Below are 57,671 nucleotides of genomic sequence, written 5' to 3' on the forward strand. Positions count from 1 at the left end.
CGCAATCCCCGCCTATCGTCCGTTTCCTCGCTATGGGCAATGGGAAAACAGACAATCGCACAAACACAGGGTGCGAAGGGAAAAGCGAGCCAGTCCCTGTATTTTTGTAGCCGGGTCACGGTAAGCTTGTCGCTTGATTCTGTTCGTTGGGGTGTTTTTTGGATAACGAGTCCATCGTTTACGGTTGCATCAAGCATTTGCCGTTTGGCTCTTTACAGGAGCGCAAGGCCAGCTGCTTTCACAACCGTCGTGCCATACGCCAGTTACCCCAGGCGGACGAGTGGCCCTTCCTCTGCCGTGAGATGTTTTCTGTGCCGGGTGATGATCTGATGGGGGGGACGTTTCAGACCCAGGTGATTCACTTTGGCATGTCGTACCGTGCAGTGGAATATGAATGGGAGCACTGGGTCGCCAAATTCGAATCTCTGCTCAAAAACATGTATTGGGTCAATGCCGTCGTGCATCTGGAGACCGAACTTTCCGGCTTCCACACCTTCGTCTGGGACAGCGCCGACGTTTACCATGAGCCCTCAGACATGCCCTTGAGGGTGAGGTGTGAGTGGGCGCGTGAGGGGGCGATTTCTTGAGTTAACAGTGAATAGTTAACAGCGTCGCGAAAGCGACCTGGGGTTGATCACCGTATGAGGCCGCGCTCAGATTCTGGGCGCGGCCTCATACGTTCAAAAACTAAAAAAGTTGCTCGCGCAACTGTTCACTATTCACTGTTAATCGTTAACTGACTCATCCGCCTGCTCCTTCCCCATCACTCCCACACTCTCTGTAGCCTCATCAAACACCACAAACGCTTCGCCCCGCTTGAGTTGCTGGCGGACCTGTTCGACTTTGGTGGCGGTGAGGATTTCGGTGTCACCGTAGTCGGTGCCGTCACGGGTGACGAATTCCTCGATCAGGTTGTCGAGGGTGGCGGCGGGAATGTCTTTCCAGGGGACAATAATGGGCATAAAAATCAATGAACAGTTAATAGTGAATAGCTAACACCAAAACCGAGGGGGGTTGGTATGCACCTTGAAGATTACCCCCTCGAACGTGCAACTAGATCACCAGCAATTGAATTCCGGTGCCGATAATGACAATCCAGCTGGTCACAATGCCGAGTTGGCGAGGGGGGTTGGCACTGCTTCTGGGTACCAGCATGCCGTAGGCATACAGCAGGCGGCCACCAAGTAACAGCGCGCCATAGATATGCAGTGCAGTATCGCCGCCGCCGTTGATTTCCAGAAGGGCCATCAGCAGCAAGGCGAGTGGCACATATTCCATGGTGTTGCCGTGGGCGCGAATGGCTCGATTCACATCCTTGTGCCCGCCATCACCCAGCGATACTTTTTTGCCCAGGCGAAAACGCACCACGTTGGCGGCCAGGGCGATGACAAGAAAGCCGCACAATGCGGCGTAGATGGCGGTGATTGGCAAGCTGACAAGGTTCATGGTGTCCATCCTGATTGTTTTTTACGTTTGCGCACAATAAACCGTTCTGGTGCGAGGGCGTCAACCAGTTGTTGATCAACGGGCAAAGGATGTTTGCAGATCAGATCGGCAATCAGGTCGGCGCACAAGGGGGTGCCGGTAATCCCGCGGCTGCCATGGGCCAGATTCAAGTAGAGGCCAGTGGCGGGGCGGTGGGGGTTCTCGGTGGCAACGGGCAGAGGGCCGCAAAGAGGCAGGAAATCCAGGCTTTGGCACCGAAATGCCACGCGCCGGTCCACGATGTTGATTTGTTGGCCACCCAGCTCCAGCCAAAGCCGTGGGAGATAGCGTTCAAGCTGTGCCAGATTGGCCTGATCATCCTTCTCACTGGTTACAGGCGAATCATTGTGAAGATCAAAGGTGGCGCCAACACAGTGCAGGTCATCCAGCGCGGGCGTCAGGTAGCCGCCATGGCATTGCGCCTGCTGCCAGAGGCGCGAAGCCTCGGTGGCCTGGCAGTAACTCACCTGTCCCCGAATCAGTTTAAGTGGTAGCCACTGCAGGCCGGGCAGGGTCGTGGTATTTGCCGCAGTGCACAGCACAATGGCATCGGCGTGTCGGGATTGTCCGTTGCCCAGTGTCACTGTGGCGGGTTGGCCTTCGTGTACAGCGGTGACGCTAATTTTTTCGATTCGAATGTTGTCATGATCCAGCAGGTGCTGACACCATCGTGCGGGGCGAAGATAGCCGCCTCCGACCAGTTCGGCTGCGTGTTCTCCCTGCGCAATGAGCAAGGAGGAAGGCCAGGCGCCTGTCTCTAACGCCTGGGTCAGTTTTTCCTGTTGTTTGTCATCCACGTAGTGCTGCACGACACCGTTAAGTTGTCCGTCACTCTTGTCGCGGGGAAAGGCCTGGCGCGCTAACCAGCGTAAGGCGTGGCTGTAACTTTGCTGATAGAAGCGGTTTTGCGGCGTCAGGTGGGCACTTGGGGTGCTGTAGACCACCCCCGCCAGATTCCCGGAAGCATGCTGTGCAATGCCGTCAGGATCCATGACCGTGACCTTGCAGCCCCGTTCTGCCAGGGCGCGGGCGGTGGTGGCACCGGCGAGCCCTGCACCGACGACGATGACACTGGGTGAGTCCGCTGGACAGGAGGCAGGAGACCCGTGAGGAATTTCCCCGGTTAACATATGCCGCTTGTGCCCAAAGCCCTTGTTTTTATTCATCACGAAGCCACTTTCTTGCAAGCCTCGGCGGACAAAACCTGCTGCAGTAAAAGTGGCCAGCGTTGTCCCAGGGCGGCTGAGTCTGGCCATTTCGGCGAACAGGGCCGGTTGCCACATATCGGGGTTGCAAGCGGGGGCGAACCCGTCCAGAAACCAGGCATCAACGGGATGCTGAAAGAGTGACCAACACTGTTCTGCTTCTCCATAAAGCAGTGTCAGGCTGATCCTTGGGTGAAGCTTGAGTCGATGTTGACCTGGCGTCGCGGGAGGATATTCCGTTAGCAAGGCGTTGGCGAGGGAGGCCAATTCCGGCCAGTGCGCCAGCGCCGTGCGCATATCCTTCAGGGTCAACGGGTGTTTTTCTACGGATACCAGGTGCAGGTGTGCCTGCGGGGGGGCGGTCTGCAGGAAGCATTGCGCTGCCAGCAGGCAGTTAAGGCCTGTACCAAAACCGGTTTCCCCCACCACGAACAGCTGACCGGACGACAGCGTCGAGAAGCGTTCCGGCAAACGGTTGCCGTTGAGAAATACATAGCGGCTCTCGGCGATTCCATCCTGCCGGGAAAAATAGGGATCATCATAGTCCCTGGCGACAGGGATATCGCCTTGCCAGTCGAGATCGGCAGGGAGAATCGGGGCAAAAATGGTTGTTGTCATGTAAGCCAGAAGCCCAAAAGCAGGAGACGTCGATACCCCGCTAGTGTAGCGCAGTCGTAAATGGCTTGCCTGCGTGACGACGCAGCGAGGGTGTTGTTCTTACCCCTCGTCAGGCTTGGGGTTGGGCTGTGCTGCCCGGAATTCAGCCAGTGCCCGTTTGGTTTGTTGCAGCAACCAACGGGTATTTTGCTTATAGCTGGCGTTGTTAATCCGGATAAAGACATTCTCTTCGCGGGTAATCAGGAGAGCCTGGCTTTGGACGGGTTTGCCTGGCTCCACCCAACGCATCTGGACTTGTGCGGACGGTGCCCCTTCAAGATCAACAAGGTTTTCGCTGACAATCGTCAGTGCATTGGCTGGGTTGCTCAGCGCCCGCTGAACCCTGCGTTGACGGATCTCGCTGTAGAAGCTGGCAACAGAGCGATTCAGGTCCATTTCCTGCCAGCCCGCAGGCAGGGTACTGAGAATCACGTAGAGCGATTCTTGGGTTTCCGGGTGCTGATATCGCAATGTTCTGGCCTGGGCGGAACTGATCTCGCCGCTGAAGGTCATTTCTGCAATGCTGTCAGGGTAGTGAAAGTGCGCCAGATCCGCAGGTTCAGAGGCCAGGCTCTGCGGAAGATTGGGTTTGCTGTCTGCTCCGGTGTTCAGCTTGTTGAGCCTTTGTGCGTGCAGAGAATTGCTGTCAGAGCCTGCCGATTGCGTCGCGCAGCCTTGGCCCAGCAGCATTGATAACAGCAGAGAGGCGGCAACAGCGACAAAGCCTGGGCGGTGTATTGTTGTTTTCATTGGCACGGTCATCTTTTACACAGTGATCAATGTCGAGAGGTTAGCATAATACCGTCGGGGACAACGGAACGCGGTAGCAACGTTTTATACCGGCGAGGGTGGGGATCGACTACGCCCCTCTCTCAAGGTCGGGCGTGCGGGAAAATTCATGCACCCCCTGTATCTTTCAGGACGAATTGATGGAAAGACCATCACAAGGTGGATTGCAGAGCGGGCAGGCGGTTGCCATGTTGGTGGCGCTTATTTCTGTGCCGTTTGTGATCGCTGTATTCATGCTGGTACAGCAACGATTGTTGGTGCTGAAGACCCACAGTATGGCTTCCGATGACCTGTCCCTTTTTCAGGAAGGACTGGTGGCACTCGACCCTCTCAGCGATATGCGCGATCTTGCTGCCGTGACGATACATACCCAGCACCAGGAAGTGCTCTCTCGTTACAATCTCAGTCAGGCTCGTGCGGAAAGTCGATTGCAGGCGTTCCTGCGTCATGCGAGGTCTCGGGATGTGTCGGGATTGAATGAGCAGGCAGAATTACTCGGTGATGCTTGGCAGACCCTTACCGTTAAAACGGGTATCCCTCTGGAAGACGTTGTTGGGCCGTACGATAATGTGAATCAGGTGAACGAGAGGTTGAGCAATGCGTTGTCGACTTTGCTTTTCGTCTCGGAACTGTCCAATAGTCAGGGACTTGGCCCAAATGAAATCCTGTCCCTTCCTCTCGGGTCCTTTCGGGTGGCCAGGGAAAATATTGGCCTGATTCGTGCGTTGGCATTGTATGTCAGCTTCCGGGGCGGGTATCTGGGCGATAATGATGCCCGGCGTCTGGAGAATGCCTGGCAGCAATTACGCGATCAGATCACGATTATTGACAGTGAAGTCAAGGCGTTGGTTGCTCGCACAGGTGCTGTTCGGTTGCAACAACAGTGGCATCTGATTCAGTCGCAAGTTGAGAACTATCTTGGCTGGGTTGAGGAGGCAATGATTCTCGCTCCCAGGGTGGAGCTTGAGTGGGAAGATGCTTACGACCGGGGGCATCGGACCATGCAATCGCTGTCCGGCTTGTCGGAAATGCTGCTTCAACTTGCGGACCGACTCAACCAGGCCAATCTTGATCAGCAGCTGCGTCGAAATACCCTGCAAATTGCAGCAGCCCTGCTTCTTTATGCGATGCTTCTCGGGCTTGCTCTTATGCTGTATCGCTACAATTCCAGAGCGATTCGCGCCCGAGCAGAAAATCGGGCGAAGGACCAGTTCCTCGCTCGCATGAGTCATGAAATTCGTACTCCGCTTAATGGCGTGATCGGACTGGCTGAGCTGCTCAGAGAGACAGACCCTTCCCCCCGGCAAAAGGAATATATCGGGCTGATCGACACCGCAGGCCGAACCCTGAATACGCTGCTGAACGATGTGCTGGATTACTCCAAGATTGAGGCTGGCAAGCTCGAGCTGGTTGCGGAATCCTTCGATTTGCCCTCCCTGCTGGTCGAGTGTGCCCAGATGTTCAATCTACAAGCGAGTGACAATGACACGCTTGTCTTGCTGGATGTGGATGACCGGTGTCCCTCCGTGGTGCAGGGAGATGCAATCCGGTTGCGGCAGGTGCTGATCAATTTGCTGGGTAATGCCGTAAAATTTACTCGGCGAGGCAGGGTGGTTTTGACTCTTGCCTGCCGTCAAAGTGCAACAGAGGCGCCACTGCTTACCTTTGCCGTGACTGATACGGGCATTGGCCTCAGTCAGGAAGAGCAGTCCCGGTTGTTTCAGCGTTTTTCCCAGGCCTCTCCCGATACCGCACGGCACTACGGCGGAACGGGGCTGGGGTTGTCGATCAGTCGTGAATTGGTGTCCCTGATGGGGGGGGAAATCAACGTCAAGAGTGCGCCAGGGCAGGGCTCGAGATTCAGCTTTTCAATCCAGTTACCTGTTGAGCAGGAGGCTGTGCCCCTGGCTCACTCGGCGGCACCCTCGGCGTGGTTATGGGACGTTCAGGGAAATCTGAACAGTTGGTTGGATAACGACCCTCGATTCGCAGCGGTCCAGTCTCTGGAGGGGCTGTTCAGGTCGACATCGACGATGCCTGCAGCCGTTCTGTTGATCAATGGCCTGCCTCCGGAGGCGACGCTCACTGAACAACTGACCAGAGCATCTGAGCAGTGCCCCGGGATCCAGGTGGTGTTGCTTGTGGGGATGCGTCATGAAAAACCGCGGGGCTTGCCCGCGAGTGTCACTCTGTTGCGCCGTTCGGTATTGACGACCCATGAGCTCCTGATGCTGTTCAGTGGGGTCTCGATGTCAATTCCGCCTGTTCTGACGCGTAGGCAGGTTCCTGATCACACTGCAGAATTGCGAGTGTTGGTGGCTGAAGACAATCCGGTCAATCAGATGGTGACACAGGGTTATCTTGAACGCTTGGGGGTTCGCCATATTCAGGTCTCGGCGGATGGCGCTCTGGCATTGGACGCTTACCGGGCTGCGCTAGGCGAGTTTGATCTGGTCTTAATGGATCTGGACATGCCTGTTATGGACGGGTTTCAGTGTGCCCGTCAAATTCGTGATCTGGAGCGGCAGGAAGATTGGTCCCCTTGTCTGATTCTTGCGCTCAGTGCCCATGCGGTGGCGGAGCAAGCCGGGGCGATTCGCGATGCGGGTATGTCCGGACAACTGATTAAACCGCTGTCTCTGTCGGCATTACAGCGTGCCCTGTCGGAGTTTCTGGGTATGGCCCCATAAGTTGTGATCCGCGTCCAGGAACTGACCATTACGAATCAGGGGAGGAGGACAACCAGCAAGTCCTGGATCGATTCCGGTAATGCGGGAGACAAGGCTGCTGCGCTAAACAGCAGGACCAGCATGGCGGTCAGCGGCATAGGCGGGAGCTGCCGTGTGAGCAGATGTTTGAGACTACAGCTCGTAGCCAGTAGCAGACCGCTGTAGAACAGAGCCATACCCAGTAACTGCAGACGAATGTCTGTCACCAGCAAGATGCCGCTGCCACTCAGAATCAGGGCAATGAGAGGATAAACAGGGGTAAAGATGGTGCGCTGAGTCGGGGCAGGGACGGTTTGGCTGGTCATACGGCTGGCTTCCTGACATTGACGGACTTGAGACCTTTTCTCTTCACTTGCCAGCCCTAGCAAGGGGTGTGCCGGGTTGTCTCCAAGGCTGGCCGGCACAGGGTAGTGGCCCAAAATGACAGAATTGTGACTGGGTAATACGAATAAAGAACTGCTTTGTCATACAATTTAAACCTTTTTATAGGTTAATGGTTACCACTGGTAACTATTTGTTCGTATAATTCGTTCATTCTTTCATCGTGGTTCGAGGGATCCCACATGCGTACGTTGATGGTGTTGTTGCTGGCTACTGTTGCATCCGTGTCTCAAGCCCAGCTGGCGTCAGACAGTGCCAGCCGTCTTTGTCAGGCCGCCAGTCAAGAGAGCGCCTACGGCGCACTGGTTGACGAAATGATTGAAAGTGGTGAAGTGGCGCTGACCGCGGGGGCCGAGCTGCTGTCCGTCTCCTGCGCTGAAGGTGGCACTGTACTTGGACAGATGGTCAACGGTATGCACGCCGAGAACCTTGAGTATGCGGTCATTGATATGGGCTTGAGCCTGTCTGGAACCACGGTAAGTCTGGATGGTCAAGAGTTGCCCCTTGGTGAAGCGATGGCTCGTCTTGGTCAGCGGGGAAGTGGAGAAACCCGCGAGTTTGTTAACGCGTATCTGGACGATCTGGCTGACGAAGACTTCAACCCGAATCTGCGTTTGAGCCTGAAATAATTTTCCTCGTGTTTTCTGCATTCACTTAGCCCGGCATTGCCGGGCTTTTTTATGGCCGTTGCCGGGAGCTGGCTGTTGTCGAGCTTGCCTGGCTGCGCAGGCCCGCCGAGATCACCCTGGTTTAACACCGATCTTGAACAGGCAGGGGTTGCTGGGCCGGGGTTTCTGGAGTCATGCCCCCTCAACAGTTCGAGGTCTGGCAGCTATAATTGCGTCCTTGACCTTTATTCAGGATCGCTATGTCAGATCTGCAGGATCGTATTTACGCCACGGAACATGACCAGGTAGCCCGGTTTTCGTTCGATGAAACCGTCGTAAAGGTGTTTCCCGATATGATCCGGCGGTCGGTGCCCGGCTATCCGACCATGATTGACATGATCGGGGTGCTGGCGGCGCGCTACGCTCAGGCGGGAACCTGTCTGTACGACCTTGGCAGTTCACTGGGGGCTGCGACGGCGGCCATGGCGGCATTGACCCGGGATGCCGGGGTGCCCATTGTCGCGGTGGATAATTCCCCGGCCATGATTGAGCAGGCGAGTGTGTTGTTGCGAGAGGCGGGCCTGGCCGACCGCGTCACGTTGACCGAGGCCGATGTCACATCCCTGATGTTTGAACCCTGCTCCATGGCGGTGCTCAACTTTACCCTGCAGTTTATTCCGTTGGCACAACGAGATGATTTGATTCGACGCCTGGCTGAGGCAACGGTTCCAGGCGGAATCCTGGTATTGTCCGAGAAAATCCGATTCGACGATCCGCGAGAGGACGCCCTGCAGATCGAACTGCACCATGCTTTTAAACGGAATAATGGCTATTCGGATCTGGAAATCAGCCAGAAGCGTAATGCGCTGGAAAACGTGTTAATACCGGAAACGCTTGCGGATCACCAAGCGAGACTCAAGCAGGCCGGTTATCGCGAGACCCATGTCTGGTTCCGTTGCTTTAACTTCATGTCCCTGTTGGCGGTGCGTTGATGCTTGAACAGTATCTCGATGACTGTGAAACGGCTCTGAATGGAACCTTCCCACCGTCGACATTACAGGCCTTGCTGGAGCTCACGCGTAACCGGTTGATTGACAAGCCGCATGGCGATCTGGCGCGCTGGATGGCCGCATTGCAGGCCTTGCCAGCCGGGCCCGCCCTGCACCAGCTGGGTAGTGATACCGTGCAGCTCGGGACGTCGGGTGGCCACCCTCAGGAAGCGGTTAAAGCCGCGCTGGAAGGGCTGATGCCGTGGCGCAAGGGGCCGTTCAACTTTTTCGGAGTGCAGGTGGACACCGAGTGGCGCTCTGACTGGAAATGGCAACGGGTTGCGCCCCATCTCTCGCCCCTGGCTGGACGCCGTGTACTGGATGTTGGATGTGGAAGTGGCTATCACTGCTGGCGTATGGCTGCAGAGGGAGCGTGCCAGGTGGTTGGTATCGATCCGACGATCCTGTTTCTGGTCCAGTATCTGGCAGTGAAGCGATATGCGCCTGAAATGCCGGTCTGGTTTCTTCCTCTGCGAATGGAAGAGTTGCCCGCCGAACAGAAAAATTTCGACACGGTGTTCTCCATGGGGGTGTTGTATCACCGCCGCTCACCGCTGGATCACATTCTGGAGCTCAAAGGCGCGCTTGTTGCAGGGGGCGAACTGGTGCTGGAAACGCTTGTGGTAGAGGGGGATGAGCGAACGGTGCTGATGCCCGAAGATCGTTATGCTGTGATGCGTAATGTTTTTTTTCTGCCCTCCGTAGCGATGCTGAAGCTCTGGCTGGAGCGATGCGGTTTTACTGATGTACGTTGTGTTGATGAAGCGGTGACCACAGTAGATGAGCAACATTCTACTCAGTGGATGCGTTTTCAGTCCTTACCGGATTTCCTCGACCCGCATGATTCCTCTCGCACCCTTGAAGGGTACCCTGCGCCCCGGCGAGCGGTATTACTGGCACGCAAGCCGTGATGGATTGCGGGTAGAAAGCTCCAGTAGCCGATCTACAAGAATCATTCGGTCTTGCTCTTCCATGGCCGATAGTGCAGGCATGAGGGTATCAATAAATGCCGCTGTACTGCTGCCCTGCTGCTGTTGGAGTAGCTCTTCCACGATATTGTGCTCGCCGGGATGGCCTGCCTCCCTGGCGAGGAGTGTCTGGGTTTGTGGTGACAGAAGAATGTGGTTGTGCATGCCTGGCTGGCGCAGCAGTTTGACTGCGTCGTTGATCAGGCGATTGGCAGTGATGTGTTTGTTGTCCACGGAAGTGTGAACGCCAACCCGCAGAGGCACCTCGATCTGGAATTCATCCACCTGGAGAGGCTTCTCGAACTGAGACATTAACCGTTCGGCCAGAGCGTTTGCCCCAGTGGCAGGCGTGGCAGGGAGAACGGCAAGCATGATGCTGCCAGTACTGTAACGCACCAGAATGTCTTCGCAGCGTTTATGCGTATTGAGCACGCGTCCGATATGCTGCGTAACTGTCTGGGTTCGCTCGTGGCCAATTTCGGCGGCCAGTGCTGCGACTTCCGACATTTCGATGGCGAGCAGGCTTATCGGCTGTTGATGCCGGCGGCAAAGAGAGAGGGCTTGTCGTATGGCCTGTTGACTATGACTTTGCTGGCTTTTTGTTTTTGTCGCGACAGTCATTGGCACCTTTACACCTCAGGGTAAGATGCGCTCCTTCGCTTTGTGTCGGAATGCGCCGGCGTCCTGCCGACGGGGTTTTACTCTAGTCCCTTCACTGTGGGTTGGCATGAGGTGCATACTTTATTTAACAACAATGCCGGCCTTTGTTACGCACTATGGCGTGGCAACGGCTAGGGTGTTCAAAATTCAACCGAGGTCAGGACCATGTCCATTTTCTGGATGTTCGCCACTGCCATTAGCAGTTCATTGATCACATTGATTGTGGTTGCGTTTTGGGGGCACTTCTATTTTCAGCCGCGACTGCGGAACAACCTTCAACAGGAACTCGATGAGCAAGTGGAAAACGCTGCGCAGGTGATTTCCGAGAGGGTAGAAGAGGGGGTTCGACGGGGATTGGTAGAAGGTGTACGGAATTTGCCTTCCCGTGAGGTGCTGGAGGGTGCGAGTCGGAGCCTGGCCCGTACCGGTGCGGAACTGGTCAGTGAGCGTTTGGGGCAAATTTTTGGCAGTCCCCGCAAGGACCGCAGTTAGGAAAAGTAAGGCTAAGCTGCGCGCTGTTAGCGTTTACCTGGTACGAGCCGTGCGATCAGGCAGGCGATGCCGAGGCTAAGCATGGCTAGCGACAGCGTATCCTGCTGCAATGCATGCCAACTGGTTTCCCACAGTCCTGCGGTTTTCAATACGGAGAAAAGGATCAGCAACATGCCGGTGAGGCTGAAGAACTGGTCCAGCCGGCGCGCGCGTTTAAGATCGCCGCGCAGTTGTTGTAACTCCTCGAGAATATCTTCCTGTAATAGTTGCTGGCGGGCGACCTGCTCTGCCAGCTGACCCACTTCGGCTGGAAGGCTGGCGAGCTTCTCAAGCCAAACCGGATCTTCGCGGCGTAGCAGGCCAAGCAGCTCCTTGAGACGGACATGATCGTCCAGCCAGTTACGAATTAGTGGCCAGAGGCTAAAGGTTTCGATCAGATCATTCAGGCGAGCAAGATGCTCGTCACTGGCATTGATTCTTATTGCAGATTGTTCGCTCAGGGGGTCGCGGGCAAACACCCAGTGAACCAGTGCGCCCAAGGGGGCCCGTACGCGAACGTCCACCGCCCCTTCATAATCGGTCAGCAGCTCCACACCGTCTTCATAGATCAGGACATAGAGTACCCACAGTGGCCGCTCGGCACGTACCCGCACAACCGTGCCGTGCAGGGCGGCAAGTTTGTCGCGACCGGCCTGGGTGCCAGTGAGTGCCTGATTGAGTGCACTTTCCAGTCCGCCAAGCACAACAAGCTGGGGAAAACTACCACTTTGAGGCATAAACGACGGCGCTTCCTGTCCTTTGATGGTGCATGAATGGCTTATTCGCGCCCACCTGGTTTCTAAAAATTACGTTATCTTGCTTATATTTGGTGAGTCAGCTCCCTATACTATGCACTTTAATAAATAAACAACATTGACTTTATTGACCGGGATGACCGAAAGCGGGATCTGTTTGCCTTGGCGTGCTGTGTGTACAGTACAGTGGCCCTTGGAGGGGAGTAGTTTTTAAATGCTGGAATCGTTGCTTTCGTACCCGGATTTCTGGAAGTACGTCAGTATCCCGTTTATTGCCGGTGCGGTAGGTTGGACCACCAACTGGATGGCCGTACAGATGACGTTTTATCCCCTGGAGTTTCTGGGGATACGCCCCTTTTTCGGTTGGCAGGGAATCATCCCGTCGAAAGTGGAGAAAATGGCGGGCATCGTCGTTGACAAGGCGCTGTCGAAGCTCGGCAGTCTGGATGAATTCTTCCGGGAAATGGAACCAGAGAAGATCTCTGCCCACCTCACCCGCACAATCCAGTCGCGCATCGAAGAATACACCGATGAGGTAATGACCGAGCGCAATGCCGTTTTGTGGGAAAATCTCCCATTGCTGGTGCGCAAGCGAGTCTACAGCCGAGCCCGCCGCGCGATCCCTGCGGTCATGGATAATGTCGTGGATGACATCAGCCGCAATCTGGATAGTCTGGTGGATATGAAGCACATGGTTGTCACTCAGATGAGCGAGGACAAGCAGCTTATGGTGCAGATGTTCCGCGAGGTGGGTGACCCGGAATTCCGTTTTGTGACCAATTCCGGTCTGTATTTCGGTTTCCTGTTTGGTTTGATTCAGGTCCCCGTGTTTATCCTCATGCCCAGTAACTGGGTGTTGCCGGTTTTTGGTTTCATTGTTGGTATTGCAACTAACTGGCTGGCCCTAAACCTGATTTTCCGTCCTCTCAACCCTGTCAAGGTCGGCCCTTTTCGTGTGCAGGGGCTGTTCCTGAAACGCCAGAAAGATGTAGCCGAGTCCTTTGCCCGACTGTCTACCGAAGAAGTCATTACTCTGCGCAATATCATGTATCAGGTGGTTAATGGTCCGCGAGGGGATCGCACCAAAGCCTTGATCAAGCGTCATTTGAAGCCCCTCCTCAATGGTGGCGTTGTCCGTACGGCAGCACAGCTGACCGTCGGACCGGAAGGGTATGCTGATCTGAAAAAAGCGGTTGAAGAAAAGGCAGTGGATCTCGCCGTTGAGCCGTTTGAAGACCAGGGCTTTAACCGCGAGCGCGGTGCGATCGTAGAAAAGATTATGTCTGAACGGATGCAGGCTCTGAGCTCCGGGGAATTTCAGGACTTGCTTCGCCCGGCCTTCCAGGAAGATGAGTGGATCCTGATTGTGGTCGGCGGTTTCCTCGGTGCGATGGCTGGGGTTTTCCAGCTGGTGTTTATGTTCGGGGTTTCCTAGTGTCTACGCTGCAGATTGACGTCACCACTCTGGGATGGCTTTTGTTTGCAGCCGCGGCTACATCTTCCTTGCTGACCTTGTCGATTCTGTGGTTGGTCGGGCACTTTATTCTCGGCCCGAGAATTGAGCGTAAAATTGATCGGCGCCTTGAAGAGGGCGCTGATCGTCTTGAAGAGCGTTTACGAAAACGTTTTGTTGACCTGCTTACCGGTCGTTCCCGGGAAGTGATCCGTGACCGTGCCATGGATTTGGCGCGGGGTGTGGGGCTTATTGGTGGTCGCCGGGCGGGACGGGACGACGATGATGAAGCACAAAAGTAACACAAACGGCTAAAATGTAGGCTCTTGTTTCTGTCGTGAATGATTGTCCGACAGGAATTTGCCACTCCTCAGTGTCATCCTCATATACTTCTTCCGCGTTGACGATGTTGTGTGTTGTTTTCCCGCTGCATTCGCTCGTGGAATTGCCTTCGGGAGTTAGGACCATGTCCGATAATCAGAACGATAAAGATGGGCGGAAAAGCCCGTTGAAGGCCCTTACCGGGGCATCTAGAGATATTCGCAAGTATACCCACCAGATCTGGCTGGCCGGTCTGGGTGCTTTTGCTCGTGCAGAAGAAGAGGGGAGTGGTTTTTTCGACGCTTTGGTAGAAGCAGGGCGTGAAGTGGAAAAGCAGACCAAGGACAAGACTGAGTCCCGGGTTGAAGAGATCAAGGAACGGGTTCGTCATCACACCGGCGAAACCATGGAAAAAATGGAAAAGGCCTTCGATGATCGTTTGAACAAGGCGTTGTCCCGTTTGGGCTTGCCTAACAAGCATGAAGTGGAAGAGCTGGAAAAACGGGTGCAAGAGCTCACCAGGGCACTGGATGACGCTGAGGAGAAGGCACCGGTTAAGCGTCAGTCGCGTAAAAAACAGACCGACTGAGCCCAAACAGTGTTGTAGCGCACACCGCTAACCCCTTAGTGGTGTCTTTTCACGGGTACCCCCCTCGGGTACCCGTTTTTTTTGCGGGTTTCATCGCGGATTTGAGGGAGAAGCCCGGTAGCTTGCGGTAGCAGCGCCGCGAGCGACGCTCCTGCGGGATGGTTTTTGCTGCAGCGTTAACCGAGCGCCTTCCCCCCCCTGGTGCGCCAGCGAGTGGCTCCCTTGGCTTCTCCTGTCTCTCTGGGCGCCCTGTCTTTTGCCTTGAAAACCTCGCCTATTCGTTGCCGGGGATGTTCGCCTCGCCTTGTGTGGAGGATCCACGACTATGACATGGCCCGCTTTATGCATAGGCAATGATAGGTGTCACGCATGGTAACGTTGTGCCGCCCCAATTTTGTTCACAGGATGTTGTCAATGCAAAAATTCTGCATTTGAATGTGACGATGCTGTGAAATACGCTTTAGAAATTGCACAAGTTGATGATAAATAAGGGTTTATTTGGTCTGGTTAAAAAATAGCCATGTCGTTAAAGCTAAGGAAGTTTGCCGCTTTCTTTCTGTTATGACAGGGATATCAACAGTGTTATCCACAGAACCTGTGGAAAACGGCGCGGTCGGGATTCGGCATTAGGGAGCGGCTGTGAATATCCTGTCTTTATCTGTGGAATTGTGATCGGTTTTACACAAGCTGATCGCGGTGAGTCCGTTGCGGCCGTCACTCGTTTGTCATCTATAGTCGGTTAGAAAATGCACGCTAAGTTATTGAAACTGAATTGCCTTTTGAAAGGGGTAAATTTTCGGCAATTTGGCGAAATGGCCGTTATGACTGGCCTGCGAGAGGTTTTCTGCAGCTTTTCCACATTCTTATCCACAGCTTTTGTGCATTTCTTCCAGGCCATTTCTGTCTGGACCGGAAAAATAGGATAAGTCAATGCTATTTTTCGTGGCCAAAAACTGCTCAAGATGCTGAAGCCCTTTAAATACGGGCGATGTAGAAGGTTATCCGTTTATCCTTAACAGTGTTATCCACAGCAGTCGTGGATAGTTTGCTGCCTGTGGGTAGCTCGTAGAGGATAGGGGCGGGTTAGCGTTTCGTCTGGAGACGCCTCCAAACAGAAAAAGGCGCCGCAAGGGCGCCTTTTCTGTCGCTGTGCTTCGCTGTTTTGCCTCAGAAGCGGTATTCGCCGCTGTCGATACCTTTCTGGGTTTCAGCATCAAGCTGCTGGTAGCAGTCTTCCTTGGGCAGCAGCGCGTAGACCGCGTTGTCCTGCTGACTCAGGTCGTATTTCTGCTCTTTCAGCTTGTTCTTCTGGTGCTTGAAGGTGCCTGTGGTTTCCATGGCCTGCTCGTTGATGCGCAGGAACACCGGGATGGCATAGGCGGGCAGTTCACGTTTCAGGTAGGCGCACAGGCCTTTGAAATCGAACTCGCCATGCGGACAGTTCAAGCGTACCTGTGCCATACCCGCGCGGCCATTGGTGTTGGGAATTTCCACTCCGTACACCACGGACTCCTGGATGCCGTCGAAACCATCAAGAATCTGTTCCACTTCGGTGGTAGAAACGTTCTCACCTTTCCAGCGGAAGGTGTCACCCAGGCGGTCAACGAACTGGGCGTGTCGGAAACCGATGTCACGCATCATATCGCCAGTGTTGAACCAGGCATCCCCTTTCTTGAAAACGTCGCGGAAGATGGATTTCTCGGTCTTTTCCGGGTCTGTATAGCCGTCGAAGGGAGTCTTGTCGGTAATCTCGCCGAGCATCAGGCCGGATTCACCCTTGCCGACCTTGATCATGTTGCCGTTCTTGTCACGAACCGGCTCATCGCGTTCCTTGTCGTATTTGACGATGGCGTAGCTCACCGGAGAGAAGCCCACGGTGTTATCGAAATTGAATACGTTGGTGAACGCCACGTTGCCTTCGGAAGAGGCATACAGTTCGATAACGCGCTCGATACCAAAGCGTTGTTTGAAATCCTTCCAGATACTCGGGCGCAACCCATTGCCGACAATGGTGTGAATCTGGTTGTCCCGGTCGTTGGGTTTTTCCGGCTGTTCATGCAGGTAGCGGCACAGCTCGCCCACGTAACCAAAGGCGGTGCAGTTATGACGACGGATATCGTCCCAGAAACCGCTTGCAGAGAACTTGCGGGCAATGACAAGGCTGCCTGCATGGGCAATAGCCGAGGCCCAACAAATCACCATGCCGGTGGCATGATAGAACGGCAGTGTGGTGTAAATACGGTCATCTTTGGTGAGACGCACGGCAGAGAAACCGAAGCCGCCGTAGGCCTTTTCCCAGCGGCCGTGGTTGAACACTACTGCCTTGGGCAGACCGGTTGTGCCGGAAGTGTAGATGTAGAACAGGGGGTCACGCAGGAAGGTCTGACGGCTGGATGCAGGATTCTCGCTGGAGCAATCCTTGATCTCGGTGGCCAGGTTCTTGTATCCGGCGGGTGCTTCGCCGGGGTTTTCCAGGGTGTCCTGATCCGCAAAGAAGAAGAAGTTGTCTTTCAGGTCCAGCTCACCGCGTACCTCTTCCACGGTCTCCACCAGCTCGGCGCCCACGATGGCAGCCTTGGGTTTCACCAGATTGAAAGAATGGATCAGTACCTTGCCGCGCTGGGAGGTATTGATCAGTGCGGCGCAGACGCCCAATTTGGCACAGGCCACCACGGACGCGAGCAGCTCGGGGCGGTTTTCCACGTTTACCGCGACCGTGTCGCCTTTTTTCAGGCCAATGGAGGCCAGGTAGTCGGCGATCCGGTTGGCCCAGGCGTTGAACTGTTTATAGGTCAGCTCGGTGTCCTGGTAGATAACCGCGGCGCCATTAGGGTTCTTGCTGGTGGCTTCCTCGATGGCGACACCCAGGCCCAAGGGCTTTTTGGTGTCGGTGATCTTGGCCATCTTTGAGCCTTTGATCATGGCGGGAAGATTGGAGACCAGCTCGGGAACCTTGGAGAGAATCTGGGGCAACGTAATAATGTCTGCGCTGCTCATGGGAGCTCCATTGTCTGTGTTCTAGGGAGGTCCGAAAGGCGTTTCGGGATGCATCTATACGGGCCAGAAAGCTGGCGTATGGCGCGCATCTTCTTATCCGGTAACGTCTCGGCCGGGACCTGGAATTGGCAAGCGGGCGCTTACCTTAACCGTAGCACCAGGGCAGGGCAAGCGCCGTGCCTGCCAGCTGTGCCCGGGCCTGCAGGCCCGGGACCTTTTGGCCCAAAATGCCGGATCGAGATTCAAGCATACCCGCTAGCGGGTTTCATTGGTTTTCTTGTGAACTTTCCGGGTTGCTGATGGTGACAAGAAGCTGCTGCCGCTTCACCTGATCACCGGGCTTCAGGGTAATGGGGCCTACTACACCGTCACAGTCGGCCTTCAGGCTGTGTTCCATCTTCATGGCTTCCAGTGCCACCAGTACCTGACCACGGGAGATGTTATCGCCTTCCTTAACCAGCACATCGACGATCGCGCCATCCATGGGCGCGCGAATGTGCCCGCTGCCCGCCTTGTCTACGCCCGCCACGGCGCTGTGGGTGATGTCCTGGAAACAGACGCAGTGTCCCTGGAACTGGAGCCAGAGCTGGTTGCCTTCGTGGACAAACCGGTAGGGCGCGCTGACGCCGTTTATCGTGACGCGCTGGCCTGATTCCAGTGCGAGCTGCAGGTGGGTATCCCCGAGCTGGACCGTGCTGGTCCCCTGTTGGGTTTGGACATACAGGGTATGTTCGGTATCGCCACAGCGCAGTTTCAGTGGCTGGGCCCCTACAGAGCTGGAGTGCCATGCCTGCAGGTCAGGAGAGTGGGGCTTTGCGGGGCGGGCGAGTAGCGCGGCCAATGCCCACAGGCTGGGCTGAGGTGCGTTACCGGAGAGACTGGCGTCGTTAGCAAAATCACCACCAATGAACGCGGTGGTTGCCGTGCCGTTGGCAAAAGAGGAATGGCGCAGGATGGCCGCCAGAAAAGCGCGGTTGTCACCGACGCCCATCAGTTGGGTGTCTTCAACGGCACGAATCAGCCGCCGACGTGCGTCGTCGCGGCTTTCGCCCCAGGCGATGATCTTGGCAAGCATTGGATCGTAGTGGCTGCCCACCAGGTAGCCCTCGCACAGACCGTGATCAATGCGAACACCGTCACCGCTGGCCGGGCGCCAGTGCAGGATCTTACCGGTCTGTGGCATGTAATTCTGTGCCGGGGTCTCGGCGTAAAGGCGTACCTCAATGGCATGGCCTGAAAGGGTAACCTGATCCTGCTGCAGAGGGAGCGGTTCACCCCGAGCGACACGGATTTGCCAGGCGACAAGATCCTGACCGGTGACCAGTTCGGTGACCGGGTGTTCTACCTGCAGGCGGGTGTTCATTTCCAGGAAATAGAATTCGCCATTGGGGGCGAGCAGGAATTCGACCGTGCCGGCGCCCACATAATTGCAGGCCTTGGCGGCGTTCACGGCGGCTTCGCCCATCTGGGCGCGTAGGGTCGCGTCAACGGCGGGCGAGGGGGCTTCCTCGACCACCTTCTGGTGGCGACGCTGAACGGAGCAATCACGTTCGCCCAGATGGATCACGTTACCGTGGCGGTCGCCGAAGACCTGGATTTCCACATGGCGAGGCTCCATCACGGCCCGCTCCAGAATCAGTTCGTCACTTCCGAAGGCACTCGCCGCTTCCTGACGGGCGCTTTTCAGCTGGGCGGGGATCTCGCTGGCATCGGTCACCACGCGCATGCCACGGCCGCCGCCGCCGGCACTGGCCTTGATCATCAGGGGCAGGCCAATACGCTCGGCTTCCCCGAGCAGGGTGGCATCACTCTGGTCTTCGCCTTCATAACCGGGAATACAGGGTACGCCGGCTTCGATCATGGCGATCTTGGAGAGTCGCTTGGAGCCCATCAGGTGGATAGCGGCCTCATCCGGGCCAATAAAGGTGATCCCCGCGTTCTGGCAAGCCTTCGCGAAGGCGGCGTTCTCGGAGAGGAAGCCATAGCCAGGGTGCACGGCGTCGGCGCCGGTTTGTTGGCAGGCCGCCAGCAGGGCATCCACATTCAGGTAGGACGCGCTGGCGAGGGCGGGACCAATGCAGACGGCTTCATCGGCCATCTGTACGTGTCGTGCCTGGGCATCCGGTTCGGAATACACGGCCACGGTGCGATAGCCCAACGATTGGGCCGTGGCAATCACCCGGCAGGCAATTTCGCCGCGGTTGGCAATCAGGATTTTTTCAAAGCTCATGCGTGATCCTTACCGGTCAGCCGGTTTGTGCTCGCGCCGCGTAGGTCGGAAATGGCCTGCGCGGCGTTTTGTTTGTAATGGCAGAGATGGGCTGACGCCCATTTCCGCCGTGCGGTTATTGGTTCCAGCTCGCCGGGCGCTTTTGCACGAATGCCAGGGTGCCTTCCTGGCCTTCTTCTCCGTTCACGGCGTTAGCGAAATCAACCGCCGCTTGATCGAGCAGGTTATCCATGGATTCCTGGCCGACGTTCAGAACCAGTGCCTTGGTCACCCGGTTGGCGTTGGGCGCGCAGCGACGCACTGCCTTGAGGGTGCTTTGCAGTGCGGCCTCGATGCCGTTTTCATCGTTGGCCACCTCATGGACAATACCTAGCCGCAAGGCCTCGTTGCCCTGGAAACGAATGCCTGTGAGGGCGAGGCGACGGGCCTGGGTGAGGCCAATGCGTTCCACCACAAAGGGGGCGATTTGCGCAGGGATGACCCCCAGGCCGGTTTCTGGCAGGCCAAAAGTGGCATCACAATGGGCGATGGCCACATCGGAAATGCAGGCAAGACCAAAGCCGCCGCCCAATACCGCACCTTCGAGTACGGTAATCACCACCTGGGGTTGCTGGTTGGCCGCGGTGATCATTTCGCCAAAGCGCCGGTTCAGGGACACATAAGCATCGCTGTCACCGGTGGCGGCTTTCTGTCTGGCCCCTGCCATGTCCTTGATGTCACCGCCGGCACAGAAATGCCCGCCGGCGCCACGCAGCACGATCGCGCGAACCGCCGTGTCGTTTTGGACAGCGGCAAACACCGCCATCAGCTCGTTGACCATGGTCAGGCTCATGGCGTTGCGGCTTTCCGGCCGGTTGAGGGTGATATGTAACACCGGGCCGTCCTGGTTCAGGTTCAGCGTTTCGGTTGTGGGTAAAGTCATAAATTCTCTCTACAGAGCCGCTGCAGGAACGCCACTTGGGGCGCGAAAGTTGAGGAGCAAGCCTCAAGCTACAAGCTTCAACACGCACGAAGCTTTGGTTGTGTTGACCCACCTTGCCCGCGCTTCATGCTTTGAGCGCGGGCGGAGTGTTCAAATTCATAGAGGTCTAACCCGCGCCTTGCAGCTTGAAGCTTTGTAGCTTGGTGCCTTTATTTCTTCTTGCCCGGCAAGATATCCATGGTCTTGCAGATAATCCCGAGCATGACTTCGTCGGCGCCGCCACCAATAGAGGCCAGGCGGCCATCGCGATACAGCTGGCTGGCCGGGTTATCCATCATGAAGCCGTTGCCGCCCCAGTACTGCAGGCAGCTGTCGGCCACCTCACGGGTCAGACGACCGACTTTCAGTTTGGCCATGGAGGCCAGTTGCAGGACATCCTTGCCATTGATGTACATCTCGCAGGCGCTGTAGGTGAGCGCGCGCAGGGCTTCCACCTCGGTTTGCAATTCTGCGAGGCGGAAATGCACGCTCTGGTTGTCGATCAGCGGCATACCAAAAATGTCCCGTTCCCGCGCGTATTGGATGGTCTCATCGATGACATGCTGTAACCCTTGCAGGCCATTGGCGGCAGCAAACAGGCGTTCTTCCTGGAACTGCATCATTTGCATCATGAAGCCCATGCCTTCCTGGCCGATGAGATTGCGTTGCGGAACGCGCACATTGTCGAAGAAGACCTGGGCGGTTTCGGAGGAGCGCATGCCGAGCTTGTCCAGAGGCTTGTCCACGGTAATGCCGGCGGCATCCTTGGGCACCACGATCAGGGATTTGTTTGCGTGAGGCTTGCCGTCGGAGGTGCAGGCCAACAGGCAGAAGAAATCAGCGCTGGGTGAATTGGTGATCCACATCTTGGTGCCGTTGATCACATAATCGTCCCCGTCTTTTTTGGCGGTGGTGCGGGTGTTGGCCACATCTGAGCCGGCATGGGGTTCAGAGACGGCAATGGCGGCGACCATGTCACCGGCAATGGCCGGGGCGAGGTAATCACGGCGTAATTCATCGCTGCCAAAACGGGCCAGGGCCGGGGTAGCCATATCGGTCTGTACACCAACGGCCAGGGGGACGCCACCGCAATGCACGCGACCCATTTCTTCGCTCATCACCAGGCCGTAGGAATAATCCAGACCCATGCCGCCAAACTCGGTGGGCTTGGTGACACCCAGCAGCCCCAGGTCGCCCATTTTCTTGAATACTTCGTGGATCGGAAAACGGCCCGCCGCTTCCCATTCTTTCACGTGGGGATTGAGTTCCTTGTCCACAAAGTTACGGACGGTACGGCGAAGTTCTTCGTGTTCTTGAGTGAAAATCATTGGAAGCGTCCTGTTGTTTGGCTCGGTTTGCCGAGCGCTTCTTGATCTGTCGTTGTTTATGAATTTAGTGGTTGAGTGAACAGTTAAGAGTTAACAGTGAACAGCGAAGTCAAAACCTGTAAGAGCCTGTGAGCCAGGGTTTTCGCTGTTAACTGTTCACTATTCACTGTTAACTGCCTCTAAAGTCTTGCCACCCCAAAGGCGTTCGGGTGTAGCTGTCTTTGTTCTGCGTCTTCGCAGATGTCCAGTGCATAGGCCACCACCTTGCGGGTGTCGCGGGGGTCGATAATGCCGTCGTCCCACAGGTGGGCGGTGCCGTAAAGGGCAGTGGACTGGCTATCGAGTTTTTGCGCGGTGGTCTGCTGCAGCATATCGAGCACTTTTTCATCCGGTTCCAGACCCGCCGCCCGTTGTTTGGCTTCGGCGACGATGCGCAACACGGTACCGGCCTGCTGGCCACCCATGACGGCGACTTTGGAATTGGGCCAGGCAAAGATGAAGCGCGGATCCAGCCCCCGGCCACACATGGCATAGTTGCCGGCGCCATAGGAGCCACCAATCACCACGGAGATTTTCGGTACCCGGGCATTGGCCACCGCCTGGAGCATCTTGGAACCGTGCTTGATCACGCCATTCTGCTCGGCATCGGTGCCGACCATGAAACCGGTGGTGTTGTGAAGAAACAGTAGTGGCCGGCGAGTCTGGTCGCACAGCTGAATAAACTGTGCTGCCTTGGCGGCACCTCGGGGAGTAATGGGGCCGTTGTTGCCAATAATCCCGACGGGTTTACCCTCGATGGTGGCCCAGCCGCACACTGTGGCACTGTCCCATTCGTTCTTGAAATCCAGGAACTCAGAGGCGTCGACCACGCGGGCAATCACTTCGCGCACGTCGTAGGGTTTCTTGCTGTCGTCAGGGATCACGCCGAGCAGTTCTTCCGGATCGTAAGCCGGTGGCTGGTGGTCCGGTGCTTTCTGCGCGGCGCGTTGCCAGCCCAGCAGGCGAATCAGATCGCGGGCCTGGCGAATGCCGTCGGCATCATTCTCTGCCAGGTATTCGGCGGTGCCGGCGGTTCCGCTGTGCATTTCGGCTCCACCGAGTTCTTCATCCGTGGCGATTTCCCCGGTGGCGGCTTTCAGTAGCGGCGGCCCGGCCAGAAACATCTTGGCACGGTTGCGTACCACGACCACATAATCGGACAGGCCCGGCTGATAGGCGCCGCCAGCGGTGGCGTTGCCGTGCACGACGGTAATTTGCGGGACGCCAGCGGCAGACAGCCGCGCCTGATTGGCGAAGGTGCGGGCGCCTTCTACAAACACATCCGCGGCGTAATTCAGGTTGGCACCACCGGATTCCACCAGACTGACGACGGGCAGTTTGTTTTCCAGTGCGATGCGTTGCAGGCGAAGGGTCTTGTGCAGCCCGGAGGGTGTGACCGTGCCGCCCTTGATGGCCGAATTCGAGGCGGTGACCAGACAGCGTACCCCGGACACGTAGCCGATACCGGCGATAACCCCGCCACCGGCTTCGGTGCCGTCCTTGTCATCATGCATCTTGTAGCCGGCCAGGTTCATCAGGCTCAGGAACGGTGAGCCGGCATCCAGCAGGCGGGAGACCCGTTCGATAGGCAGCAGCTGGCCGCGCTTGTCGAACTTCGGGCGCTTGCTTTCCGCGGTGTCCACCACCTTTTGTTCGATGGCACGGAATTCCTCGATGGCGGCCAGCAGAGCGTCGCGGTTCTGCTGGTATTCCTCGCTTTGGGTGTCCAGTGTGGAGTCGATGACAGCCATTAGAGATCCTTGAATACGTCGGGCGTGGTGGCGCGGTGGAAGCCGTCGAACGGCGCACTGTTGTCGTGATCGGGCAACGGGAAGACCGCCACATTGCCCTGGCTGGCGGCACCGTCGATGCGCAGGGTGTCGCCGCTGATAAAGGCTGCGGCATCACTGAGCAGGAAGCAGATTGCCCCGGAAATTTCGGCCTCGTTGCCCATGCGCTTGAGTGGCACCGCGGCCTTGAGGGTTTTTAGTGTCTGCTTGAAGCCCTCGGGGTAAGTGTCCATGCCACTGGACATGATCCAGCCGGGAGCAACCGCGTTGACGCGCACCCCGCAGCTTCCCCATTCGTAGGCAGCTGTCTGGGTGAAGTTCACCATGCCGGCACGGGCTGCGCCGGAATGTCCCATCCCCGGCATGCCTGCCCACATGTCCGCGACAATGTTGACGATGGCCCCGCCGCTGCGGTTCATGCCCTGGGTGAAAACTTCCCGGGCCATCAGGAAGCCCCCGGTCAGGTTGGTGCGCACTACGGTTTCCCAGCCTTTCTGGCTGATCAGGGCCAGCGGGGAGGGGAACTGGCCGCCGGCATTGTTGACCAGACCATGAACGGTCTCTACGGCGTTGTAGACTGCCGCTACGGTGGCTTTGACGGCCTCCTCGTCGCGGATGTCACAGGTAAAGCCCAGTGCCTGGCCACCGTCTTCGTTGATTTCGGCGATCACGCTGTCCAGTTTTTCCTGTTTGCGGCCGATCAGCACCACACGTGCTCCCAATGAGGCCAGCTCATGGGCGGTGCAACGGCCAATGCCGGAGCCGCCGCCGGTCACGATGATGTTTTTGCCGGCAAACAGATCAGGTTTGAAGACGGAACGGTATGACATGGAATTCCCTTATCTATTGGTTGAAAGCGTCGGACGTCTGATGTCAGGCGCTAAAATCAAAATCATGCCCCCACTTCGTCAGCGATGTCCTGGCTGACAAGGATCGGCATATCCAGCAGTTGCTGGGCAAACGCTTTCCCCTGGGGATCGATGCGCAGGGATGCCATGCCGCCGCCGCCCAGAGCGTTACGCAGCAGGAAATTGAAGGCGTTCATGCCGGGCATGGCCCAGCGTTCCACGCTGCCGGTCTCTGCGTCGAGGACATGCTGCATATAATGCGCAACGGCTTGTTCAGTGAGGGCGGCATCAATAAAGGGCAGGTAGTCAGGGTGCCGGGCGATGACGCCGATATTGGCATGGTTGCCCTTGTCGCCGCTGCGTGCCCAGGCCAGCTTGATCAGCGGAACGGTGGTCAAGTCTGCGGACGTTTGCGTTGCGCCGGCCGGGTCGGCGGGTAGCCGGGCAGGGTCCAGCGGCACACCTGCAGGAATGTCTACGGGGTGCGTTTCGCCGCCAAGATCCACGCTTACCGGCACCTGCTGTTTGTTGACCAGGGTGGAAAACAGCCGGATGCGCGGCACCGGTTTCGGACGACCCCCCACCAGGCCGGAGAGCCCCGGGGCCATCCCGGTGGCGGCCTGGGCGATTTCCCGGGCGAACAGCCCCAGGGCCTTCTTGTCGTCGTGCAGGGCGGCGATCTTGACCACTACCTCTCGGGTGTCGCCGCGCTGTCCCTGGGCGCCGTAGGTGGCCTCGCTGCCGAGAATCTCCACACTGGTTTCCCGGAAGGGAGGCATACCCAATTGCTGATAAAGACCGGAAACCTTGCGCAGGATCGCATCCGCAACCACCTGGCCTTTTTCCGGGGCACCCATGCCGCCCATCAGGAAAGAGGCGGTAATCCGGTGCCCGTCCGGGTAGGTGGCGGACACCTTGTAACTGTCGGTTGGCGGCAAGCCGCGCGCGCCGCTGACGCGTACCCGGTTGTCGCCCTCCTGACTCAGTGTCACTTGGGTAAAATCACACACCACATCCGGGAGGATGTAGGCTCGCGGATCACCGATTTCATAGACGATCTGTTCGCCCACGGTGGCCGGGGTGATCAGTCCGCCGGTGTTGTCGGGTTTGCTGATGATAAAGTCACCGTCGGCAAAGCATTCAGCGATCGGGAATCCCATGTTGTGAAAATCGGGGACCTCCTGCCAATCGGTGAAGTTACCGCCGGTACACTGGGCGCCGCATTCAATCACGTGGCCGGCCAGTGAGCCCTGGGCAAGTTTGTCGTAGTCGTCGTTGGCCCAGTGGAACTCATGCATTAGTGGGCCCAGCACCAGGGCAGAGTCTGCGATGCGCCCGGTCAGTACGATGTCGACACCGGCATCCAGCGCGGCCTTGATGGGCAGGGCGCCGAGATAGGCATTCATGGTCAGGGTCATGGGGGGCAGGGGCGTGCCGTTGTCCAGCTCGCGGGCTTCGGCAAAATCGGCGCGGCGAGGGTTGAGGTCGTCGCCCTCCACCAAGGCAATTTTCAGGTCCACCCCCGCTGCCGCGAAGGCTTTTTCCAGCGCGGCCCGGCAGGCGCGGGGATTGACGCCGCCGGCGTTGCTGATGACCTTGATCCCTTTGCGGCGAATGTCTTTCGCCAGTGGTGCCATGACCTGGGTAACAAAGTCATGGGCGTAACCGGCTTCCGGGTCTTTCAGACGTGCACCAGCCATGATCGACAGGGTCACCTCGGCAAGATAGTCGAATACCAGGTAATCGATCTCGGCCTGCTTCACCAGCTGGAAAGCGGCGCTGTTGGTGTCGCCCCAGAAAGCGGCGGCGCAGCCGATGCGAATCGAATCGGTCATGTTGGCTCCATTTGCCTGTTTGAGCATGGTTCCGTAAGCTACCAAGCAAGCGCTTGGTCTGTAAAGGTGTGGGGCTGAAATTTGTGAGTCCGGTCCCCGGCTTCGCCTTGCTGCCAGCTGCCTGTAACCGGGATAATGCCGCCAGACAAAAAGAGGACAACAATGGCTGAGTCACTGGCAATTAATGGAATCGATGATTCCCCGCGCGGCCGGCTGCTGAGCGCGGCGGCCCATCTGTTTCGCGACAAGGGGTTCGATCGCACCACGGTACGTGACATTGCGGCATCCGTGGGGATTCAGAGCGGTTCCATTTTTCATCACTTCAAGACCAAGGAAGACATCCTCTATGCGGTGATGGAAGAGGTGATCCACTTCAATACGGCTCGCCTGCGTGATGCGGTGGCCGCAGAATCATCGGCGCAAGGCCAGCTGCGCGCACTGATTCGCGCCGAACTGCAGTCCATTGTGGGCGACACGGCCGAGGCCATGACGGTGATGGTGACGGAATGGCGCTGCCTGAGTGAAGAGAAGCAGCACAAGGCGCTGGAGCTGCGAAGCATTTATGAACAGCTGTGGCTGGATGCGTTGCAGGCGCTTCATGAGCAGGGGGCGTTCAAGACCGATCCTTTCATTATGCGCCGTTTGCTCACGGGTATGACGGGGTGGGCTCCCAACTGGTTTGACCGCGACGGCTCTCTGACCCTGGATAATCTGGCCGATATCATGCTTGCCCGCGTCGTTGGGGAAAATCCATGATCGGCAACGCCATTGCCTGGGGGCAAACGGGCTACAGCATCATCGAGGAAGGGGAGCTCAATCGTCAGACCTGGGCGCTGGATGTGCATCATTACCTTGTTGCGCGGCCCAATGGGCAGAACCTGCCAGGGCGCTTCACCCTGGAAGAGGCAAAGCGCAAGATTGAGGCGCTGGAGGCGGCAGGCGACTGATTTTGCGGTGGTTTTCTGGCCGTTTTGCCCAAGAATTGCCCGTTTAGCGCATTTTGTAGGCAAACGAACATTTTTCTGCAAAAAGCCGTTGACACCCCCGGCCCAATCCCTAAAATGGCGCCCACTTCGCAGCGACGCGAACATGGGTGATTAGCTCAGCTGGGAGAGCATCTGCCTTACAAGCAGAGGGTCGGCGGTTCGATCCCGTCATCACCCACCAAAATTTGAAAGAATTCCGAAAGGAATGTGGAGCGGTAGTTCAGTTGGTTAGAATACCGGCCTGTCACGCCGGGGGTCGCGGGTTCGAGTCCCGTCCGCTCCGCCACTATTCGCAGAAAAGGCCCTCAGAAATGAGGGCCTTTTCTGTTTCAGGCTTTACTGCCCACGTCATCCCCGCGCCTCCTGTTGCCATTCTCGCCTTTAATGAACTTGTCACCTTTCCTGTGTCTAATCATTTGGACGACATGTGAAATGACAAAAAAGGAAATGACAATGGAAGAACTCTTTGAAGAGCGTCTGGAAGAAAAGCAGTTGATGGAAAGCCTGGAAGAATGGCTGGAAGATGATGATTGGGCCGATGACGGTGAGGAGCTTTAACGTCTCCTCCCGCACGGTTGCCCATCAGCGATTTTCCTCTCTGCGCCTGCCTTGTTATTCGACTTCCCCTCTGTTCTAACGAATTGACCTGTATGGGTCATGCCTCCTGATGTCTGCTTTTTTTTATCTGCCATTCAGGTCACACTCTTTCTGATGTGGCTGACTATAATTGGCCGAACCGTGCTGTGTTTGTCACTTTGGGTGTGACGGGGTAAGGCAGCGGCGGCAACTACAATAATTCAGGGAAAGGAAGGGCACTTCATGTCTTCATCTGCGGTGACATCCGAAGCCATTCTGTTTTTTGATCATCGAGGGATCAGCAAGAGTATGCTGTATTCCGACTTCGAAGCCATTCTGGACGGGATGGTCGGTGTGCCGGAGTTCGCCGACAAAGAGGTGCGTGGCGCCTATTGTGTTGTGAATGGCCAATTGAAGGTGCGAGGTCTGGTGTTGTTTACCATTGACTTCGATGAAGACGGAATGGCTGATACGACCTGGAATGTGCCGCTTCGCCATCTGGTCGAGCATGCGGCCCAGGGGCCGGATATGGGGGCTGGACCGGTTCGTCTTGCTTGCCGCAGCCAGTGCCCGGTGGCCTGGCACCAGGACCAACTGTGGGATCCGGGCATGAAGCCCGGCGCCAACGACTTTATTGCTATCCGCGATACCATTTATGACCGAGGCTCCAAGATGGGGTTGGAGCTTGATGATGATATGGAGCCGCCATCCATTGCGCCGCCTGTACTTGGCGCTCAGGAGGTACCGGCCGCTCCCGCTGTCAAGGCCGACGAAGAGGTTCGCAAAAAAGATGACGAAGAGCGGGTGCGGCTTGCCCGGATTATCAAGGAGTTGCGTCTGAGGGTGCAGACCCTGGAAAACTCCCAGTCCGAAGAGGCGGCAAAGCTGCGTTATTCTGCGCAGCAGAAGGAAGAAATCCTCAATGCCCAGATTGAAAAAGTGATGGGGCAGTTCAAGGCGCTGAAATCCCAGAATGGCGCCCTGAGAGAGCAGAATGAGTCGCTCAAGGCCCAGGTGCTGTCGTTGAACCAGAGCCTGGAAGAGCAAAGTCGACGTAGCGAAAATCAGGGCAGTGAGCTGGAGGTGCTGACCGAACAGTACAAACTGGCTCTGGAGCAGCGCCTGGAAGAAGAGCGCGCTCGCCTGGCCGAGCAGATCCATGCCAAGGAAATGGACGTGCTCAACCGTGATGATTTGATCGGTGAGCTCCGTGAGGAAGTGACTGCGCTGAAGCGAAATCAGGCCAAGGAAGCCAATAGTGGCGCCCAGAAAGTTTTGGAGAAGCTCGAGGAGCTGGGTCTCAGCTTTATCGCTTTTCACCCCGGTGCGGGCCACATCTCTATCCCTGCCAATCAGATTGCCGGTTACATGGAAAACCCGGTGGCGTTTGCTGCGCGCAAGTGCCTGGTGACCGAAGACCATTACCGCGCCTGGCTGGCGCATTACGAAAATCCGGTTTGTCAGGTGGGTATTGGCCAGGATGGGCAGGCCTGTGGCAAGCGGGTCATTCGTGTAGAGGTGCCCAATCAGTTCAAACCGGGAGTCTCGGATTGTAACGCCAATCGTTGTCCGAATTGTCGCAATGATTCCGCCATCGACAACGTGCTGAGATTTCGATAGTGCGAAAGGGCGGCATGCGCCCTGTTTGTCGGGAACTGGTAGGGTTCTTGCAGAAGTTACCGCAGATAAACCTCAATAACAGAAATAAGCAAAATATCGGGAGTGGCGGATATGGCACGCGAGTCCATTGATAAAAGCCTTCTACAGACCTTTGTGCCCGTGAATGCCTTGTCTGGTGATCAGCTCGATTGGTTACTGGATCAGCAGGAGGTGTGCCGCTATTTGTCAGAAGATGTCCTTTTTTCGCTGGGGGATCAGGACAACACCACGATTTATCTGTTGAGTGGCAAGGTCGAGTTGACAGATGAAGAAGGGAAAACGCAGGTGGTCAGCGCTGGCGATACGGCATCCTGGCACCCGCTGGATCATGCCCAGCCGCGCCGTAGTACTGCACGAGCGTTGGGGGAAGTAAGTGTGGTGCGGTTTGACAGTTTTCGGCTGGATACCATTCTCTCCTGGGACCAGTCTGCCGGTTACGTGATTCTGGACATCAACGCCAACTCTGCCTACCAGAACGATCGCGAGTGGATGATTCGTCTGCTCAAGTCCAAACTGTTTCACCGGGTTCCCCCCACCAACATCCTCGAAATATTCCGGCGTCTGCGCGCGTTCCGTCAGAAGGAAGGCGATGTGATCATTCGCCAGGGAGAGGCTGCTGATTGCTGTTACATACTGAAAGAAGGTGTGTGCGAGGTCTCCATCAGTATGGGGGACAGTGAGCCGACCCCGGTGGCCATGCTGGAGGAGGGGCAGTGGTTTGGTGAAGAGGCTCTGCTGTCCGGTAAGCCCCGAAACGCCACCGTGACCATGGCTACGGATGGGGTATTGATGAAATTGGATCGCAAGGATTTCGATGCCCTGCTGCGTGAACCTATTATTAATACCATGGCGGCGGACAAAGTGCTGGAATCCGTGGATCGTGGTGCCTGGTGGCTGGATGTGCGAACCAGTGATGAGTTTGATCAGGAGCATCTGGTCGGCGCCACCAATATGCCGCTGAATGTGCTGCGCCTGAAATCCCGCCTGCTGGATCCGAGCAAGACCTATGTGGCCTATTGTGACACCGGCCGCCGTAGCGCAACGGCCGCTTTTCTGTTAAAAAACGCCGGTTTGGACGTAATCGTTCTGGATGGCGGGCTAAATGCCAATGCTGCTACCCTGAACGAGTACCTCACTCAGGGGTGATGGCTGCCGCCGGTAGCGTCCCCCGCAACCGGCTGCAGCAACCGCTGCCCCAGGGATTTCCGTGGCGCAAGACAAGTTTCGCAATATTGGGCTGATTGCCCGTTCGGAGAGTGAGCAGGCGCTGTATTCCCTGCGCCAGCTGATTCACTTCCTGCATGGACGGGATTGCACCGTGATCCTCGACAAACACATTATCTCCAGCTTGCCTGAGATGGGGCTGCAAGCGGCCAGTCCGGCGCAGATGGGGGAGGCCTGTGATCTGGTCATTGTCGTTGGTGGTGACGGCAGTCTGTTGGGGGCCGCTCGTACTTTGGCGCGTTTCGATGTTCCGGTGCTGGGGGTTAACCGCGGGCACCTGGGCTTTCTGACCGATATCCTTCCTTCCGAGATTGAGTCCCGGGTCGGGCAGGTGCTGGATGGGGATTACACCACCGAGCGCCGCTTCCTGCTGGATCTTGAAGTGCGTCGTGGCAAGACCGTGGTCGGCGAGGGCGCGGCCCTTAATGATGTGGTGTTGCTGTCCGGTGACAGCGTGCACATGATCGACTTCGAACTCATGATTGACGGCCATTTCGTCTACGCCCAGCGGTCTGATGGCCTGATTGTGTCCACGCCTACGGGGTCCACAGCCTATGCCTTGTCCGGTGGTGGCCCGATCATGCACCCCAAGCTGGATGCCATGGTGCTGGTGCCCTTGAATCCGCATACCCTCACCAGCCGGCCATTGGTGGTCGCGGGGGACAGTGAGATCAAGATCCACATCACCACTGAAAAAGTACGTCCTCTTGTCAGCTGTGACGGCACAGAGGGGATTCGCCTGCAGGTGGATGATATTATTGCCATCAAGAAGAAGCCCCACCGGCTGCGTCTCATTCACCCGCCGGGGCACGACTTCTATCAGGCCTGCCGCTCGAAACTGGGCTGGAGTACCCGGCCTGGCGATAGCAACTGAACTGCAGTTTCAGTGAATAGCGAAAGTCACAAGACGGGCAAAAGCCTGTCGTAGGGCAGAAATCGGCGTGCGCCGATCTCCGCCATGATGCATTTGAAACCGGAACACATCATGAGTTATCAAAGCTTCGAAGACCTGATTGCCACCATGACCCCAGAGATCTGTGACAACATGCGTCGCGCCGTGGAGCTGGGCAAGTGGCCTGATGGCCGCGTGCTCTCAAAAGAGCAGCGCGAGATGTGTATGCAGGCCGTGCTGACCTGGGAGGCAAAACACCTGCCTGAAGAGCAGCGCACGGGGTATATGGAGCAGGCCTGCAAGAGTGATTCAGGCAAGGCCGAGGAGCAGCCTGTGACGCTGAGAGGTCCGGATACCCTGCAATAGAAAATCGCAGGCTTGCATAATTATGCACGTGACCGACGGGTCGTCGTTTTTTTGCTTCTAACAGTCTCTTTTTCCTGCGGTTGTCGTGTTTTCCCCATTGGTATGCCACGGCTCATACTGTAATCTTCTTATGCGGCGTCCTGTAATCCTCAGTAAGTGGGCGTAGATGCAGGCCTCGGGAGACGGTGGAGTTTAGCCGCCTTTGCCGGCTTTTCGGCAGAAAATAATTAGATAACAATCGGTTTGGGAGAACCCATGCATATCTACAAGAAAGTACTGCCTGCGGCAGTCGCTATGGCTCTGGCCGCCTGTGGTGGCGGCAGTGATACAGTTCCTGATCAAAGCGAAGGCGCGACCTACCTGGGTACGCATCCCCGTTTTGATCCCATTACCTCTGATCTGCCTCTCAATACCGACCTGATTTTTGCAGCTGCGGCAACCAGCGACGGTACGGCCAATGTGGGTGTGCCCGAAAATGCGATTGAGGCAGCGGTGAACAAGCTGGACGGCTTCTCCGTTTCAGCCTATTTCGATATTGCGTTTGAGGGCAGCATTGACGCTGCCAGCCTGTGTACGCCTATCCAGGCTGCCATGGGTGCCGGTTGTGCGCCGAATATCTTCCTGGTGCCGCTGGATACCTCCGGTGGTGATGGGGATGCATTGAACCCGGACAATATCGTGGGAATCAACGCTTCTCTGATGGCCACTACAGCCTTTACTGCCAGCGTGGAATCGGTTGGCGGTGGCAGCAATAACACCTTGCGCATTACCCCGGTGGCCCCGCTTCAGGCCAAAACCAAGTATCTCGTATTTCTGACCGAAGGGTTGATGGATACTTCGGGTGATCAGGTTGGGGGTTCTGCCTCTTACCGCATCATGGGTGCCAATGAGCCTGCGCTGCCGGCCACTCTGGCGCCGGTTCGGGCTGCTGTGCAGGGCTGGGAGACCATTGCCGCAGGGGTGCTGATGGGTGCCGGTCTACACACCGATATGGATGAAGCAAAAGATTCGGTGGTGATTTCCTACACCTTTACCACGACCGACCCGCTGGCTCCGCTGGTGGCCATGGCTGCCCCGCGTGCTGCCATCTATCAATCACAAGTGGATGCAGGAGCGGACCCCAGTGCCGCCGCCGCCAACGCAGCAGCGCTTGAGCCTGTACTAAGTACCCCTAAAGCCCGGACTGTGGCGGTCAACGCGGCTACCGGTGTCGATTTTGGTACCCTGACTCAAGGTGCCCTGGCGGCTGATGTGGGTACGCTTTATACCGGTGCGATTGATCTGCCTTATTACCAGAAGGCTCCGGCCTCTGCCGCTGACCTGAGCTACCTGCAGACTGACTGGAGTGCAGACCAGGTGCTGGGCTCCCAGCTGGGTAATGGCATTCCTCCGATGGATGTGGATGGCACCTACAATGTGACCTACCGCTATCCGTTTGCCGCGAAGACCGGCGATGAGACTGTCCCCCTGCAGGTAACGTTGCCGAACCCGGCGGCGACGCCTGCGGAGTTGGGTGGTGCGAGCTGTGCCCAAGTGCGTGATAACACCGGTTACCCCACGGTGATTTACGTGCATGGCATCACCAGCGACCGGACTTCTGTGATGGCGCTGGGTCATACACTTGCCTCCAAGTGTATTGCCACAGTGGCCATCGATTTGCCGGTTCATGGTGTACCAGCCAACAGTGCATTTGCTGCAGCCCTTAATGTAGAGAACAGCCAGCTGATTCCGTTCCAGACACTGTATGGTGATGGCTTGCATGAGCGTCACTTCAATGTGGCTCAGGATGCGAGCGGGAACCCGGCAGCAATGAACTTTGCCAACCCGACCGCTCTGGACGGTTCTGGTGCTTGGTTCATCAATCTGGCTGATCTGACAAATACCCGTGACAATCTTCGCCAATCAGTAATGGACTTGCTTAACCTGAACGCCAGCCTGGAAGCCATTAGTGCCCTGGACATTGATGGCAACGGTTCGTTGAATACTGACAATGTGACGGTTGTGGGTGTGTCACTGGGTTCCATTGTGGGTTCAGTGTTCAGCACGGTAAACCAGATCGCCATGAGCAATGACGCAAGTTTTGGCAGCAACCTGAACCCGGTGGTCGGTTTTGTGGGCTCTGCTGGCGGGTCTCAGCTGGCGCATCTGCTGAATACTTCGCCGACCTTTGGTCCGCGGATTCAGGCGGGTTTGGCGGCTAACGGTGTTGAATCCACCAGCGAGGACTACCAGCGATTCCTGTACGTTGCCCAGAGCACCATGGCGTCAGGTGATCCGGTGAATTTCGCAAGCACTCTTGATAGCCTGAACGTTCCGGTTCTATTGCAGCAAATCAATGGTGATACCGTCGTGCCGAACGGCGATCCTGCGCTACCTTTGATGGGAACAGAGGGGCTTGCTTCTCTGGCGGGTGCCAATCAGCTTGGCGCTGGAGCCGCGAATGTGACTTCCACGCCTGGCATCGTGAAGATGACAGCGGGTGGCCACGCTTCCCTCCTGACACCTTCTGGCGGTGCGCCGCAGGTAACCGCTGAACTTCAGGCCCAGGTGGTGAGCTTTGTGTTGTCCAATGGCGCCCAGGTTGCCGTTGGCAGTCAGGCTGCTGCAGATGTGGAGGCGCCAGCTCCCTGAGTTTGCCTGCTACTGACGTGTTCCAACAACACCTCGCCCCGGCGGGGTGTTGTTGTTTTGGGTACACGGTAAGATACCCGCCATATCCCCTCGCAGGAGTCTCTAATGGAAACAGCGCATTCTGCTGTGAAAACCACGCGTCTTGATGAGTATCGTTCGCCCGCGTACCGGGTTGATGAAGTGCGACTGGACGTCGACATTCATGATGGTGTGACATCCGTCAGCAGTGAGCTGGTGCTGCAGCGGCACGCGGATGCTGCGGGTGTCTCGAGTATGACCTTCAATGGCGAAGGGCTGTCATTACGATCGTTGGCGCTGGATGGCGTGGTCCTGAACGAGGCCAGCTACCGCTATGAGGCTGGCCTGCTCACCGTGGACGGCTTGCCTGAGCGTTGTACGCTGAGCTCGGTGGTAGATATCGAGCCGGAAAAAAATACCGCTTTGGAGGGGTTGTACCTGTCGAAGGGTATGTACTGCACGCAATGTGAGGCTGAAGGATTTCGCCACATTACCTTTTTTCCGGATCGCCCCGATGTGTTGTCCCGGTTCACCACCACCGTTCGGGCGGACAGGGCACGCTTCCCGCTGTTGCTTTCCAACGGTAATCCTGTCGCCAGTGGTGAAGACGGTGAACGACATTGGGTGACCTGGGAGGATCCGTTCCCGAAACCCTGTTATCTGTTTGCCTTGGTGGCAGGGGACCTGGCCTGTCTGGAAGATACCTTCAACACCATGTCTGGTCGTGAAGTCGCATTGCGCTTGTACGCCGAGCACCGTGACCTGGACAAGCTGGATCACGCCATGGAATCGCTGAAGCAGGCCATGCGCTGGGACGAGCAGACTTATGGTCGGGAATACGATCTGGATATCTACATGATCGTAGCGGTGAGTCATTTCAATATGGGAGCCATGGAGAACAAGGGGCTGAATATCTTTAATACCTCCTGTGTCCTGGCGCACCCGGCGACCACAACCGATGCGGGCTTTCAGCGGGTGGAATCGGTGGTTGCCCATGAATATTTCCACAATTGGTCCGGTAACCGGGTGACCTGCCGGGACTGGTTTCAGCTGAGCCTGAAAGAAGGGTTTACCGTATTCCGTGATCAGGAATTCTCGGCGGACATGAACTCTGCGGCGGTAAAGCGTGTCGAGGATGTGGATTTTCTGGTGAATCATCAATTTCCGGAAGACCAGGGGCCGATGGCTCATCCGGTGCGGCCTTCCGAGTATCAGAAAATTGATAACTTCTACACCCTGACGATTTATGAGAAAGGGGCCGAGATTGTGCGCATGCAGTACCACCTGCTTGGCGCAGAGGGGTTTCGCAAGGCCACGGATCTGTACTTCGAGCGCTTCGATGGTCAGGCGGTCACCTGTGACGATTTTGTCGCCTGCATGGAAGAAGTTTCAGGGCTGGACCTGAGCAAGTTCAAGCGCTGGTATAGCCAGGCAGGCACACCGGTCTTGTCGGTGACGGCGACGCAGGACGAGCATGGCTACAGCCTGAATTTCCGACAACAAACACCGCCGACTCCGGGGCAGGCAGAGAAATTGCCAGTGGTGATTCCGGTGAGAATAGCGCTGCTCGATCGTGACGGTGAGCCGGTCATACTGGATGAGCAGGGTCGCCGTGAAGTCGTGTTGATTGTGGACCAGCAGGAACAGGGTTTCGTCTTTCCTGGCGTCTCCGGGGTCACGCCTTCCTTGCTGCGAGGGTTTTCGGCTCCAGTGGTGCTGCAGCATGATTATCAGGACGGGCAGCTTGAGCACTTGTTAGCCCATGACAGTGATGGATATTGCCGATGGGCGGCCTCGCGGGAGCTCTACTTTGCGGCGCTGGATCGCTTGGTGAAGGGCGAGGGCGGCACTGCAAATGTTGCGCAAGCTGCCGAACAGGAGGCGAACCAGTTGGCGGCAGTGCTTGACCAGGTCATTGCGCGAGCCGGGGAAGATGCAGCCCAGGCTGCGCTACTGTTGGCTCTGCCGTCAGAAGTGGCCCTGGGGGATCGTCATGTACCGCTGGATCCGGGGCGGGTGCATGTGGCGCACCGGTCCTTGAGGCGGGCGCTGGGTCATGCGCTTCAGTCGCAATGGCTGGAGCTGTCAGAATCATTGCTCGCTACCGAATTGCAAATGGATGGCGTTGCCATGGGGCGTCGCCAGCTACGCAATCTGGCGCTGGAGTATCTTGCGGCGGGCGATCACCCGGAAGCAGAGCGCATTGCGGTGGAGTTGTTTGAGCTGCCGCTGTGCATGTCGGAAGAACTGGGGGCGCTGCGCACCTTGGTGCACTATCAATTGCCCGGGGCTGCGCAGGCGCTGGCCCAGTTCGAAAAGCGCTGGAAAGACGAGGCGTTGGTGATGGATCAGTGGTTCTCGGTACAGGCCTCGGCAGGCGGGACAGATCAGGTGGAGCGGGTGCGCGGGCTGTTGCAGCATCCGGCGTTTGATTGGGCTACACCCAACCGGGTGCGATCTGTGGTGGGAGCCTTTGCCGGCAGTAATCCGGCGGCTTTCCATGCGGAGGATGGCAGTGGCTATCGACTGTTTGCCGAGATGTTGGCAAAGGTGGACGCCCTCAACCCACAGATTGCGGCCCGAATTGCCAATGCAGCAGCTCGCTTGCCGCGCTTGAAGGCTGAACTTCAGGGAAAACTGCGAGCCGAATTGGAGTCGGTAAAGAAGGGGGCTTCTGCCAATCTGTCGGAGGTGCTGGGTAGAGTGCTAAGCAATTGAAATGCTAAAGTTTGCCTATTGATGAATCTCCCGCTGTAGCCCGTGACTGGCTGGTCGTAAATCAGCTTTCAGGGGGGGATTCATTTTTAGCTGTGATGTGTAAGAATTATGCATTAGTGCGATGCTGAACCGTATCAGGAAGAATGATGGGACCTGGTGCGGGCATCATGGGAGAGTCAGCAGCGCGCAAGAACAATAAATAGCCGTATATGGCGACTCGGAGTAGCTAGAATGAATAATAATCCCCTGCGCAAGACCAGGCTTGCGCTGGCTGTGGCCAGTGTAACCGCACTCAGTGGTCTGACCTCACCCGTTTCAGCTGTTCAACTGGAATTTGACAATCCCGACTGGCAAGGCCGGCTTGATACCACCCTGTCTGTAGGGGCGCTGTTCCGTACTGAGGGACAGGACAGCATGCTTGCCGCGACTGGCGATGTAGTCGACATGACTGCTGCGGGTTACGGCAGCCAGATCAACAAAAACGATGCGAACAACAATTTTGACACTGGCCTTGCGTCGCTGGTGTACAAGATTACCCCGGAACTGGATCTGAGCTGGCAAGGCAAATATGGCATGTTCCTCAGGGGAACCGCTTTCTATGATCAGGAGATCATGGATGGTGGGCATGATGGCGGCATATTGAACCCGTCTTCTCCCTTTGTGCCCGGCAACGGTTTTACCCGTTATGCCACCTATTCCGACTACGCTAATAACGGTGTCGGAGATGATTTCACGAAGGATGCAGAACGTTACGCCGGTGAGCGTGCGCGTTTGCTGGATGCGTACGTCTGGGCCAACTTCGATCTGTTCGAGCGCCCCCTTAACGTGCGCCTTGGGCAACAGGTAATTAACTGGGGTGAGGCGCTGTTCATGCAGAATGGTGTTAACACTGCCAATTACTTTGATCTGAACGCTCTGCGGTTGCCAGGCTCAGAAATCAAGGAAGCCCTGCTGCCCCTCGATAGTCTCTACTTCTCTTACGGACTGACCTTCAACTCCACCATTGAAGCGTTTTATCAGTTTGAGTGGAAGAATTCTGAGGATGCTCCCTCTGGTACTTATTTCTCCACCCATGATGCCTTCCCGGGCAAGGGTGCTGATAACGTGATCATTGATGGTCGTGTGGTGGCTCTGGGGGCGGGAGTGCCCGGCCTGGAAAATGCCTTTGCCGCTTATACCAACGCTACCTATGGTCCGAATTATCAATACGAAGCTACACAGGTAACGGTTAACCGTATGCGGGATAAGGAAGCCAGCGACAGTGGCCAGTTTGGTCTGGCTTACCGCTACTTTGCTGAAAACCTCAACGGCACCGAGTTTGCCCTCTATTACACCCGTACCCACGCTCGTACCCCGGTTGTCGGGGCGCGTATCAATCAACTGAATACGGGCGGTCCTGCCAATATTGCCCAGACCATTGATACCACTGAGTATCAGATGGCCTATGTGGAAGATCAGGATATGATCGGGGGTAGTTTCAACACCAGTCTGGGGAATATCTCCCTGGCCGGTGAAATTGCCTATAGACCTAACCGAGCCATCATTAACGAGGTTGGTGATAACCTGATTCAATCCCTGGCGGCAGCGGCGGCCAACCCAGCTCCGACATTGGGCGATCTTACTCCTCATTGTGTTCGTGCTGAGTTAGGCGGTAGCTGTCTTGACAGCAATGAATCAGTGCAGGCGGGACAGCTTTACTACTTCTATGATGAGGTAGATAGCTACAACGGTTCTCTGGTCAGCATCTTCAATTTTGGGCCCGCCCTGAGAACAGATGGGTTGGTTGCGCTTCTGGAACTGGGCGTTGAGCATATCGACGGGCTGGAAACTTCTGACGTGCAATACAACTCCACAGCGGCAATCTTGAGCTCCGAAGCCGAAATCCTTAGCCCCGATGATCCAGACAAGTATTACCTTGATGATACTTCCTGGGGTTACCGTGCTGTCGTAAAAGCGGAATACAACAATATCTTTGCGGGTATCTCCATGAGCCCGAGTGTTCGTCTTGCACATGATGTTGACGGTAATTCCCCGATTGGCGGCAACTTTATGGAAGGTCGTAAAGCTGCCACATTGGGTCTGGATTTTGTGTACTTGAACAACCTGGAAGTGGCGTTGTCTGGCACCAGCTTCTGGGGTGCCAAATATTCCAACAAACTGGCCGACCGAAACAACGCTTCGGTTTCTGTTAAGTACTCTTTCTAATTTTTTGCGGGCCGCGGGTGCGGCCCGATTTCACGGAGAGCAATCATGTTGAAGAAATTGACCGCAATGGGCAGCGCTTTGGCGCTGTCACTGAGCGTAGCGGCCAATGTACAGGCGGCCGTTTCCGCATCAGAAGCTGGCAAGCTGGGTACCTCCAGCCTGACGCCCTTTGGGGCTCAGGTAAAAGGTAACGGCAAGGCAGTATCTACAGGCCTGGGTATCCCGGACTGGACCGGAGGGATTCAGCGTAAGGATATCCCCAAGGAATACACCAGCCCGGGCCAGCACCATCCTGACCCTTACAAAAGTGACAAGATTGCCCTGACAATCACTGCACAGAATGTTGGCCAGTACGCTGACAAAGTGCCTGATGGTGTCAAGGCAATGCTGAAAACTTACCCGGATACCTTCAAACTGAATGTGTATCCGAGTCACCGCTCCACTTCTGCCCCCCAGTGGGTTTATGACAACACCAAGAGTAATGCGAGCAAAGCCAAGTTGGGCGAAACCGGCGTGGATAATGCCTTTGGTGGTATTCCTTTCCCGATTTTGAGTGGCTCCAACGAAGACAAGGCGCTTCAGGCCATTTGGAACCATATCCTGCGGTGGCGGGGTCTGTATGTAGTGCGTCGGGCTTCTGAGGTTGCTGTTCAGCGCAGCGGTGCCTACTCCCTGATTACGTCTCAGCAGGAAGTGTATTTCCGCTATTACGACCCCAAGTACAATTTTGATAGCCTGGACAACATCATTTTCTATTACCTTTCCTTTACCAAGGCGCCTGCGCGCCTGGCGGGTGGTGCGGTACTGGTCCATGAAATGCTGGACCAGAAGAAAATGCCGCGTCAGGCCTGGGGTTACAATGCTGGTCAACGGCGGGTTCGTCGTGCGCCAAACCTGGCTTACGATACGCCGATCGCTGCTTCCGATGGCTTGCGCACGGCAGATGACACTGACATGTACAACGGGGCCCCGGATAAGTACAACTGGTCTCTGGTGCATGACAAGCCGGTTGAAATGTTTATCCCCTACAACAATTACAAGCTGGATAGCCCGGATGTTTCATACGAGACCCTGCTGCAGAAGGGGCACGTGAATCCTGATTACCAGCGTTGGGAGCTGCACCGTGTGTGGGTGGTAGAAGCCAATCTGAAAGATGGTGAACGCCACATTTACACCAAGCGTCGCTTCTACATTGATGAAGACTCCTGGCAAATTGCCGCCATCGACCAGTACGACCGTCGTGGTGAGTTGTGGCGCGTTAGCCTTGCCTTCATCAAGAACTACTACGAGGTGCCTACCCAGTGGACTGCTCTTGATGCATTCCACGACCTGCGTGCCCAGCGTTATCACGTACAGTTCCTCGATAACGAAGAAGCCTCGATTCTGGACTACAGCCAGCCTGTACCGGGTGACCGTTACTTCCACCCGGCAGCATTGCGCCGTCGTGGTCGCTAATCAGAAGAAAAGGCTGACAACGTAATGTCAGTATCCACAAAGCGGCCGGGACCCTGAAGGATCCCGGTCGTTTTGTACTCGGCCTCTTGTCAGAGGCCATCGGGAAGAGATGGGACAATGAAAAAAATACTTGTTATGGCAGCGGGTGCCTTGCTGTCTTCGCCTCTATTGGCGGCACCGTATATTGATAATGAGGCACCGTTGGTGGCGGCCAATGCGTACCTGGATCTCGCTGATGCCGGGGGCCGGGTTGTTGCCGTGGGTGATCGCGGCAAAATCCTTTTCTCCGATGATCAAGGCGGACACTGGAAGACAGCTGTCGCCCCTTCGGAAGTCCTGCTGACAGCAGTCTGCTTCGCTGATGCCCGTCATGGTTGGGCAGTTGGCCACGATGCCGTTGTGTTGGGCACGGATGATGGAGGGGAAACCTGGACACTTCAGTACAGTGATCCACTGGGTGGAGGAGAGTCCTCTGATGTTGAGGAAGAGCCGCTGGATGATCTGTCCATGGATGATATCTATGGTGATCCCTATGGTGACGACGATTATGGGGATGATCTTTATAGCGACGATCCCTACGAAGAAGCCTCGTCTGCCCCGGTCGATACCTCGGGTGCTCCTTTGCTGGATGTGCATTGTGAAAGCAAAGATAAAGCGGTTGCGGTGGGTGGCTATGGCTATTACCTGGAGACCTCTGACGGCGGTGACACCTGGAGCAAGCAGGCCGCTCGCATGAAGAACAGCGATGGCTGGCATCTATATGCCATGTCAGATGCGCCGAAGAGTGATGATCGTTACGTAGTGGGGGAGAAAGGGGTTATTTTTCGCTCCACAGACAAGGGTGCCAGTTGGACCCAGCTTGACAGCCCCTACGATGGAACGCTGTTTGGTGTGACAGCAATTTCAGACTACCAGGTTCTCGTTTACGGGTTGCAAGGCAATGTCTGGTTGTCTGCCAATCGAGGTGTTAGCTGGAAAAAAATCCCGACCAAGCTGACTCGTGGCGTTAATGACGGTGCGGTATTGGCTGATGGCAGCGTTGTGTTGGTGACCAATGCTGGAGGCATCCTTACCAGTCATGATGACGGCCAGTCATTCTCCCTGCGGTTCCTGCCGGACCGTGAATCCATCTCCGCAGTGCTGCCCCGTATCGGTGGCGGTGTCCTGATCGCCGGTCAAGGCGGTCTGCGTGTGATTGAAGACGTGAAATAAGGGAGCACAGCAATGTCAGGTCGAATTTCTCAATCTATCGCCGGCGCCTTGTTCAAGGTCCGTCCGGTTATATTGCTGCTCTTTATTGCCGCTACTGTCCTTCTGGGTATTCAGGCAAGCAAGATTCAGCTCAATACGGATATCAGCAAAATGGTCCCGCTGGACCACCCTTATATCCAGAATTATTTTGAACACAAGAATGACCTCAGCCTGGGTAATGACGTGCGGTTGATTGTCGCCGAAACCAAAGGTGACGATCTTTTCAATGAAGATTACATGGCCGCGCTAAAGGAAATCACCGATGAGGTGTTTGCCCTTGAAGGTGTGGATCCCAGCAAGATCAGTTCCCTGTGGACCAGCAATGTTCGTTGGAACGAGGTGACGGAGCAGGGGTTCCAGGGTGGGGAGGTGATTCCTGCCGGTTATGATGGGTCTGCCGATTCTCTGGAGCAACTTCGCACTAACGTGCTGCGCTCGGGGCAGGTCGGACGCCTGGTAGCGGATAACTTCCAGTCCAGTGTTGTTCATGCTCATCTGCTGGATGCGCTTGGGGATGGCGGTGTGGATATTCCTGAACTGTCAGCCAGCCTGGAAGAGATTCGTAGCACCTATCAGGAAAAGTACCCGAACGTACGTATTCATATCGTCGGTTTGGCCAAGAAAGCAGGGGATGTGATGGCCGCTGCTCAGGAAGTGGCCATGTTTTTCTTCCTGACTCTCGGTTTGATCGCCGTTCTGTTGTTGATCGACACTCGCTGTCTGCGAAGTGCTTTGACCGTAACACTTTGTTCTTTTGTGGCGGTGATCTGGCAGCTGGGCATTGTCAGCAGTCTGGGCTTTACCATTGACCCGTACTCGATGCTGGTGCCTTTCCTGGTCTTCGCCATTGCGGTGTCCCACGGTGTGCAGATCGTCAATACCCTGGCCAACTATGCCGCCTCCGGCATGTCGTCACTGGATGCGTCGCGTTCCACCTTCCAGGCGCTGTGTGTGCCGGGCATGGTGGCGCTGGTGTCGGATGCGATCGGTTTCCTGACCCTGTACATGATTGATATCGGGGTGATCCGTGAATTGGCCATGGCGGCCAGTATTGGCGTGGCGGTGATCATTATCACCAACCTGGTGATTGTGCCGATGTTCCTGTCCTACCTGGGCGTAAGTAATGCTTCGGTACGCAAGATTCAGGCAGGGGAGAAGAAAGATCATCCGCTGGCAGCCCTGTTCTCGCGCTTCACCCGTACACCGCTTGCAGCACTGTCCATTCTGGTTGCCGTTGTGGGTTATGCCGGTGGTATCTACCTGAGTCAGGATCTGAAAATCGGGGACCTGGACAAGGGCGCGCCTGAATTGTGGCCGGACCCCTGTGAGGAAATGGATTGCCCGCGCGGTTATGAGCCCAAGGATCGCTATCGTTATAACCATGACGTGAACTTCCTGGTGTCCAACTACTCGGTCAGTGCCGACGTGCTGGTGGTGATGGGCAAGACCCCGGTGGAGTCCTGTAACACTTATCAGGCGATGCAGGCGATTGATGACATGGCCTGGACACTGCAGAACGTGGAAGGGGTGCAGGATGTCACCACGATCTCCTCAGCCACCAAGATGATTGCCACCAACATGAACGAAGGTTCCATGAAGTGGGCAACCATCTCCCGTGACCAGTACGCCCTGAACAATGTCATGAGCTTCATGCCAGACAGCCTGTACAACCTGGATTGCTCGTTGACTCCGGTGTATGTGTTCCTGGATGACCACAAGGCGGAAACGCTGGATCGTGTGACCAAGGCGGTGGCTGATTTCGCCGAAACCCGTAACAACGCGGACGTGGTGGAGTTCAAGCTGGCTTCCGGTAATGCGGGTGTGGAAGCGGCCACCAACCAGACCATCGAAGCCAGCCAGTACCCGATGCTGGCGCTGGTCTATGCGGTCGTTTCGGTGCTGGTGCTGATTGCCTTCCGCTCCATTCGTGCGGTGATCTGTATTATCGTGCCGCTGGGGCTGACCTCCATTCTCTGTCAGGCACTGATGGCCCAGCTGGGTATTGGTGTAAAAGTGGCGACCTTGCCGGTCATCGCACTGGGTGTGGGGATCGGGGTGGACTACGGCATCTACATTTACAGCAAGCTTTCGGAATACCTGAAACAGGGTATGGATCTGGAAGACGCCTATAAGGAAACCCTCAAAACCACGGGTAAAGCGGTTGCCTTCACCGGTATTACCTTGGCCGTGGGTGTGATTTTCTGGGTGTTCAGCTCCATCAAGTTCCAGGCTGACATGGGGATCCTGCTGACCTTCATGTTCTTGTGGAACATGATCGGCGCCCTGTGGCTGCTGCCGGCGCTGGGCCGTTTCCTGCTCAAGCCGAATGCAGCGCGAGCCCGTCAACGCGGCTAACTGACGCGCTGGTTTCGTTAGTTGTTATTGGCCCGGCTATGCCGGGCCTTTTTTGTGGTCGACGCGTATTTGAGGGAATGGCTCACAACAGAGACCATCCCGTAAGAGCGTCGGTGACTGGCTGCGCTCACCCTCTGGGTCGCACTTTCCATGCGCTGATCAGCCGACGAGGAAAAGAATGATTTTTCACAGAGGGTCCAGAGGATACTGAGAAAGCTCCGTGCCCCCTGTGGAGGACACGCCGTGGATCGGGGCTTCAGCGGATGACGAGGCTCCTGTCCGACACAAAGCATCGTAGTCACCACAGCCGTTGGCTATAATGCCGGCGGTTTTCACTGATTCGGGCCCATCGATGTTGTATTCCCTCGCCAGACCGTTGCTGTTTTCCCTGTCCGCTGAACATTCCCATGAGCTCACCCTGGCCATGTTGCGCAAACGTGCGGGCAAGTTGTGGCCGGGTGCTGTACCCCATCGTCCCCGTCAGGTCATGGGCATTGAGTTCCCCAACCCGGTTGGGCTCGCAGCGGGTCTGGACAAGAACGGTGACTGTATCGACGGCTTGGCCGATCTGGGCTTTGGCTTCATTGAGGTCGGCACCATCACCCCGAGACCTCAGCCAGGGAACCCGAAGCCACGCCTGTTTCGGGTGCCTGAAGCGGGCGGCATCATCAATCGGATGGGTTTCAATAATCTGGGCGTGGATTATCTGGTCGGTGCCGTAAAAAGCAGCCGTTATAAAGGGGTGCTGGGGATCAACATCGGCAAGAACAAAGACACCCCGGTGGAAGATGCCGTGCAGGATTACCTTGCCTGTCAGCAAAAGGTGCATGCCTATGCAACTTACCTGGTGGTCAATGTATCTTCCCCCAATACTCCCGGGCTTCGCGAGCTTCAGCATGGTGAAGCGCTGGATAAACTGCTGGGCACGCTCCGTGAGGCGCAAACCCGGCTGGACCAGCAGCACCGTCGCCGGGTTCCTCTGGTGATCAAAATTGCGCCAGATAATACGGAAGAAGAGCTGCATGCCATGGCTGAGGCCTTTGTTGCGCATGGTATTGACGGTGTATGTGTGGGCAATACCACCCTGTCCCGTGAGGGCGTTCAAGGTCTGGCTAATGCCGAAGAGCAGGGTGGCTTGAGCGGTGCACCGCTGACCCCGATTGCCAATCAGGCACTGGCAACCATGAGCGCGGCGCTTAGAGGCAGAATTCCCATTATTGGTGTCGGCGGTATCAACAGTGCGGCAGATGCGCAGGAGAAACAGCGGCTGGGAGCTGAGTTGGTGCAGATTTACAGCGGATTGATTTACCAGGGGCCGGGATTGATTGGAGAGATTGCCAAGGGTTGGAAATAGCCCTTCCTCACTTTCTGATACGTATGAAAAAGGGCCCTGGTGGGGCCCTGTGGGTCGGCGCGCGAACGCGTCGGCGCGATGAGGAACTGAGGAGTTATCCGATGTTTTTCAGATTCTGGATGCTGGCTACACCCAGCAGACCCTGTGCGAAATGGGCGCGACCTTCGCGCCAGCCCCCCATCCAGTTAGTTCGTGCGTTTAACGCACCGAAGGGGCAATCTTCACGGGATTTTCCATCGAGGCCGGCGTTGTATCCCCGGCTATAGGCGCGGTCGTCTCTGTTTCGTTTTTGTCGCTTCATAGACGCTTTCCCTTTCACAGACAGCGGTACAAAAGAATGACCCCCGGGCAAAAGCGATGCCCGTGTAATGAATGGCTTCATCTTCAGGGTCGACACATTCAGTATGGGAAAGGCACCAGGGTGTGTCGAATACCAAGTAGCAATATGCTGGCCGTCCTTTAAGCATATGACGTATAAAGGACAGCACGATGACAGTTTATGTAACTGGTTGAAATTGAATGGATAAAAATTCTTCCTGTGCATAAAACAGTCACTTATGAGGAATAGATAATGGAATTTGTCGCTACCAGCATGCCCGGGTTGGCCCCGTTGCTGGCCGAAGAACTGAGCCACCTGGGAATGCCGGTAACAGAAACGGGCAAGGCGCATGTGGTGTTCAGTGGAGGCAGTGCCGATGCCTTGACGGTGTGCCTGTGGTCGCGGCTGGCTGAGCGGGTGTTATTGCCCCTGGCAACCCTGCAACTGACTCCGGATATTGCCCCGGAAAAGTTGGCCGCCAGCCAGGACTGGCGTGCGCTGGTGGGCAATGATGCGCCGTTGCACGTGCATGTGGAGCATGGTCTCGGTGTGCGTGGCGATAACCGTATCAGCGCCAAGCGGTTTATTCAGGCGCTGGGTGATGCCTTCCCCATTTCCCGTGACCCCCGTGGCAGCTGTTGCGTAAGGGCCCGGTTGGACCAGAACGAAGCGCACCTTTGGCTTGATCTGGCGGGAGAGCCGTTGCACCGGCGGGGTTATCGCCTGGCCGGTGGTCGGGCGCCGCTGCGCGAGACGCTGGCGGCGGCCATGCTATGGGCCGCAGGGTGGGCCAGCAAAGACCGGCCAGCCGCACTGCTGGACCCTTTTTGCGGCTCAGGCACCTTGTTGATCGAGGCGGCCTTGATGGCAGCTGGGCGGGCCGCAGGTGCCAACCGCCGCCATTATGGTTTTCAACATTGGCGGGGTTGTCGCCGGCAGTTGTGGGAAGCCGCCATGGCCGAGGCATCGAACTCTGCTGAGCGGCCTGTGCCTACGCTGTCGCTGAAAGGGTTTGATGCCGATTTGAAGGCGATACAACTTGCCCAGCAAAACGCGGAGCGGGCAGGGGTTCGAGCGGTCATTCACTTTGAGCGCCGTGAGCTGGGCGCCCTGCGCCAGCGTGATTTTGCCGAACAGGGGATCTTGCTCACCAACCCGCCCTGGGGCGAGCGCCTGGACGAGCAGGAACAGGCAGGATGGCTGCATCTGGGTCTGGGGCGCATCGTGTCTGTGCTGGCACCGCAATGGACCGCCATTTTACTGGGGGCAGATGCGCAGGTGATGGACCGGACCGGGATGACGCTGGATACCCAGTGGCGCCTGAAGAATGGCCCCTTCAACAACTTTATCCGCCGTTATCTGCCGCGTTCACTGGCTGCGCCGGTGGTGGTCAGGGTGGCCGATGAATCGGCCTTTGAGGTCCCCGAAGACGCCAAGCCGCTCCTTAATCGTTTGCGCAAGAATGGCAAGCATCTGCGGCGCTGGCTGGAGCGCGAAGATATCCAGTGCTATCGCCTTTATGACCGAGACCTCCCCGAGTTCAATGTGGCCGTGGATATCTACGGTGACCAGGTACTGGTGCAGGAGTTCAAGGCCCCGAAAACGGTGGACCCGGAAAAAGCAAAAGCACGTCGTGATCTGGCAGTGACGGCGGTGAGGGCTGCGCTGGGCGTGCACCGCGAGCAGGTCCACCTGCGCACGCGAGAACGGCAAAGGGGCAAACAGCAATACCAGAAACTGGATGGGCAAGGTCACTACCGGCCAGTGCGGGAAGGACAGGCCCAATTGTTGATCAATCTGCAGGATTACCTGGATACCGGTCTGTTTCTGGATCATCGACCGGTACGTTTGCGGATTGCCGAAGAGGCAGGCGGCAAGCGTTTTCTCAACCTGTTCGCCTACACCGGTTCTGCCACCGTGCATGCTGCAGTGGGCGGGGCCAAGCGTACCGTGACGGTAGACGCATCCAAAAAGTATCTTGAATGGACGGCGAGTAACCTTGCGTTGAATGGCTTTTCAACGGACCAGCATGCCCTGGAACGTTCCGATACCATGCGCTGGCTGGATGAGTGCCGCGAGCAGTTCGATATCGTGTTTTGCGATCCGCCGACCTTCTCCAATAACAAGTCCCGCAGTGACTTCGTGGTGGAAGAGCACCATGGCGATTTGATCCGCAAAATAATGAAGCGGTTGGAGCGGGGTGGGGTGCTGTATTTTTCGTGCAACTACCGCCGCTTCCAGCTCGATGAATCCATTCGCAAGTGGTATGACGTGGAAGATCTGACTCGCTGGAGTATTCCCGAGGACTTTCGCCGCAACGAAAAGATCCATGTGCTGTATGCCATCCGGCATGTGGAGGCGCCATGATGGGCCGTCGCGAATCCATCGTTATGTATACGACGATCGGTTGTCACCTGTGCGAGGAGGCGGTTCAAATGTTGGCCATAGTGAAGCCCGGGATTGAGATCGAGGCGGTTGATGTGGCTCTTTCTGATGAACTGATCGCTAAATACGGGGAGCGGATCCCCGTTCTTGCGCTTGGCGACAGTGAGCTGTCATGGCCCTTTGGTCTGCTGGATCTTCAGCGTTTTCTGAAGGGGTAATAACGTTAAATTCACAGCATGTCGTCGATGCTGGAGACATGAATACTCTAACTGCAAAACAGCTGACGAATAAACAGGTTGAGGAAATTCAAATCACCTCTGCGTGTCTTTCTGTGTGCACCGTGCGTGTCTTTTTAAATGGGCAATGGTTCTGGATTGTTGGGCAGGACGGAAAAATCCAACGGTTTAACGGGCCCGAGCATGCCAATAACCAGCTATCAGGAATATCGACAAACAAGGCAACCCTGATTCACCACTCTGCTCATGCAGAGATGGTGGGGCAGCCAGAGGGCGAAACCATCCCGCCACTGCAAGTGGGCTTTCATTGGCGTAGCGATCACAGCAGGTAAAGTACTGGCAGCCCTCTAATCGGGGGCTATCATCTGCTCTGGTGATGCCGTTGCAAAGAGTTCGCAGGCGTTAGCTGTCGTGTTTGCAGCCACCACGTCAATTGTCTGGTCGCGGAGTAATGCTACGCACTGTCCGATCCAGGGTAGAAGGGCGGGCTCGTTGCGCCTTTTCAGGGGCGGTGCAGTGGGCAGGTTTCTCGGGATCAAATAGGGAGCGTCTGTCTCCAGCAGCAGGCGATTGTCAGGAATATTGGGCACCAAAGCGGCCAGCTCCCTGCCTCGCCGTTCATCGCACACCCAGCCGGTAATACCGATGTGGCAATCCAGATCCAGATAGTCGAACAGCGCCCGTTTTGAGCCCGTGAAGCAATGCACAACGGCTCCTTTGAGTTGGTGTCGCCAAGCCTTGAGAATGGGAAGGAAACGTTCATAGGCATCACGTTCGTGAAGGAAAACCGGCAGACCCGCTTCAACCGCCAAGGCTAGTTGGGCTTCGAACGCTTTTTCCTGGGCTGGTCGGGGGGAGAAGTCCCGGTTAAAGTCCAGCCCCATTTCTCCAGCCGCACGGACCTCTGGTGACTGAAGCAACTCACGCAGCTCTTTTTCTGTTTCTGGCGAATAAAAGCGTGCACCGTGGGGGTGAAGGCCTGCCGTTGCGTACAAGTCGTCATGCTGTGATGCCAGTGCGACTGCCTGCCGCGATTCCTCAAGGCTGGTGCCCGTGATTAGTTGCCAGCTGACGTCGGCGGCGCGGGCGCGCTTGAGGACATTATCACGGTCATCGCGGAACTGCTTGTCCGTCAGATTAACGCCGATATCAGCCCAGTGGATGCGCGTTTTGTGAGGAGTGTTGTGCGGTAGTGTCATCGGATTTCAACTCTGCCAATTTACTGCGCAGCGATTCTACCCGACGGCGGTTGGCACCTAAATCCCAATAACCCACTCGGGACGCAGAGCGAACCTCAACGACGCCATTGTCGCGTACATAGAAGGTCACATCATCTGTAAAGCGAAGTACCAGGCTCTTGAAGCGGGCCTGGATTCGAGATTGACCGACTACGTCATATTCTACCCGCGGTTCGGCATCCAGCAAGGTCTGCAGGCGTTGCAGGCTGGTGTCGCGATTATCCGAAACCTTAAGAGGGGCAACCCAGTGGTCCTTGCTGCCGCTCAGACTGGACACACAGTTGGGGGAATTCGGGCAGGGCGCGAGTAAGTTATTATCGTCTGACATCACACTGCTACTCAGTACCAGAACAAGGAGACTAATAAGAATTCGGATCACGGATCAACCCCACGAAAATGCCTTCGATCACCAGCTGGTCGGCTGGTACCTTGATGGGCTCATAGGCCTCATTCGCAGGTAGCAGGGTAGCACTCGATTTATTCAATTTTAACGTCTTGACCGTGACTTCCTCGTCAATTCTGGCCACTACGATCTCACCGTTGCGAGCCACGTTCGATTTACGTACTGCGATAAGGTCGCCATCAAAAATGCCGGCATCGATCATGCTGTCGCCCTGAACCTTCAACAGGTAAGTCGGGCGCTGCTTGAACAAGCCTTGCGGGACGGGGACTGTACGTTCCACGTTTTCAATGGCTTCGATGGGGACACCGGCCGCAACCTTGCCGACGATGGGCAATTCTTCTTCTGACCAGTAGGCGTTATCGAGCAGTTGGATACCACGTGAGCGGTCGCTATGTAGCTTGATGTACCCTTTGCGTTCCAGGGCGCGGAGATGATCCGATGCGGCATTCTTGGACTGAAAGCCCATGATGTCGGCGATTTCAGCTCGGGTGGGCGCCATGCCGGTATCGGCCAGGCATTCACGAATGCAATCCAGTACCTGTTGCTGGCGTTCAGTCAGTTTGCTGCTCATAACCTTCTCCGTATGATTGTCAGAAATAGCGCCTTGCCATGTGCGTATTTTCTGACAGCCTCTGTCATCCAAAGGGGACAATGGGTCGATGAATTTGATCCTAGCATGGGTACTGGCAATATGAACAGTGTTATTTGTCCAGTTTCTCCTGACCAGTCAATTCTCGTTCTTTGTCATTACTGCCGTTGCCCTGCTCGAGTGCGCGCACTAGCATTAGGTTTTCATATCCATCAAGCCATGGTGCAGATGAGACGGGGAGTGTAGATGGAGCAGGCCAACAATAACGATTTCGGCCAGCAGCGGGTTCGGCAGTTACTTTCCGGTGTTCCGTTTTTCAATGAAATTGCGAGGGATGACCAGGTTCAGTTCTCCTTGCTTGAGCAGAACACGCGGTTGTGGGTGGCCAGCTCCGGCGACACGGTGATTCGTGCCGGGGATGTGGATTCCACGCTGTATTTTCTCTTGCGAGGCCAGCTGGAAGTCCATGCAGAGCAGGAAGGGCAGGCGCCGCTTTACTATGTCTCTCCCGGGGAGGTTTTTGGCTCGTTGTCTATGCTGCTGGGGACCCCTAGAAGTGCCACGATCAAGGTGGCTGACAGTGCTCGTGAAGCGGTAGTGGCGAGCCTGGATTTCAATGCTTTCAATGACGAGCAAAGCCCGTATTCGTTGCCGACCCGGTTAGCCTTTTTTCATATGATCGTGCACCACATTCGCTGGACGCTGGAAGTGAAACGCATGCAGGCACCGCAGCACGAATTGGTACAGTCAATGCGCAAGCTTCCCGTATTTCAGGGCGAGAAAGGCAGCAAAGAAGAATTGCGGGCACTGTGTGAGCAGGCACAGGGATTAGCTGAACTGCTTTGTCGCTGGAATGAAGAAAGTCAGGCGAATACCGGGAATATCCAGCTAACGTAACAAAGAGTCGGAATAACGTGCTGGCAGTCCGCGGTCGCGGGCTGCCAGTATCCTGGCCTTGTATCACCCACTTTTCTGGTCGACCTTCACTGCCAGGACATCACAATGGGCACCGGGGACCAGACCGCGCGCCGTGGATCCCAGCAGCAACGCCAGACCACTGCGCGTGTGGCTGCCGACAGCAATCAGGTCGGCCTCCAGCTTGTCGGCCTTGTCGAGGATGGTCTTCTCGATAGACCCCAGCTCTACGTGCACGTTGCCATCGGGAATCTGGTAACGCTGGGCATAGCGCCTGGCCATTTCCCGGGCCTGTTCCATCAGCCCGGTCTGCAGGTCAGTGACATCCATGGGGACATCGGCGCCGTAGGCCAGCGCCAGCGGTTCGATCACATGGATGAGGTGAAGCTCTCCTTCGTTGCCAGACAGGACGCCAGCGGCACGGGATAGCACCTGTGCGGATTCATCGCTGCCGTCGATGGCAACCAGGATCTTGCGATAGGGCGTAGGCACGATTCTCTCCATGAAAGCCGTCTTTCCCGGCAGTATAACTCGCCTTGCAGTGGTTGCCAGCGGGGTAATTCACAGTACAGGGTTGCTCTTCCACCTCTGCTTGTACTACTACTAAAAAAGGATCCGGGGGGCACATGTTGCTTGACCCGCCTATACCGGCGCTGTCTAAATAGCGCCCATCGCAAGCCTTAGATCGGATGTTGAGTACCTGAGAATGGGAAAATCGCTAGTCATTGTGGAGTCGCCTGCCAAGGCCAAGACCATTAATCGTTACCTGGGCGATGACTTCATCGTGAAGTCCAGTGTGGGGCACGTGAGGGATTTGCCGGTTAGCGGTGGCTCCAAAAAGAGTACCCCTCAGGAACGCGCCAAAGAGGCTGCCTACACACGCTCGTTGCCCAAGGACGAACGCGAAGCCTATAAAAAGAAGAAGGCCAAGGCGCAGCTGGTCAACCGCATGGGTATCGATCCGGAAAAAGGCTGGGATGCCCATTACGAGATCTTGCCCGGCAAGGACAAAGTGGTCGATGAGCTCAAGCGTCTCGCGGCCAAGGCTGACCGTATCTATCTGGCAACGGATTTGGACCGCGAAGGGGAGGCCATTGCCTGGCACCTGCGGGAAGTGATCGGTGGCGACGACAGCCGTTTTGACCGGGTGGTATTCAACGAGATTACCAAGAAAGCCATTCAGGCGGCGTTTGAGGAGCCCGGCAAGCTCGATTTGCACCGCGTCGAGGCCCAGCAGGCTCGCCGTTTCCTGGACCGGGTCGTCGGCTTCATGATTTCCCCGTTGTTGTGGGAAAAAATTGCCCGCGGCCTGTCTGCCGGTCGGGTTCAGTCTGTGGCAGTGGAGCTGGTGGTTGAGCGTGAGCGGGAAATTCGCGCTTTTATCCCGGAAGAGTTCTGGGAGATGTACAGCGATACCCATACCGGTGATGGCGAAGCCCTGCGCCTGCAGGTAGCCAAGCACCAGGGGGAGAATTTCCGACCCAATAATGGTGACGATGCGCATGCCCATCGCCAGGCCCTGGCGGAGGCGGGCAAGCTGACGATTACTCAGCGTGAGCAACGTCCCACCAAGTCCCGGCCTTCTGCGCCGTTCATCACCTCGACCCTGCAACAGGCCGCCAGCACTCGCCTTAACTTCGGCGTGAAGAAGACCATGATGCTGGCTCAGCGGCTCTACGAAGCGGGCCACATTACCTATATGCGTACCGACTCTACCAACCTGAGTGCAGATGCCGTTACGGCCTGCCGTGAGTGGATCGGTGAAAACCTGGGTGACAAGTACCTGCCGGAAAAACCGCTGTCCTATTCCAGCAAGGAAGGCGCCCAGGAAGCCCACGAAGCCATTCGTCCTTCCGATGTGAACCGTCGCTCCGAGCACCTCAAGGATATGGAGCGTGACGCGCAGCGCCTTTACGAGCTGATTCGCCGCCAGTTCATTGCCTGCCAGATGCCCCCGGCGGAGTATCTGAGCACCACCCTGACCGCAACCGCCAAGGGTTACGAGCTGAAGGCCAAGGGGCGGATCATGAAATTCGACGGCTGGACCCGTATCCAGCCGCCGGCTTCCCGCAAGGGCCAGGAAGATACCCTGCTGCCGGATGTGGGTGAGGGCGATACCCTGGCCATCGATAGCGTTGAGGCCGAGCAACATTTCACCAAGCCGCCGGCACGCTTTACCGAAGCGAGCTTGGTGAAAGAGCTGGAGAAGCGCGGGATTGGTCGTCCGTCTACCTATGCGGCGATCATCTCCACGATTCAGGATCGTGGCTATGTGCGTCAGGACAACCGCCGTTTCTATGCCGAAAAAATGGGTGACATCGTTACTGACCGTCTGGTGGAAAACTTCCCCAACCTGATGGATTACGGTTTCACCGCTGGTATGGAAGAGATCCTTGACGAGATCGCCGACGGTGGCCGTCACTGGAAAGACGTTCTCGACGAGTTTTACCGGGATTTTGTCGCCAAACTCGAATCCGCCCAGGGCGAAGGGTCCGGCAAGCAGGCGGTAGGCGGTATGCGTGCCAACCTGCCGACCGATACCGATATCGATTGCCCCACCTGTGGCCGGCCCATGCAGATTCGCACCGGTTCCACCGGGGTGTTCCTGGGATGCTCAGGCTATAGCCTGCCGCCCAAGGAGCGTTGCACGGCCACGCTGAACCTTCTGCCCGGTGAAGAAGCGGTGGCCGTGAATGCCGATGATGAAGAGGCGGAAGCCAAGGAGCTGCGTAACAAGAAGCGTTGCCCCAAATGCAGCACCGCCATGGAAAACTACTTGATCGACGAAAAGCGCAAGCTGCATGTCTGCGGTAATAACCCGGACTGTGATGGCTATGTTGTCGAGCAGGGTGAATTCCGTATCAAGGGCTACGATGGTCCGACACTGGAATGTGAAAAGTGCAGCAGCGAGATGCAGCTGCGCACCGGGCGGTTTGGCAAGTTCTTCAAGTGCACCAACGACGATTGCGGTAATACCCGCAAGCTGCTCAAGAATGGTGAGCCGGCACCGCCACGGGCGGACCCGATCCCCATGCCGCATCTTCAGTGCGAGAAGTACGAAGATGATCATTACCTGCTGCGTGATGGTGCGTCCGGATTGTTCCTGGCGGCCAGCAAGTTCCCGAAAAACCGTGAAACCCGGCCGCCGCTGATTGCAGAAATCCAGAGCGTGGCGGAACAGCTGGATCCCAAGCACAAGTATCTGGCTGAGGCCCCTGCGAAAGACCCAGACGGCAACCCCGGGGTGCTGCGCTATAGCCGCAAGGCGAAAGAGCAGTATGTCATGAGCGAGATCGACGGCAAGGCGACCGGTTGGATGGCCTTCTACCGTGACGGCAAGTGGGTAGAAGAGCAGACCAAGAAGAAAGCCCCTGCCAAGAAAAAAGCGGCAGCGAAGAAGAAGGCCCCGGCCAGGAAAAAGGCCGCCGCCAAGAAGTAAAGACACACCCTACAAGCGGCAAGCGACAACACGAGGCTCACATCTCTTGTTCTGAACGCATGGGGCTCCGTGCTGCGATGACACAAGAACGTGGGTAGAACCTCTTCTACGCGACGGCCTCTCTTGCGCCTTGCTGCTTGAGGCCCGTCGCTTGCCGCTTTTTGCCAGGATTTTGTTATGTCCCGAATGGTTCGTGATAATGCTGTCAGTGGCCTGCGAGAGCGGGTTTACTTCGCCCAGGCCATGCTCCGCCAGCTGACCGGTGAGCAGGCCGGGGCAGTGCCCACCGTGCGTTTGGCGCTACGTGGTGCAGTGGTATTCCATGTGTATTCTTCTCTGGTGGGGCTGCTGCGGCAGTCCGCCAGGACCTACCAGGTGCCTGGTGCGGATACCCTGTTCAGCCTGGGTGCCCTTGAGCAGGCATTCGCGTCAGCGGGGGTAGAGGCTCCGGAACTGGCCGTCATTGCCCAGGCTCGCAAGGACCGGGGTGATCTGGTGGCCTGGCTGGATGGCGAGATGCAAACGGCCATGGGCGCATCGGGGCTGGCTCGTCGGCCAACGCCTCCCAGCGAGGCCAACGCGCTTAACCTGATGGCCGAAGATCGCTACGCGCCTCTGGCGGAGGGTGATCTGGAGCGGCTGGCACAGGCCATCATCCGCGTCAGTGAGTTGCTGGAACACTGTGTGGGGTATCTGGAGGAGTGGTAACGCGGCTCAACCGAAAGCGCCCTTGCCTGTGTGACGGGATGCGTGTGTCGGGCGTTTCGGCCTGATTTTGCCGCCGCTGATCCCGGTGGGGGATTGAATCTCTCCCTTTTGCCACCAATGCTTGCAAGGCAGACACCATTGTCTGCCCCCTCGAGCAGGGCCATGGCCCTTCGTGAAACGGAGGTACACATGCCCAGCCCAACCCTGTTTTCCTGGTTTTCCCTTGTTCTGTCGGTGGTCGTTGCCAGCCTGTGGCCTGTGCAGGTGGCTCAGGCTGCAGGTGTCGCGTCAAGACAGCATCAGGCCGAGGTGCAAGAGGACTGCGTGGTGTTGCTCCATGGGTTGCGTCGTTCAGCCTGGGCCATGTCGCGCATCGAAGACTCCCTGCGCGGTGCCGGCTATCAGGTCTACAACCGGGATTACCCTTCCACCCAAGCCACGGTGGAGGCGCTGGCCGCGTCGGAAATCCGCCAGGGGCTGGACTGGTGCCAGGCCAACGCCCGCGGTCAGGTGCACTTTGTGACTCACTCCATGGGCGGCATTCTGGTGCGCGCCTATTTGCAGGATAATCAGATCGAGCAGCTCGGGCGTATTGTCATGCTGTCGCCGCCCAACCACGGCAGCGAAGTGGTGGATCGCATGCAGGACTGGTGGCTGTTTGAAAAGCTCACCGGCCCTGCTGGCCAGCAACTGGGCACGGGGGCGGATGGCGTTACGGCAAGCCTGGCACCGATTCCCGGTGAAATCGGTATCATCATGGGCAATCGCACAGTGGACCCGTGGCTGTCATGGATGATCCCGGGCCGCGATGACGGCAAGGTCTCACTGGACAGTGCCAGGCTCGCCGAAATGAAAGACTTTATTGTTATGCCCGCCAGTCATGCCTTCATCATGCGTAAAAGGAAGGTCATCCAGCAGATTGTCACGTTCCTGCAGCACGGCAAGTTTCAGGTGGCCTCCGCCGGCGCTTGAGTGACCTCTTGCCACTGTACTGCGGACGAGGGGTAAATCCGGTTCAGATTTTGGCCCTTTCGGCATCGCTGTTTCCTGAGAACTCGCTATCATGTGGTAAACACAGTGTTGCCCGCCGGGCGCACCACCACGAACAAGCTGTAATGAGGACTTCATGAAATCTCGTCTGCTGATTGCGGGTCTGGCTCTGGCCATGGCTGCGCCCCTTGCCAACGCCCAGACACCGGAAGAAAAAGGGCTGGAAATCGCCCGCGAAGCGGATCGTCGCGGCGAGGGCTTTGGTGACTTCCAGGCCGACATGAAGATGGTATTGATCACCAAGCGGGGTGACCGTGCCGATCGTGAGCTGCGGGTAAAAACCCTGGAAGGCAAAGGAGAAGACGAGGGTGACAAGAGCCTGACGATCTTCGATACCCCCCGCGATGTCCGTGGCACGGCCATGCTCACCTTCAGCTACAAGAACAAGGACGATGACCAGTGGTTGTATCTGCCCGCCTTGCGCCGGGTGAAGACCATCGCGTCGCGGAACAAGTCCGGCCCCTTCATGGGCAGTGAATTCAGCTTCGAGG

The 57,671-nt window shown here is 56.7% G+C and carries 49 protein-coding genes and 2 tRNA genes (1 of these 51 running past the window's edge); 32 read left to right on the top strand and 19 right to left on the bottom strand.

Annotated features, from left to right (window positions below; translation table 11 throughout):
• The first annotated feature begins 158 nt into the window (after positions 1-158).
• Positions 159-587 carry a hypothetical protein gene (locus Q672_RS21620; protein ID WP_031226071.1) on the top strand — a complete coding sequence of 143 codons (429 nt, stop codon included), beginning with the start codon at positions 159-161 and terminating at the stop codon, positions 585-587.
• Between the two features lie 138 nt (positions 588-725).
• Here the strand turns inward: Q672_RS21620 and Q672_RS21625 are convergent, their stop codons facing one another.
• The 4 genes from Q672_RS21625 to Q672_RS21640 all read right to left on the bottom strand — a co-directional run bounded on the left by Q672_RS21625 (position 726) and on the right by Q672_RS21640 (position 4,097).
• A complete protein-coding gene (locus Q672_RS21625) occupies positions 726-962 on the bottom strand; it encodes a YheU family protein (protein ID WP_022984516.1) in 237 nt (78 codons plus the stop codon).
• Positions 963-1,053: 91 nt separating this feature from the next.
• Positions 1,054-1,446, bottom strand: coding sequence for an MAPEG family protein (locus Q672_RS21630; protein ID WP_022984517.1), 393 nt, complete (start codon positions 1,444-1,446; stop codon positions 1,054-1,056).
• Positions 1,443-3,308, bottom strand: coding sequence for a bifunctional tRNA (5-methylaminomethyl-2-thiouridine)(34)-methyltransferase MnmD/FAD-dependent 5-carboxymethylaminomethyl-2-thiouridine(34) oxidoreductase MnmC (gene mnmC / locus Q672_RS21635; protein WP_022984518.1), 1,866 nt, complete (start codon positions 3,306-3,308; stop codon positions 1,443-1,445). The genes Q672_RS21630 and mnmC overlap by 4 nt, the downstream gene beginning before the upstream one ends.
• Positions 3,309-3,407: 99 nt before the next feature.
• Entirely contained in the window at positions 3,408-4,097 is a 690-nt protein-coding gene (locus Q672_RS21640) for a hypothetical protein (protein ID WP_235047185.1), read from the bottom strand.
• Positions 4,098-4,276: 179 nt separating this feature from the next.
• Here Q672_RS21640 and Q672_RS21645 point away from each other — a divergent pair, with 179 nt between their 5' ends.
• The gene (locus Q672_RS21645) at positions 4,277-6,826 is read left to right on the top strand and encodes a hybrid sensor histidine kinase/response regulator (protein ID WP_235047186.1); all 2,550 of its coding nucleotides are present in this window, start codon (positions 4,277-4,279) and stop codon (positions 6,824-6,826) included.
• A 35-nt stretch (positions 6,827-6,861) separates the two neighbouring features.
• On the opposite strand, the gene Q672_RS21650 is transcribed toward Q672_RS21645, so the two are convergent.
• Positions 6,862-7,170, bottom strand: a complete 309-nt coding sequence (locus Q672_RS21650; protein WP_022984521.1) for a hypothetical protein — start codon at positions 7,168-7,170, stop codon at positions 6,862-6,864.
• Positions 7,171-7,428: 258 nt separating this feature from the next.
• Here Q672_RS21650 and Q672_RS21655 point away from each other — a divergent pair, with 258 nt between their 5' ends.
• From Q672_RS21655 to cmoB, 3 genes are all read left to right on the top strand, one after another.
• Positions 7,429-7,875, top strand: coding sequence for a hypothetical protein (locus tag Q672_RS21655; protein WP_022984522.1), 447 nt, complete (start codon positions 7,429-7,431; stop codon positions 7,873-7,875).
• Between the two features lie 239 nt (positions 7,876-8,114).
• Positions 8,115-8,846, top strand: a complete 732-nt coding sequence (cmoA, locus tag Q672_RS21660; protein WP_022984523.1) for a carboxy-S-adenosyl-L-methionine synthase CmoA — start codon at positions 8,115-8,117, stop codon at positions 8,844-8,846.
• Complete coding sequence (cmoB, locus tag Q672_RS21665; RefSeq protein ID WP_022984524.1) at positions 8,846-9,814, top strand: tRNA 5-methoxyuridine(34)/uridine 5-oxyacetic acid(34) synthase CmoB; 969 nt, start codon at positions 8,846-8,848, stop codon at positions 9,812-9,814. The genes cmoA and cmoB overlap by 1 nt, the downstream gene beginning before the upstream one ends.
• On the opposite strand, the gene Q672_RS21670 is transcribed toward cmoB, so the two are convergent.
• Positions 9,794-10,492: a diguanylate cyclase domain-containing protein gene (locus Q672_RS21670; RefSeq protein ID WP_022984525.1), complete on the bottom strand. Its 699-nt coding sequence runs from the start codon at positions 10,490-10,492 to the stop codon at positions 9,794-9,796. The two genes, cmoB and Q672_RS21670, sit on opposite strands and share 21 nt — an antisense overlap.
• A gap of 204 nt (positions 10,493-10,696) precedes the next feature.
• Between Q672_RS21670 and Q672_RS21675 the strand changes: the two genes are divergently transcribed.
• Complete coding sequence (locus Q672_RS21675) at positions 10,697-11,023, top strand: hypothetical protein (protein WP_022984526.1); 327 nt, start codon at positions 10,697-10,699, stop codon at positions 11,021-11,023.
• Positions 11,024-11,049: 26 nt separating this feature from the next.
• Here the strand turns inward: Q672_RS21675 and Q672_RS21680 are convergent, their stop codons facing one another.
• Positions 11,050-11,799 (bottom strand): SCP2 sterol-binding domain-containing protein, encoded by a 750-nt coding sequence (locus Q672_RS21680; protein ID WP_022984527.1) that lies wholly within the window; start codon positions 11,797-11,799, stop codon positions 11,050-11,052.
• 232 nt (positions 11,800-12,031) lie between these two features.
• On the opposite strand from Q672_RS21680, the gene Q672_RS21685 reads away from it, so the two are divergent.
• The 3 genes from Q672_RS21685 to Q672_RS21695 all read left to right on the top strand — a co-directional run bounded on the left by Q672_RS21685 (position 12,032) and on the right by Q672_RS21695 (position 14,180).
• The gene (locus Q672_RS21685; protein WP_022984528.1) at positions 12,032-13,252 is read left to right on the top strand and encodes a DUF445 domain-containing protein; all 1,221 of its coding nucleotides are present in this window, start codon (positions 12,032-12,034) and stop codon (positions 13,250-13,252) included.
• Positions 13,252-13,572, top strand: a complete 321-nt coding sequence (locus tag Q672_RS21690; RefSeq protein WP_022984529.1) for a hypothetical protein — start codon at positions 13,252-13,254, stop codon at positions 13,570-13,572. The genes Q672_RS21685 and Q672_RS21690 overlap by 1 nt, the downstream gene beginning before the upstream one ends.
• Before the next feature lie 164 nt (positions 13,573-13,736).
• Positions 13,737-14,180, top strand: a complete 444-nt coding sequence (locus tag Q672_RS21695) for a phasin family protein (RefSeq protein WP_022984530.1) — start codon at positions 13,737-13,739, stop codon at positions 14,178-14,180.
• 1,167 nt (positions 14,181-15,347) lie between these two features.
• On the opposite strand, the gene Q672_RS21700 is transcribed toward Q672_RS21695, so the two are convergent.
• The 7 genes from Q672_RS21700 to Q672_RS21730 form a co-directional block, all read right to left on the bottom strand.
• Entirely contained in the window at positions 15,348-17,177 is a 1,830-nt protein-coding gene (locus tag Q672_RS21700; RefSeq protein ID WP_022984531.1) for a long-chain-acyl-CoA synthetase, read from the bottom strand.
• 265 nt (positions 17,178-17,442) lie between these two features.
• Positions 17,443-19,407, bottom strand: coding sequence for an acetyl/propionyl/methylcrotonyl-CoA carboxylase subunit alpha (locus Q672_RS21705; RefSeq protein WP_022984533.1), 1,965 nt, complete (start codon positions 19,405-19,407; stop codon positions 17,443-17,445).
• A gap of 115 nt (positions 19,408-19,522) precedes the next feature.
• Complete coding sequence (locus Q672_RS21710; protein WP_022984534.1) at positions 19,523-20,329, bottom strand: enoyl-CoA hydratase/isomerase family protein; 807 nt, start codon at positions 20,327-20,329, stop codon at positions 19,523-19,525.
• A 209-nt stretch (positions 20,330-20,538) separates the two neighbouring features.
• On the bottom strand, positions 20,539-21,696 hold the full coding sequence (locus tag Q672_RS21715; RefSeq protein WP_022984535.1) for an acyl-CoA dehydrogenase family protein: 1,158 nt from the start codon (positions 21,694-21,696) through the stop codon (positions 20,539-20,541).
• Between the two features lie 179 nt (positions 21,697-21,875).
• Complete coding sequence (locus Q672_RS21720; RefSeq protein WP_022984536.1) at positions 21,876-23,486, bottom strand: acyl-CoA carboxylase subunit beta; 1,611 nt, start codon at positions 23,484-23,486, stop codon at positions 21,876-21,878.
• Positions 23,486-24,355 carry an SDR family oxidoreductase gene (locus tag Q672_RS21725; RefSeq protein WP_022984537.1) on the bottom strand — a complete coding sequence of 290 codons (870 nt, stop codon included), beginning with the start codon at positions 24,353-24,355 and terminating at the stop codon, positions 23,486-23,488. The genes Q672_RS21720 and Q672_RS21725 overlap by 1 nt, the downstream gene beginning before the upstream one ends.
• A gap of 62 nt (positions 24,356-24,417) precedes the next feature.
• The gene (locus Q672_RS21730) at positions 24,418-26,208 is read right to left on the bottom strand and encodes an acyclic terpene utilization AtuA family protein (RefSeq protein WP_022984538.1); all 1,791 of its coding nucleotides are present in this window, start codon (positions 26,206-26,208) and stop codon (positions 24,418-24,420) included.
• 162 nt (positions 26,209-26,370) lie between these two features.
• Between Q672_RS21730 and Q672_RS21735 the strand changes: the two genes are divergently transcribed.
• From Q672_RS21735 to Q672_RS21805, 15 genes are all read left to right on the top strand, one after another.
• Positions 26,371-26,964 (top strand): TetR/AcrR family transcriptional regulator, encoded by a 594-nt coding sequence (locus Q672_RS21735; protein WP_022984539.1) that lies wholly within the window; start codon positions 26,371-26,373, stop codon positions 26,962-26,964.
• Entirely contained in the window at positions 26,961-27,155 is a 195-nt protein-coding gene (locus Q672_RS21740) for a hypothetical protein (RefSeq protein ID WP_022984540.1), read from the top strand. Before Q672_RS21735 ends, Q672_RS21740 begins: the two co-directional genes overlap by 4 nt.
• Before the next feature lie 144 nt (positions 27,156-27,299).
• Positions 27,300-27,375: transfer RNA gene (locus Q672_RS21745), tRNA-Val, on the top strand.
• A gap of 28 nt (positions 27,376-27,403) precedes the next feature.
• Positions 27,404-27,480 (top strand) — tRNA-Asp (locus Q672_RS21750).
• A 533-nt stretch (positions 27,481-28,013) separates the two neighbouring features.
• Complete coding sequence (locus Q672_RS21755) at positions 28,014-29,390, top strand: hypothetical protein (RefSeq protein ID WP_022984542.1); 1,377 nt, start codon at positions 28,014-28,016, stop codon at positions 29,388-29,390.
• 111 nt (positions 29,391-29,501) lie between these two features.
• Positions 29,502-30,575, top strand: a complete 1,074-nt coding sequence (locus tag Q672_RS21760; protein ID WP_022984543.1) for a cyclic nucleotide-binding domain-containing protein — start codon at positions 29,502-29,504, stop codon at positions 30,573-30,575.
• 61 nt (positions 30,576-30,636) lie between these two features.
• Positions 30,637-31,527: an NAD(+) kinase gene (locus tag Q672_RS21765; protein WP_022984544.1), complete on the top strand. Its 891-nt coding sequence runs from the start codon at positions 30,637-30,639 to the stop codon at positions 31,525-31,527.
• Positions 31,528-31,638: 111 nt separating this feature from the next.
• On the top strand, positions 31,639-31,911 hold the full coding sequence (locus tag Q672_RS21770) for a YeaC family protein (RefSeq protein WP_022984545.1): 273 nt from the start codon (positions 31,639-31,641) through the stop codon (positions 31,909-31,911).
• A gap of 255 nt (positions 31,912-32,166) precedes the next feature.
• Positions 32,167-34,542, top strand: a complete 2,376-nt coding sequence (locus Q672_RS21775; protein ID WP_022984546.1) for a hypothetical protein — start codon at positions 32,167-32,169, stop codon at positions 34,540-34,542.
• Between the two features lie 105 nt (positions 34,543-34,647).
• The gene (pepN, locus tag Q672_RS21780; RefSeq protein WP_022984547.1) at positions 34,648-37,278 is read left to right on the top strand and encodes an aminopeptidase N; all 2,631 of its coding nucleotides are present in this window, start codon (positions 34,648-34,650) and stop codon (positions 37,276-37,278) included.
• A gap of 231 nt (positions 37,279-37,509) precedes the next feature.
• Entirely contained in the window at positions 37,510-39,483 is a 1,974-nt protein-coding gene (locus Q672_RS21785; RefSeq protein ID WP_022984548.1) for a DUF1302 domain-containing protein, read from the top strand.
• A 45-nt stretch (positions 39,484-39,528) separates the two neighbouring features.
• The gene (locus tag Q672_RS21790) at positions 39,529-40,938 is read left to right on the top strand and encodes a DUF1329 domain-containing protein (RefSeq protein WP_022984549.1); all 1,410 of its coding nucleotides are present in this window, start codon (positions 39,529-39,531) and stop codon (positions 40,936-40,938) included.
• Between the two features lie 117 nt (positions 40,939-41,055).
• Positions 41,056-42,150, top strand: coding sequence for a WD40/YVTN/BNR-like repeat-containing protein (locus tag Q672_RS21795; protein ID WP_031226080.1), 1,095 nt, complete (start codon positions 41,056-41,058; stop codon positions 42,148-42,150).
• Positions 42,151-42,162: 12 nt separating this feature from the next.
• A complete protein-coding gene (locus tag Q672_RS21800; protein WP_022984551.1) occupies positions 42,163-44,544 on the top strand; it encodes an efflux RND transporter permease subunit in 2,382 nt (793 codons plus the stop codon).
• Positions 44,545-44,896: 352 nt separating this feature from the next.
• Positions 44,897-45,898 carry a quinone-dependent dihydroorotate dehydrogenase gene (locus Q672_RS21805; protein ID WP_022984552.1) on the top strand — a complete coding sequence of 334 codons (1,002 nt, stop codon included), beginning with the start codon at positions 44,897-44,899 and terminating at the stop codon, positions 45,896-45,898.
• Between the two features lie 94 nt (positions 45,899-45,992).
• Here Q672_RS21805 and rmf read toward each other — a convergent pair whose 3' ends face one another.
• Positions 45,993-46,199, bottom strand: coding sequence for a ribosome modulation factor (gene rmf / locus Q672_RS21810; protein WP_022984553.1), 207 nt, complete (start codon positions 46,197-46,199; stop codon positions 45,993-45,995).
• Positions 46,200-46,469: 270 nt separating this feature from the next.
• Here rmf and rlmKL point away from each other — a divergent pair, with 270 nt between their 5' ends.
• Genes rlmKL through Q672_RS21825 form a run of 3 tightly spaced genes read left to right on the top strand, consistent with a single transcriptional unit; the run spans position 46,470 to position 49,170 of the window.
• Positions 46,470-48,584: a bifunctional 23S rRNA (guanine(2069)-N(7))-methyltransferase RlmK/23S rRNA (guanine(2445)-N(2))-methyltransferase RlmL gene (gene rlmKL, locus Q672_RS21815; protein ID WP_022984554.1), complete on the top strand. Its 2,115-nt coding sequence runs from the start codon at positions 46,470-46,472 to the stop codon at positions 48,582-48,584.
• Positions 48,581-48,820, top strand: a complete 240-nt coding sequence (locus Q672_RS21820; RefSeq protein ID WP_022984555.1) for a glutaredoxin family protein — start codon at positions 48,581-48,583, stop codon at positions 48,818-48,820. Before rlmKL ends, Q672_RS21820 begins: the two co-directional genes overlap by 4 nt.
• On the top strand, positions 48,775-49,170 hold the full coding sequence (locus tag Q672_RS21825; protein WP_147393873.1) for a DUF6482 family protein: 396 nt from the start codon (positions 48,775-48,777) through the stop codon (positions 49,168-49,170). Before Q672_RS21820 ends, Q672_RS21825 begins: the two co-directional genes overlap by 46 nt.
• 15 nt (positions 49,171-49,185) lie before the next feature.
• On the opposite strand, the gene Q672_RS21830 is transcribed toward Q672_RS21825, so the two are convergent.
• The 3 genes from Q672_RS21830 to lexA are packed head-to-tail and all read right to left on the bottom strand — an operon-like array spanning position 49,186 to position 51,050.
• Positions 49,186-50,037, bottom strand: coding sequence for a TatD family hydrolase (locus Q672_RS21830; protein WP_022984557.1), 852 nt, complete (start codon positions 50,035-50,037; stop codon positions 49,186-49,188).
• Positions 49,988-50,404 carry a DUF1499 domain-containing protein gene (locus Q672_RS21835; protein ID WP_022984558.1) on the bottom strand — a complete coding sequence of 139 codons (417 nt, stop codon included), beginning with the start codon at positions 50,402-50,404 and terminating at the stop codon, positions 49,988-49,990. Before Q672_RS21835 ends, Q672_RS21830 begins: the two co-directional genes overlap by 50 nt.
• 31 nt (positions 50,405-50,435) lie before the next feature.
• The gene (gene lexA, locus Q672_RS21840) at positions 50,436-51,050 is read right to left on the bottom strand and encodes a transcriptional repressor LexA (RefSeq protein WP_022984559.1); all 615 of its coding nucleotides are present in this window, start codon (positions 51,048-51,050) and stop codon (positions 50,436-50,438) included.
• Between the two features lie 264 nt (positions 51,051-51,314).
• On the opposite strand from lexA, the gene Q672_RS21845 reads away from it, so the two are divergent.
• Positions 51,315-51,965, top strand: coding sequence for a cyclic nucleotide-binding domain-containing protein (locus Q672_RS21845; protein WP_022984560.1), 651 nt, complete (start codon positions 51,315-51,317; stop codon positions 51,963-51,965).
• A gap of 63 nt (positions 51,966-52,028) precedes the next feature.
• Here the strand turns inward: Q672_RS21845 and Q672_RS21850 are convergent, their stop codons facing one another.
• Positions 52,029-52,475 (bottom strand): universal stress protein, encoded by a 447-nt coding sequence (locus Q672_RS21850; RefSeq protein WP_022984561.1) that lies wholly within the window; start codon positions 52,473-52,475, stop codon positions 52,029-52,031.
• Between the two features lie 214 nt (positions 52,476-52,689).
• On the opposite strand from Q672_RS21850, the gene topA reads away from it, so the two are divergent.
• From topA to Q672_RS21870, 4 genes are all read left to right on the top strand, one after another.
• Positions 52,690-55,422 carry a type I DNA topoisomerase gene (gene topA, locus Q672_RS21855; RefSeq protein WP_022984562.1) on the top strand — a complete coding sequence of 911 codons (2,733 nt, stop codon included), beginning with the start codon at positions 52,690-52,692 and terminating at the stop codon, positions 55,420-55,422.
• A 177-nt stretch (positions 55,423-55,599) separates the two neighbouring features.
• The gene (locus Q672_RS21860; protein ID WP_022984563.1) at positions 55,600-56,130 is read left to right on the top strand and encodes a hypothetical protein; all 531 of its coding nucleotides are present in this window, start codon (positions 55,600-55,602) and stop codon (positions 56,128-56,130) included.
• Between the two features lie 189 nt (positions 56,131-56,319).
• The gene (locus Q672_RS21865; RefSeq protein ID WP_022984564.1) at positions 56,320-57,102 is read left to right on the top strand and encodes an alpha/beta fold hydrolase; all 783 of its coding nucleotides are present in this window, start codon (positions 56,320-56,322) and stop codon (positions 57,100-57,102) included.
• A gap of 154 nt (positions 57,103-57,256) precedes the next feature.
• Positions 57,257-57,671: the 5' portion of an outer membrane lipoprotein-sorting protein gene (locus Q672_RS21870; RefSeq protein WP_022984565.1), read on the top strand. 377 nt of this gene lie beyond the right edge of the window; only the first 415 of its 792 coding nucleotides appear in the window; its start codon is at positions 57,257-57,259; its stop codon lies beyond the right edge, outside the window.

It is taken from the genome of Alcanivorax sp. P2S70 (assembly GCF_000475295.1).
GTDB classification, from domain to species: domain Bacteria; phylum Pseudomonadota; class Gammaproteobacteria; order Pseudomonadales; family Alcanivoracaceae; genus Alcanivorax; species Alcanivorax profundi.

Excerpts from the sequence above, each read along its gene's own strand:
- Q672_RS21625 (WP_022984516.1), bottom strand. The coding sequence starts at position 962 with ATGCCCATTATTGTCCCCTGGAAAGACATTCCCGCCGCCACCCTCGAC.
- Q672_RS21630 (WP_022984517.1), bottom strand. The coding sequence starts at position 1,446 with ATGAACCTTGTCAGCTTGCCAATCACCGCCATCTACGCCGCATTGTGC.
- mnmC (WP_022984518.1), bottom strand. The coding sequence starts at position 3,308 with ATGACAACAACCATTTTTGCCCCGATTCTCCCTGCCGATCTCGACTGG.
- Q672_RS21640 (WP_235047185.1), bottom strand. The coding sequence starts at position 4,097 with ATGAAAACAACAATACACCGCCCAGGCTTTGTCGCTGTTGCCGCCTCT.
- Q672_RS21645 (WP_235047186.1), top strand. The coding sequence starts at position 4,277 with ATGGAAAGACCATCACAAGGTGGATTGCAGAGCGGGCAGGCGGTTGCC.
- Q672_RS21650 (WP_022984521.1), bottom strand. The coding sequence starts at position 7,170 with ATGACCAGCCAAACCGTCCCTGCCCCGACTCAGCGCACCATCTTTACC.
- Q672_RS21655 (WP_022984522.1), top strand. The coding sequence starts at position 7,429 with ATGCGTACGTTGATGGTGTTGTTGCTGGCTACTGTTGCATCCGTGTCT.
- cmoA (WP_022984523.1), top strand. The coding sequence starts at position 8,115 with ATGTCAGATCTGCAGGATCGTATTTACGCCACGGAACATGACCAGGTA.
- cmoB (WP_022984524.1), top strand. The coding sequence starts at position 8,846 with ATGCTTGAACAGTATCTCGATGACTGTGAAACGGCTCTGAATGGAACC.
- Q672_RS21670 (WP_022984525.1), bottom strand. The coding sequence starts at position 10,492 with ATGACTGTCGCGACAAAAACAAAAAGCCAGCAAAGTCATAGTCAACAG.
- Q672_RS21675 (WP_022984526.1), top strand. The coding sequence starts at position 10,697 with ATGTCCATTTTCTGGATGTTCGCCACTGCCATTAGCAGTTCATTGATC.
- Q672_RS21680 (WP_022984527.1), bottom strand. The coding sequence starts at position 11,799 with ATGCCTCAAAGTGGTAGTTTTCCCCAGCTTGTTGTGCTTGGCGGACTG.
- Q672_RS21685 (WP_022984528.1), top strand. The coding sequence starts at position 12,032 with ATGCTGGAATCGTTGCTTTCGTACCCGGATTTCTGGAAGTACGTCAGT.
- Q672_RS21695 (WP_022984530.1), top strand. The coding sequence starts at position 13,737 with ATGTCCGATAATCAGAACGATAAAGATGGGCGGAAAAGCCCGTTGAAG.
- Q672_RS21700 (WP_022984531.1), bottom strand. The coding sequence starts at position 17,177 with ATGAGCAGCGCAGACATTATTACGTTGCCCCAGATTCTCTCCAAGGTT.
- Q672_RS21705 (WP_022984533.1), bottom strand. The coding sequence starts at position 19,407 with ATGAGCTTTGAAAAAATCCTGATTGCCAACCGCGGCGAAATTGCCTGC.
- Q672_RS21710 (WP_022984534.1), bottom strand. The coding sequence starts at position 20,329 with ATGACTTTACCCACAACCGAAACGCTGAACCTGAACCAGGACGGCCCG.
- Q672_RS21715 (WP_022984535.1), bottom strand. The coding sequence starts at position 21,696 with ATGATTTTCACTCAAGAACACGAAGAACTTCGCCGTACCGTCCGTAAC.
- Q672_RS21720 (WP_022984536.1), bottom strand. The coding sequence starts at position 23,486 with ATGGCTGTCATCGACTCCACACTGGACACCCAAAGCGAGGAATACCAG.
- Q672_RS21725 (WP_022984537.1), bottom strand. The coding sequence starts at position 24,355 with ATGTCATACCGTTCCGTCTTCAAACCTGATCTGTTTGCCGGCAAAAAC.
- Q672_RS21730 (WP_022984538.1), bottom strand. The coding sequence starts at position 26,208 with ATGACCGATTCGATTCGCATCGGCTGCGCCGCCGCTTTCTGGGGCGAC.
- Q672_RS21735 (WP_022984539.1), top strand. The coding sequence starts at position 26,371 with ATGGCTGAGTCACTGGCAATTAATGGAATCGATGATTCCCCGCGCGGC.
- Q672_RS21740 (WP_022984540.1), top strand. The coding sequence starts at position 26,961 with ATGATCGGCAACGCCATTGCCTGGGGGCAAACGGGCTACAGCATCATC.
- Q672_RS21755 (WP_022984542.1), top strand. The coding sequence starts at position 28,014 with ATGTCTTCATCTGCGGTGACATCCGAAGCCATTCTGTTTTTTGATCAT.
- Q672_RS21760 (WP_022984543.1), top strand. The coding sequence starts at position 29,502 with ATGGCACGCGAGTCCATTGATAAAAGCCTTCTACAGACCTTTGTGCCC.
- Q672_RS21770 (WP_022984545.1), top strand. The coding sequence starts at position 31,639 with ATGAGTTATCAAAGCTTCGAAGACCTGATTGCCACCATGACCCCAGAG.
- Q672_RS21775 (WP_022984546.1), top strand. The coding sequence starts at position 32,167 with ATGCATATCTACAAGAAAGTACTGCCTGCGGCAGTCGCTATGGCTCTG.
- pepN (WP_022984547.1), top strand. The coding sequence starts at position 34,648 with ATGGAAACAGCGCATTCTGCTGTGAAAACCACGCGTCTTGATGAGTAT.
- Q672_RS21785 (WP_022984548.1), top strand. The coding sequence starts at position 37,510 with ATGAATAATAATCCCCTGCGCAAGACCAGGCTTGCGCTGGCTGTGGCC.
- Q672_RS21790 (WP_022984549.1), top strand. The coding sequence starts at position 39,529 with ATGTTGAAGAAATTGACCGCAATGGGCAGCGCTTTGGCGCTGTCACTG.
- Q672_RS21795 (WP_031226080.1), top strand. The coding sequence starts at position 41,056 with ATGAAAAAAATACTTGTTATGGCAGCGGGTGCCTTGCTGTCTTCGCCT.
- Q672_RS21800 (WP_022984551.1), top strand. The coding sequence starts at position 42,163 with ATGTCAGGTCGAATTTCTCAATCTATCGCCGGCGCCTTGTTCAAGGTC.
- Q672_RS21805 (WP_022984552.1), top strand. The coding sequence starts at position 44,897 with ATGTTGTATTCCCTCGCCAGACCGTTGCTGTTTTCCCTGTCCGCTGAA.
- rmf (WP_022984553.1), bottom strand. The coding sequence starts at position 46,199 with ATGAAGCGACAAAAACGAAACAGAGACGACCGCGCCTATAGCCGGGGA.
- rlmKL (WP_022984554.1), top strand. The coding sequence starts at position 46,470 with ATGGAATTTGTCGCTACCAGCATGCCCGGGTTGGCCCCGTTGCTGGCC.
- Q672_RS21820 (WP_022984555.1), top strand. The coding sequence starts at position 48,581 with ATGATGGGCCGTCGCGAATCCATCGTTATGTATACGACGATCGGTTGT.
- Q672_RS21825 (WP_147393873.1), top strand. The coding sequence starts at position 48,775 with ATGGCCCTTTGGTCTGCTGGATCTTCAGCGTTTTCTGAAGGGGTAATA.
- Q672_RS21830 (WP_022984557.1), bottom strand. The coding sequence starts at position 50,037 with ATGACACTACCGCACAACACTCCTCACAAAACGCGCATCCACTGGGCT.
- Q672_RS21835 (WP_022984558.1), bottom strand. The coding sequence starts at position 50,404 with ATGTCAGACGATAATAACTTACTCGCGCCCTGCCCGAATTCCCCCAAC.
- lexA (WP_022984559.1), bottom strand. The coding sequence starts at position 51,050 with ATGAGCAGCAAACTGACTGAACGCCAGCAACAGGTACTGGATTGCATT.
- Q672_RS21845 (WP_022984560.1), top strand. The coding sequence starts at position 51,315 with ATGGAGCAGGCCAACAATAACGATTTCGGCCAGCAGCGGGTTCGGCAG.
- topA (WP_022984562.1), top strand. The coding sequence starts at position 52,690 with ATGGGAAAATCGCTAGTCATTGTGGAGTCGCCTGCCAAGGCCAAGACC.
- Q672_RS21860 (WP_022984563.1), top strand. The coding sequence starts at position 55,600 with ATGTCCCGAATGGTTCGTGATAATGCTGTCAGTGGCCTGCGAGAGCGG.
- Q672_RS21865 (WP_022984564.1), top strand. The coding sequence starts at position 56,320 with ATGCCCAGCCCAACCCTGTTTTCCTGGTTTTCCCTTGTTCTGTCGGTG.